Below are 55437 nucleotides of genomic sequence, written 5' to 3'. Positions count from 1 at the left end.
GCTGGCCGTCGTCGACCCGGGCCTTGTGCTTGTTGAGGGTCTCCTGCTTGGACAGGTTGCCCTGGATCAGTACCAGCTTGCGCCAGTCGCGATCGAGACCATCGAACACGTCCTGCATCTGCTTGCGCGAAGAGAACAGCACCAATGCGCCACGGGCCTCCTCGACGATGGCCGGGAGCTCGCGGATGATCGCCGCGGTATGGGCGGTCGCATCCCGTGGATCGGCGCCCAGGTCGGGCACTCGCAACAGCCCGGCGTCACCGTGCACGAACGGGCTGGGCACCACGCACTGCACGGCGTCACGCGGCAGGCCCGAGCGCATGCGGAAGCGGTCGAACTTGCCCAGCGCGGTCAGCGTCGCCGAAGTGACCAACGCGCCATGGGCGACGTTCCACAGGCTCTTGCGCAGCATTTCGGCGGCCAGGATGGGGCTGGCGTTGACTTCGATGTCGAACAACGCACCGCTTTCGGCCAGGGTCAGCCAGCGCGCCATGGGCGGGCTGTCCTCGGGGTCCTCGGCGGTGAAGGCGGTCCACAGTTCCCAGTTGCCCTGGGCACGGGTCACCAGGCTGCCGAACAGCGGATACCACTCTTCGGCCTGATGGCTGGCGATGCCGATGTTGTTCTCGCCGTCCATGCCTTCCTTGAGCAGGTCGGCCAGGCGGGTGAACAGGTCGTTGAGGCGGGCGAAGCCTTTCTTCAGCTCGATGCCGACTTCGCGGATCTGCTCGGGGACCACGCCGCCCTCGAAGCGGTAGCGCGGGCGATCGCGGCCTTCCATGTCCTCGCCGGCACGGAAGTCGGCGACCTGTTCGCACAGGGTGAACATGAACTGCTGCTGGGTGCGCACCTCGCGGGCCAGTTCCGGCACCTGCTCGATGTACTTGCCCAGATCCCCCGGCAGCGGGTGCTGGGCCAGCAGCTTGGTGAGGTTCTTGGCGGTCTGCTCGAGCCAGTCGGCGGTGGAACGCAGCCGCGAGTAGTGGGCGAAATGGCCGATGGCCTTGTCCGGCAGGTGATGGCCTTCGTCGAACACGTACATCGTGTCGCGCGGGTCGGGCAGCACGGCACCACCGCCGAGGGCCAGGTCGGCCAGGACCATGTCGTGGTTGGTGACGATCACATCGACCTTGCCCATGCCTTCGCGGGCCTTGTAGAACACGCACTGCTGGAAGTTCGGGCAGTGGCGTCCGGTGCACTGGCTGTGGTCGGTGGTCAGTCGCGCCCAGTCCTGGTCCTCGATGGCCTCGGACCAGCTGTCACGATCACCGTCCCAGCGGTTGCCGGCGAGCTTCTCGATCATGCTGTTGAACAGCTTCTGGCTGCGCTCGTCGACTTCGATATGAAAGCCTTCTTCCTCGAACAGCTGGGCAGTGGCCGACTGGGCGTGGCCTTCTTGCAGCAGGATGTCGAGCTTGGACAGGCACAGGTAGCGACCGCGGCCCTTGGCCAGGGCGAAACTGAAGTTCAGGCCGCTGTTGCGCATCAGGTCGGGCAGGTCCTTGAACACGATCTGCTCCTGCAGCGCCACGGTCGCCGTGGCGATCACCAGGCGCTTGCCGGCGGCCTTGGCGGCAGGGATCGCGGCCAGGCTGTAGGCGACCGTCTTGCCGGTACCGGTACCGGCCTCGACCGCCACCACGGCGGGCTCGCCGGCGCGGCGCCCTTCGTCGTCGCAGGCAATGTCGCCCAGGACCTTGGCCACTTCGGCGATCATCAGGCGCTGGCCGTAACGGGGCTTGAGGCTTTTGGCTTCGAGGAAACGCGAGTAGGCGCCCTGGATGGTGGCTTTGAGTTCGTTGCTGATCATGGTCTGCGGGCGCCCGGAGGGCTGGATATATTTTCAGTGTTTCGCATGGGCCGGCTATCATACCCCGCTATTGCCCTTTGTGCCGCATGGAGATCCGGATGCTCGCCTTTGCCCTGCCCTACACCCTGCATGTTCTCGCCGCCCTGGTCTGGGTCGGCGGCATGTTCTTCGCCTGGTTGGTACTGCGCCCGGCCACGGTTGCCGCCCTGCAGGGACCCGATCGGTTGCGTTTGTGGGTGGAGGTTTTCCAGCGGTTCTTCAGATGGGTCTGGCTGGCGGTAGCGGTACTGGCTGTCAGCGGTGTGGGGATGATCCACCTGCGTTTCAGCGGGTTCGAGACAGCGCCCCATTACGTCCAGGTGATGATTGGCGGCGCGATCGTGATGTTCGCGCTGTTCATGCGCATCCAGGCCTTGCTGCTGCCGGAGCTGCGCACGGCGGTGCAGGCGCAGGACTGGGCCGCGGGCGCCGGGGTCCTGGGGCGGATCCGACGGATGGTCGGGATCAACCTGCTGATCGGCGTTGGGGTTGTGGCGGTGGCCAGCTCACGCATCCTGCTCTGAGGCCTGAGCTGGCCGGCCCTCGTGTGTCGAGGGCCAGGCCCGCCTGGTCCGGCGGGAGCGGGCTCAGCCCTTCAAGGCCTTCTTCGGGTAGATATCGTAGCGGCTCGACTTCCCTTCCAGGCTGTGGCTGGGCTTGCTTCCTTCAATGATCGGTGCCTTGCGCGGGCGCTTGACCACTACCCGGTGCGTGGCCAGCGCCAGCGCCGCCTCGAGCAACGCAGGGGCATCCAGGTCATCACCGACCAGCGGACGGAACACGCGCATTTCCTTCTTCACCAGCGCGCTCTTGTCACGGTGCGGAAACATCGGATCAAGGTAGATCACCTGCGGCGCCTCGCCCTCCCAGGCGCGCATGCGCTCGATGGCATTGCCGGTCAGCAAGCGCATGCGCCCGACGATCGCCCCCACCTCCTCGTCCCCGCGCGCGCGCGCCAGGCCATCCTCGAGCAGTGCCGCGATCAGCGGCTGACGCTCGATCAGGGTCATCTGGCAACCCAGGCTGGCCAGCACGAACGCATCCTTGCCCAGGCCAGCCGTGGCATCGAGCACCTGTGGCCGAACGCCTTGGGCAATGCCGACCGCCTTGGCGATCATCTGCCCGCTGCCGCCGCCGTAGAGCCGCCGATGGGCAGCCTGCCCCTCGACGAAGTCCACCCGCACCGGCCCCGGCGCTTGCGGACCCAACTGCTGGATCTGCAGGCCCTCGGTCCCCACCTGCACCGCGAACCCCGCCGCCTCGTCGACCAGCGGCAACCCCAGCCGATCGGCCCAGGTCACGGCCTGTGCCTGGAATTCCGGGGCCAGGGCCTCGACCCTGATACCTGTGCCCTGCTCTTGCTCTACCATCGGTTCCCGCACTCAAAAAAATTAATGAAACCCCGGCCACGGCCGATACACGCAGTATCCCGCTATTCTGCCAGAGCACAACGCGCGCGACTGCCATGTCAGATACTCTTCCCATCGGCTTGACCTACCTGTCGCCTGTCGGCAACTACGGTCGGCAGAACACCCAGGCACTGGGCGGCGTCAGCCACCTGTGGCAGGACTTCTTTGCCCGCGCCATGGCCGAGCAGCAAGGGGACGACGTCGACAGCTTCAGTCAGGCGCTGGCGCAGTACGACAAGGAAAGCGGCGAGCCCGTCGGCGGCGCCAAGGCCCTGAGCCTGATCGACGCCCAGCGTGCCCTGCCGGTGCAGGACACCGAGGTCAGCCCTCCGGAGCCGCTGTTCCTGCCCAAGGCCGAACTCGAGGCCAACCTGCTCGAGCCTGCCCCCGAACCGTTCAACACCGCCGAACTGATCGAGCAACAGCGCCAGCTAGACCTGAGCAACAGCTGGCTGCGCCCGGTGGTCATGAGCCAGGGCCATCCACTCCCCGAGCCCGCTCCAGGCCCTGCCCCACGGGCGCTGTACCTGCCGATCGCCGAATTCGAGACCGAACTGCTCGACCCGGCGCCGGAACCCTTCGACGACGCGACCCTGGCCCAGCAACAGAACGATCTTGAGTTCGACACCCACTGGGCACGCCCAGTGGTACTGAACAACGTCCGCGTGCACGCCTGAGCCAACCCCTCCTCAGCGGCGGAACAGCGCATTGAGCTGGGCAAACGGCAACGCCTGCTCACCATACTCGAACGTGCCCCGCTCACGGATCTCCAGTGCCGCGCGCTGGAACGCGCCCAAGGCTGCGCGGGCCAGTGACGAGCCGACGCTGATGCGCTTGACGCCCAGGTCCTGCAACTGATTGACGCTCAACGACACGCCCGGCATGCCCATCAGCACGTTCACCGGCCTTGGCGCAACGGCCTGGACCACTGCACGGATCTCATCGACACTGCGCAACCCTGGCGCATAGAGCACGTCGGCACCTGCCTCGGCATAGGCCTGCAAGCGCCGGATGGTGTCGTCCAGGTCAGGACGGCCATGCAGTAGGTTCTCGGCGCGAGCGCACAACATGAAGGGAAATGCCAGGCCACGGGCAGCCTGCACCGCCGCGCGGACCCGGGCAACGGACAGCTCGAAGTCATAGATGGGCTCATCGCCACAGCCGCTGGCATCTTCGATCGAACCACCCACCAGCCCCGCTTCGGCTGCGCGCAGGATCGTCTGGGCACAGTCCTCCGGCAGGTCGCCGAAGCCGTTCTCGAGATCCGCCGCCACCGGCAAGGGCGTGGCATCGACGATGCCCTGGGCGTTGGCCAAGGTCTCTTCACGATTCAAGGCGCCCTCGGCGTCGGGCCGCCCGAGGCTGAAAGCCAGCCCCGCGCTGGTGCTGGCCAGAGCCTCGAAGCCCAGCGCCGCGAGCAGCTTCGCCGAACCGGCATCCCAGGGGTTGGGCATGACGAACGCGCCGTCGCGCTCGTGCAATGCCTTGAAGGCTTCGGCTCGCAGGGTTTGCACATCCATGGTTCGACCTCCGGCAGGTTCAGGGTGGCGTCAGAGTAGTCCCAGTTGTTCGACCTCGGGGGCGCGTGGCAATTCAGCCAGCGCAGGCAAGCCCGGCAGACGCGCCATCAGGCGTTGGTGAAAACGCTGGGCCAGCGCCGCCGCCAACAGGTTGTCGGCCGTGTGCAGGAACATGTAGGGGCTGCGGCCTTCCTCGATCCAGGTCGCGATCTTGTCGACCCACGGCGTGAGAAAGGGTTCGTTGGCGTCCAGCTGCGGGTGGCCGATGAAACGCACTTGAGGATGCTGGCTGAAGGCGCAAGGACGTGGAGGCACCCTGGGTTTCTTCGCCTGGGCATGCAGCACGCCAGGGTCGCGCAGGGTGCAACTGAACAGCGCGCGCGGGTCCAGGCAGATTCGTTCCACACCGCGCTCGTGCAGCAGGCGATTGAGCACGCGCTCCTCCTCGCCACGGGCAAAGAACGCATCGTTGCGCACTTCCACCGCCACCGGCACACCGATCTCGTCGAGAAAGAACGCCAGCTCACCCAGGCGCGCCGGGCCGAACAGCGCGGGCAATTGCAACCAGTAAGGCGAAACCCGCGCCCCCAGCGGTGCCATCAGCCGGATGAAATCGCGTGCCGAGTCGAGCTGCTCACGCAGATCACCCGCATGGCTGACATCGCCGGGGAACTTGGCAGTGAAACGAAAACCTGGCGGCATGGCCTGGGCCCAGCGCTCGACGGTGGAGGGCGCGGGGCGGGCATAGAAAGTGGTGTTGCCTTCGACGGCATTGAACACCTGGCCGTACAGCGCCAGGTACTCGGCGGGACGCGCATCAACAGGATAGAGGTAGTCGCGCCAGGCGTTCTCACTCCAGGACGGGCAACCGAGGAAATAAGGAAGGGGGGACGGCATCATCCGTCAAATGTACAGGTCCAGCCCCAGCACTTCCATCTCCCAGTCGGTGAAGCCGGCCGTGGTCAGGTAGCTGGCCAGCGCCGTGGAGGTGCGCCGGTCGCGGGCACGGGGGAAGACCATGTCCTGCTGGCGGGCCGGCAGGTTGCCACTGCGACGATTGCCACGGGCCTGCACAGGGGCGGCCTCGAGGTCCTCGATGACCTCGGCGTCATCGACGGCTTCGTCGCGCACCGTCGCCTTGCGTGGCGCACGCTTGATGGGATAGCTCTGCGAGGAGAAGCCGTCGATACGCATGGAATGGGCACTCTGAATCAGTGATGGCAATTTAGCAGCATCAGGGATCCATCGCTAATGCCCGAACTGATAACTGGACCACAGTTCGCGCAAAAGGTTTAGCTCGAATGGCAATAACCGACGAACAACCTCAGCGCGCCTTGGGCGTAGCTACATTATCGCGCAGGTATACCGGTTGTGCCTGCTCGGCGACGACCGCCTCGCCACGGGCCCAGGCAAACGTCGCCAACTGGAGGATATCCTGGGCGCTGGGCAGGGCCGCAGCATCGCAACCGCCCACCGTCGCCGCCAGGCGCTCGGCATAGCCCCAGCCGGTGCCCACGCCATACCAGTCACCGGCACCCGAAGGCAGCACCACGCGCTCCGGTGCCAGCACCGCCTCGTGGCCGACCAGGCGCATCTCGCCCTGCTCGGCCCGGTAGCAGCCCCAATACACCTCGTCCATGCGTGCATCGATGGCGGCAGCCACCTGCTGCACGCCGCGCTCGCGCAGCGCGCCCTGGGCCAGGGCGGCAAGGTTGGAAACCGGCAGCACCGGACGCTCGAGGGCGAAGGCCAGGCCCTGAACCACGCCGATGGCGATGCGCACGCCAGTGAAGGCGCCCGGGCCACGGCCAAAGGCGATGGCGTCCACTGCACTCAAGGCCACGCCCGAGTCGGCCAGCAACTGCTTGATCATCGGCAGCAGCTTCTGCGCGTGCATGCGCGGGATGACCTCGTAATGGCTGGTTACCTTGCCGTCATGCAGCAGGGCGACGGAACAGGCTTCGGTGGCGGTATCCAGGGCCAGCAAGGTGGTCATCGAACGAAGTATCCAGGTGACAGGGAAAAGAGCGGCAGTATAAACGACAACGGCCCGCGAGCGGGCCGTCGTGACGCACGGTGATGGATCAGCTCAGGGCTGCCAGCACCTTGGCGGTGATCGACTCGACCGAGCCGACGCCCTCGATGTGGCTGTACTTCGGCTTGCCGGCGTTGGCGGCCGACAGCTTCTGGTAGAAGTCCACCAGTGGCTTGGTCTGGCTGTGGTAGACCGACAGGCGATGACGCACGGTTTCTTCCTTGTCGTCGTCGCGCTGGATCAGGTCTTCGCCGGTGACATCGTCCTTGCCTTCCACTTTCGGCGGGTTGTACTGGATGTGGTAGGTACGGCCCGAGGCCAGGTGCACGCGGCGACCGGCCATGCGGCCGACGATTTCTTCGTCGTCCACGGCGATCTCGATCACGGCATCGATATCGACGCCGCCGGCAACCATGGCTTCAGCCTGCGGGATGGTGCGCGGGAAACCGTCGAACAGGCAGCCGTTGGCGCAATCCGGCTGAGCGATGCGCTCCTTGACCAGACTGATGATCAGGTCGTCGGAGACCAGTTGGCCGGCATCCATGACTTTCTTGAGTTCCAGGCCCAGCGGGGTGCCGGCCTTGACGGCGGCACGCAGCATGTCGCCGGTGGAGATCTGTGGAATACCGAACTTTTCGGTGATGAACTTTGCCTGAGTACCTTTACCGGCCCCGGGAGCTCCCAGCAGAATTACGCGCATCTTGTGCTCCTCATATTTTTCTATGCAAATCAACGGATTCGGCGCACAAGGCCAACTCCGGAAAATCGGATGAGACCGTAAAATCGGTCAAAAGGCTGCTCAAGATACACAGCGACCGCCCCCCCGACAAGCGTCCCAAAGTGGCGCGAATGCGCCCCTTGGGGCCTGCCGGGTGGTCGGTTGCGCCCGGCGCAACCGGGTCCCATGCCCTCCACTGCCCCCCCTCGGCGGCCCCGGGCAAACCACTCAACTCGAACCTCACCCCGTGTTGCGCAAGCCGGCCGCGATGCCCGCCACCGTCACCAGCAAGGCCTGTTCCAACGGGCTGTCCAGAGCAGCCTCACGGCTGCGCGAACGGGCCAGCAGCTCGGCCTGCAGACGGTGCAGCGGGTCCAGATAGGTGTTGCGCAGGCGGATGAATTCCAGGGTTTCCGGGCTATGCGCCAGTAGCACCTGCTGCCCGGTCAGGCCCAGCACCACCTGGCACGACTGCGACAATAGGTCGCGCAGGTGCGCACCCAATGGCAACAGCCCCGGTTGCACCAGACGTTGGTCGTAGGCTTCGGCAATCTGCGCGTCGGCCTTGGCCAGCACCATTTCGAGCATGTCGATGCGGGTGCGGAAGAATGGCCAGCGTTCGCGCATCTGCGCCAGCAGTTCGCCCTGCCCGCGCGCCAACGCGTTGCCCAGCGCCGTTTCCCAGCCCAGCCAGGCCGGCAGCATCAGGCGGGTCTGGGTCCAGCCGAAGATCCATGGAATCGCCCGCAGGCTTTCAATGCCCCCGGCGCGGCGCTTGGCCGGACGGCTGCCCAGGGGCAAACGACCCAGCTCCTGCTCCGGGGTCGACTGGCGGAAGTACTCGACGAAGTCGGGATTGCCGCGCACAACCTCGCGATAGGTCTTGAGACCATCGGCGGCCAACTGGTCCATCAGCGTACGCCAGGCTGGCTCAGGCGGCGGCGGTGGCAACAGGGTCGCCTCGAGTACCGCGGCCAGATAGAGATTGAGGTTCTGCTCGGCGATACCCGGCAGACCGAACTTGAAGCGGATCATCTCGCCCTGCTCGGTGGTGCGCAAACGTCCACCCACCGAACCCGGCGGCTGCGACAGGATCGCCGCATGGGCCGGGCCGCCGCCACGCCCCACCGTACCGCCACGCCCATGGAACAGCAGCAGTTCGACCTGGTGCTCGCGACAGATCCGCACCAGGTTCTCCTGGGCCCGGTACTGGGCCCAGGCAGCGGCGGTGGTACCGGCGTCCTTGGCCGAATCCGAGTAGCCGATCATCACTTCCTGCGGGCCGTGCAGGCTGGCGCGATACCCCGGCAAGCCGAGCAGGCGCTCCATTACCGGGCCGGCGTTGTCCAGGTCGGCCAGGGTCTCGAACAGCGGCACGACCCTCATCGGCCGGGTCAGGCCGGCCTCTTTGAGCAACAACTGCACGGCCAGTACGTCGGAAGCCGCACCGGCCATGGAGATCACATAGGAGCCCAGCGAGGCGGCGGGCGCCGCGGCAATCTCGCGGCAGGTGGCGAGCACCTCGGCGGTATCGTCGCCGGGGGTGTAGTGCACCGGCAGCAAGGGCCGCTTGTTGTCCAGCTCGCGCTGCAGGAACGCGATGCGCTGCTCCTCGTCCCAGTCGGCATAGCGACCAAGCCCCAGGTAGTCGGTGATTTCCGACAGTGCGTCACGGTGCCGGGCGGCATCCTGGCGAACATCGAGGCGCACCAGGAACAGGCCGAAGGTCACGGCGCGACGCAGACAGTCGAGCAGCGGGCCATCAGCGATCACGCCCATGCCACAGGCGTGCAGGGACTGATGGCACAGCTCCAGCGGCGCGATCAGCTCGCGGTTTTCGACCAGCACCGCGGCACTGGCCGGCTGCGGCCCGTTCAGCGAGGCGTGGGCCCAGGCGCGGGTCGCACGCAGGCGGTCACGCAACTGCTTGAGCAAGGCGCGGTAGGGTTCGGCGCTGTCGCCCACCTGCTCGCGCAGGGCGGGGCTGGCTTGCTGCATCGACAGCTCGGCGGCGAGCAGGTCGATATCGCGCAGGAACAGGTCGGCAGCCATCCAGCGCGCCAGCAACAGCACCTCGCGGGTGACTGCGGCGGTGACATTGGGATTGCCGTCGCGGTCACCGCCCATCCACGAGGCGAAACGCACCGGCGCCGCTGCCAGTGGCAGGCGCTGACCGGTCGCCTCGAACAGCGCCCTGTCGACATGGCGCAAGTGGCTGGGCAATGCCTGCCACAGCGAATGCTCGATCACCGCGAAGCCCCACTTGGCCTCGTCCACCGGCGTGGGCCGGGTGCGGCGGATCTCTTCGGTATGCCAGGCCTCGGCGATCAGCCGACGCAGGCGCTCACGCACCTGGCCGCGTTCGGCAGGCGTCAGGTCGCGGTGATCCTGCACCGCCAACTGCGCGGCGATGGCGTCGTACTTCTGGATCAGGGTGCGACGCGCCACTTCGGTGGGATGGGCGGTGAGCACCAGCTGGATGTCCAGCCCGGCCAGTTGCCGGGCCAGCGCCTGGTCGCCGTGTCCGGCCTGCTTCAGGCGGGCCAGCAGCTCGGGCAGCACCCGCGCCTCGAACGGCGCCGGCTGCTCGGCATCGCGGCGGCGGATCAACTGGTACTGCTCGGCGATGTTGGCCAGATTGAGGAACTGGTTGAACGCCCGCGCCACCGGCAGCAGGTCGTCCTCGGCCAGGTCGCCGAGGGCGGTGCTCAGTTGCTCGCCCTCGGCGCGCCGGTCGGCCTTGGCGCTGTGGCGGATATCCTCGATCTTCTGCAGGAACGCCTCGCCATGCTGCTGGCGGATAGCCTCGCCCAGCAGTTCACCCAACAGATGCACATCTTCACGCAAGCGCAGATCGATATCGCTCATCGGGGCCTCTCCCGTCCAGGAAAACGCATGCCCTCAAGAGTGCCCACTCACGCCCGTACCTGGCAAGCCGGGCACGGGCAGAGCAACTACAGTGAACAAAGGTCATCCGACGCAATGCCCCCTCGTGGCTTTGACAGAGGTCATCATGAAGATCCGCGAACTCGCCCAGCACTGGGAACAGAATGCCACCGGACACCTGAGCCCCACCGGCCATGTCCTGCACCTGGACATGGAGGCCGAGGCACGGCTGGCCGCACTGGCCGACATGTACCCCAGGCGCAGCCCCGAAGCCTTGCTCGGCGAACTGGTCGGCGCAGCGCTCGAGGAACTGGAAGCCAGCTTCCCCTACATCAAGGGGCAGCAGGTCATCGCCACCGACGAGGAAGGCGATCCCCTGTACGAGGACGTCGGCCCCACGCCTCGCTTCCTGGCACTTTCCCGCCAGCACCTGCGTGCCCTGGGCAGCTTGCGTGAAGACGAGAAACACTAGCACTTCCCCCGCCGGGCCTTGCCAGACAAGGCCCGCAATACCTGCGCAACGCCTGGAAGTTCCCCCTTGCACACACTGACCAATCAGTCAGAAAAAAAGATACTTAGCGTGCGAATTTTTCTGAACTATTCAAAAAACGCTTCGGTCACAGCCAATAGCCATCACGGTAAAACCCTGTAAACACGGGCGTTACCGCGCTCGCAGACGACAGGGAAACAGCGATGGATGCGATGAACATCGTCGTTTTATCAGGAGTGATCCAATGGAGCTGACCACCATGAAGACCCGCACCGAGAAACACCCATCCACCCACTTGCGCGGGCTCAAGCTGGCCGCACTGGCCCTGGGCAGCAGCCTGGTCCTGGCCGGTTGCGCCGGCAAGCCGCCCACCGAGCAGTACGCCGTGACCCAGTCGGCGGTCAACTCGGCCGTCAGCGCCGGCGGTACCGAGTTCGCCGCCGTGGAAATGAAAGCGGCCCAGGACAAGTTCAAGCAGGCCGAGATCGCCATGCACGACAAGAAGTACGACGAGGCCAGAAGGCTCGCCGAACAGGCCGAGTGGGACGCTCGCGTCGCCGAACGCAAGGCTCAGGCCGCCAAGGCCCAGAAAGCCGTGCAGGATGCCCGCCAGGGCGTCAAAGACGTACGTGAGGAAGGCCTGCGCAGCGCCGAGTAAGCCTGCCTAGCCGATAAAGCCTTCGTTAGAGATCAAAGGATGAACACTATGCGCAACTACGTCATGATTCCCGCCCTGTTGGCCCTGAGCGTCGGCCTGGCCGCCTGCTCGCACGACCCGAACGCCAATCTCGAGTCGGCCCGCACCAACTTCTCGGCCCTGCAGAGCGACCCGCAGTCGAGCAAGGTCGCCGCGCTCGAGACCAAGGACGCCCAGGACTGGTTGAACAAGGCCGACAAGGCCTACATGGACCGCGAGGACGACAAGAAGGTCGACCAGCTCGCCTACCTCACCAACCAGCGCGTCGAAGTGGCCAAGCAGACCATCGCCCTGCGCACCGCCGAAGCCGAACTGAAGAACGCCTCGGCACAGCGCGCCCAGGCCAAGCTGGACGCCCGTGACGCGCAGATCAGGAAACTGCAGGAGAGCCTCAACGCCAAACAGACCGACCGTGGCACCTTGGTGACCTTCGGCGACGTGCTGTTCGACTTCAACAAGGCCAACCTCAAGAGCAGCGCCTACCCGAACATCACCAAACTGGCCCAGTTCCTCCAGGAGAACCCGGAGCGCAAGGTGATCGTCGAGGGCTACACCGACAGCGTCGGCTCGGCCAGCTACAACCAGGGCCTGTCCGAGCGCCGCGCCAACAGCGTGCGCATGGCGCTGGTCCGCGCCGGCGTCGACCCGACGCGCGTCGTCGCCCAGGGCTACGGCAAGGAGTACCCGGTGGCGGATAACTCGAGCAACTCGGGCCGCGCGCAGAACCGTCGGGTGGAGGTGACCATCTCCAACGACAACCAGCCGGTGGCCCCGCGTCGGTGAACCAGGCCCACTGAAAGCTGTGACGTGAAGAAAAACCCGCCCTGGTGGCGGGTTTTTTCTGGCCTGCCATCCCGTTGAAAGCACTAGCTGATTGCGGCTACAGCGCCGTGGTGAGGGTGATCGCGGTTGGCAAACGCAAAAACGACGAGGTCCATGCGATCAAGCGCTCGTCCGACAGCGCTTACTGCACCTGCTGCGGCGTCTCCTGCCCTACGCAGCGCACCGCGCGCTTGCGGTTGTCCACCAGCACGCCGGTCAGGCCCTTCTGCTGGGTATCGAACATCACCAATACGCCATCGACGCACTGCGCCACCTGCGGTGCCGGATCCAGCGAGACCTTGTAGTCCTCGCCCGGAATGGTCTTGAGCATGGTGAAGTCCTGCAGCAGCAGGGCGTCCTCAGGCTTGGCGAAATGCAGGTAGCCGTAGTACCAGAGGGCCCCCACCGTCACGATGATGCTGCCGACGCCGGTCAGGATCAGCGGGATGGCGTTGCGTTCTTCACTCATTGCTTGTTCTTCTCGTCAGGGTAGTTTGGCACCTCGGCCAGGCGGCGCAGGCCGTTGAAGTGCGATGGGTCGTCCAGGAAGCGCAGCATCACCTGGCGCCAGATCGGGTCGGCGAAGGTCTGCACGTGGTCGCCACGGGTCAGTTGCAGCACCCGCGGAGGTGGCGCATGCCGGTACAGGCTCAGGCCGTTGTCCAGCGGCACCAGGTTGTCGTCGATGCTGTGGAAGAACAGCTTGGGCGGGCTGTCCAGACGCTCGATGGAGTGGATCGCGCTGTCGGCATCCGGCACCAGCCACGACAGTGGCACCTGCAACGGCCAGGTCATCCATGAGGTGCCCAGGGCATAACGCCCCACCGCGCGGTAACTGGCCGGCACGCCGTCGAACACCAGCGCCTGGAAGCGTCGGCGCTGCTCGGGGTGCTGCGCCAGGTAGTGGATGGCCATGGCGCCACCGAGGCTCTGGCCCAGCAGCACTCGTGGCTTGCCTTGCGCCTGCGGAACCTGGTCCAGCCAGTCCAGTGCCGCCGCGATATCACCATAGACTTCAGGCAGCATCGGCGTCCCCTGGGACAGACCATAGCCGCGGTAGTCGATCATCAGTACCTGATAGCCTTCTTTCGGCAGCCAGTAGCTGGCCCCCAGATGCCAGGCCAGATTGCCGCCGTTGCCATGCAGGTGCAGCACGGTGCCCTTGACCTCGGTGCCTTCCGGCACCGGCAGCCACCAACCGTGCAGGCGAGTACCGTCGGCGGCGACGAGGGTCAGGTCCTGGTACGGCAGGTGGGCTTGCGCCGGGGTGAACGGCTGGCCGGGTTCGGGATAGAACAGCAGGCTGCTGCAGCCGCCCAGCAGCAACAAGCCGAGGCCAAGGGCGAAGTGACGGCAGGCGTCAGAGAATGTTCGCGTAGTCGGCTTCAATGCGGTCCAGGCTCAGGTGGTTGAGGAAGTTGGAGAAACACATCCAGGCCGACAGCGCATTGAGGTCGCGGAATTGTTCCGGCAGGTACTTGGGCGGCTCCACCAGCCCTTCTTCGACCAGCTGGCGCAGCGTGCGCATGTCTTCCAGGGTGGTCTTGCCGCAGAACAGCAGCGGAATCTGTTCCAGCTTGCCCTTCTTCACGGCCAACTGAATGTAGTTGTAAACCATGATGAAGCCCTTGAGGTAGGACAAGTCCTTGGTAAATGGCAGCCCATTGGGCACCGAACCACGGAACACCCGGCTGGCGTTGCTGTAGCTCTGGCTCATCTCGAAGCCCTGGCCACGGAAGAATTCGAAGACCTGCAGGAAGTCCGCGCCCTCCTCGACCATGTGGATCGCCCGGGTGCGGTTGGTGAGCTTGCGCAGGCGGCTAGGGTAGGAGGCGAAGGCGATCACCTCCATGAGAATCGCCAGCCCTTCCTGGGTTACCGTCGACGAGGGCGGCCCCTTGGCCAGGAAGGTGCAGATCGGCTGGTTCAGGCCATTGAGCGTGGTGCCGACGTGCACCAGCCCCTCATGGACCTCCAGTGCCCGCACGTCCCGGCTGTTGAACATGGCATCGGCGCGAACCTTGATGTAGTCGGCACCCGCCGCGGCATCGGCGACGATACCGTCGGACTCGAACACGCGGATGGTCTCCTCGGCCTCGCCGAACACCTTGTTCAGGCGGCGCTGAAGGATCTCCACGGCCTCCTTGGCGGTGAGGTTCTTTGGTTCATCCTTGAGGTCGCCCCGGCCGTCGATGTTGTTCAGGTAGTCCGAGAGCATCAGGCCCAGGTCGGCCAGGGTCGGGTCCCCGGCATGGAAGGCATCCGAAGCGGCCCCGTACAGCTCCTGGGAAATCAGGCCGAAGTCGTCGGTGCCACGTGCCTCGAGCATGCGCACGACCATGCGGTACTCCCTGCACATCCGCCGCATGATCTGCCCGACCGGGTTGAACTGGCCCAGCTGGCGGGTGATATCACGCTCGATGCTCTGGAACTCGGCCTTCAGCGAGCTGGCGTCGAACGACAGCGGACGGCTCTGGTAGTAGGCACGGTCGACTGCGGGTGGCTCCTTGCCCTTGGCCTTGAGAAAGCCCTGGCGAATGCCATCGTCCCACTTGACCGCGTCGAGCACGCGGATCGGGGTTTGCGCGGCGACGATACGGTCGGACAAGCTGCGGATGGTTTGCTGGTATTCGTCCACCGAGGACTCCTTGCGTTCGAATGGGCCCGGTTCGCTGCTATCTGGCGGAGCGCTGGAAACGCGCCGCCTCGACGAACAGGTCGGAGTTGGCCGGGTCGTCCAGGTAGGCCAGGACCCGCTCGGTCGGGCTGTCGATCAGCACGCCCTCGCCGTTGTCGTCCGCTGCCTGGGTACTGCGCCCGCTCAGTTCCTTGTTATCCAGCGCTTGGCGCACCTGCTCGACATCGAGGTTGTAGACCACCAGTTGCTTGCCGTCGATCACCTCGAAGCCGCCGATCACGAAGTTGCCGCCCAGGCGCTTGGGCACGCCAGCCGACAGGTACCAGCGGTTGCCATGGCGGGCGACGGTGAAGGTGTATTCTTCCGGGGCCTTGCCCTGGCTGCGGGCGATGGCCTTGTAGGTATTGCCGCCACCGCGGCTGATGTCCAGTTGCAATGGCTGGCCCCAGGCGTCCTTGCTGCTCCACTGCCCCAGCAAGGCCTTGGGCGCCGGCTGATTGGCGGCCAGCGGCTCGTCGAAGGTCACCAGACAACCGCCCAGCAGCAGGAATGACAAGGTCAACAACACCACACGCCAGGCTTTCATCAGGTTCTCCTTGAAAATTCGTTCACGGCTCAAGCCGTGGCCAGCACCATCTGCAGATACCGGACAAGGATAGCGAGCATCTGCCCGTCGGCCTGCATGTTCGCATCCTTGAGCAGGCCCTGATACTCCATCTGCTCGATGATCGCCGTCAACATCCGGGCATCCTGCTCGGGCTGGCGCGACCCCACCACCTGCAACATCTGCCGGGCACCATGCAGCAGGATCTGCTCATGGGCGCACACCAGCTCGGCCAGGCGCGGGCACAGCAGCGCCTCCTGGCGGAAGGCCTGCTCGGCCATGAGGAAGTCACGACGGTTGTGCAACTGGCGCATGACGTAGTCCGCGGTCATCTGCGCCACCTGGTCGACCAGCCGCGCCCTCGCCTGCGGGCTGCCGTCGCCCTGGGCGAGCAACTGGCGCAACAGCACTTCGGTGTTGGCCCACAGCTTGGCCAGGTGGGCGGCGCTGCGTTCGACGTACTGGGCGAAGGTGTCGGCCAGCAGGTCCTGGATATCCTTGAAGTAGTAGGTGGTGGCCGAAAGCGGTACGCCGGCCTCGGCGGCCACCGCTCGGTGGCGCACGCCACGCACGCCGTCACGCACGACAATGCGCATGGCGGCGTCGAGGATCTGCTGGCGACGCTGTTCGCTGCCTTGACGGGCGGTCTTGCGACCCTGGTACTGCACGCTTTCGGCGACGGCGGTGGCGATGCCGGCGGCGCCTTGCTGGGCCATTGCGGGTGTCACTGGGGGTTACCTCATGGACAGTGGTATGCCTGTGCCGGCCTGTTTGCGGGACAAGCCCGCGAACAGGCCAGGATCGACAACATAAAGCTTCGGACATGAAAAAGCCGCCTCGAAAGGCGGCTTGTTCACATCACTCAGGCCTGTGGGCGCATGTGCGGGAACAGGATCACGTCGCGAATCGACGGCGAGTTGGTCAGCAACATCACCAGGCGGTCGATACCGATGCCTTCACCGGCAGTCGGCGGCATGCCGTATTCCAGGGCGCGGACGAAATCGGCGTCGTAGTGCATGGCTTCGTCGTCACCGGCGTCCTTCTCGGCTACCTGGGCGAGGAAGCGCTCGGCCTGGTCTTCGGCGTCATTGAGCTCGGAGTAGGCGTTGGCGATTTCGCGGCCACCGATGAACAGCTCGAAGCGGTCGGTCACGGCCGGGTTGTCGTCGTTGCGGCGGGCCAGTGGCGAGACTTCGAACGGGTACTCGGTGATGAAGTGCGGCTGCTCCAGCTTGTGCTCGACCAGTTCCTCGAAAATCATCACCTGCAACTTGCCCAGGCCTTCATGGCCCAGCACCTTGGCGCCGGCCTTCTTGGCGATGTCACGGGCACGGTCGACGTCCTGCAGGTCGGCGGCGGTCAGTTCCGGGTTGTACTTGAGGATCGAGTCGAACACCGACAGGCGGGCGAACGGCTCGCCGAAGTGGAACACCTTGTCGCCGTACGGCACATCGGTGGTGCCCAGTACCAGCTGCGCCAGCTCGCGGAACAGTTCCTCGGTGAGGTCCATGTTGTCGCGGTAGTCGGCGTAGGCCTGGTAGAACTCGAGCATGGTGAATTCAGGGTTGTGACGAGTCGAAACACCTTCGTTACGGAAGTTGCGGTTGATCTCGAACACTTTTTCGAAGCCGCCGACCACCAGGCGCTTGAGGTACAGCTCCGGCGCGATGCGCAGGAACATGGCCATGTCCAGGGCGTTGTGGTGGGTTTCGAACGGCTTGGCCGCGGCGCCGCCCGGGATGGTCTGCAGCATCGGCGTCTCGACTTCGAGGAAATCGCGCTCGATGAGGAACTTGCGGATGTGCGAGATTACCTGCGAACGCACACGGAAGGTGTGACGGGTTTCCTCGTTGACCATCAGGTCGACGTAGCGCTGGCGATAGCGCTGTTCGGTGTCGGTCAGGCCGTGGTGCTTGTCCGGCAGCGGGCGCAGCGACTTGGTCAGCAGGCGCACGTCGGTCATCTCGACGTACAGGTCGCCCTTTCCGGAACGGGCCAGGGTACCTTCGGCGCTGATGATGTCGCCCAGGTCCCAGGTCTTGACCGCGGCCAGGGTTTCCTCCGGCAGGGTCTTGCGGTTGACGTAGACCTGGATACGGCCGGTCATGTCCTGGATGACCATGAACGAGCCACGGTTGAGCATGATGCGACCGGCAACCTTGACCGGGATCGCGGCTGCTTCCAGCTCTTCCTTGGTCTTGTCCGCGTACTGCTTCTGCAGATCGTTGCAGTAGCTGTCGCGACGGAAGTCGTTGGGGAAGGCGTTGCCCTTGGCGCGCTCGGCGGCAAGCTTTTCCTTGCGCAGGGCGATCAGGGCATTTTCTTCCTGTTGCAGGTCTTGCGATTCGGTCTTGAGGTCGCTCATGTCGTCATTCTTTCCATCAGGTATTCGTTGCCCCACACAGGTGAGGAATCGCGGAGCAAGCCCGCTCCCACGGGTTTGCCGCCGCTTGGATGCTCAGAGCCCCTGCTTGAGGCTCGCTTCCAGGTACTGGTCGAGGTCACCGTCCAGAACCTTCTGGCAGTCGCTGCGCTCGACGCCGGTCCGCAGGTCCTTGATGCGCGAGTCGTCGAGCACGTAGGAGCGGATCTGGTGCCCCCAGCCGATGTCCGACTTGCTGTCTTCCAGGGCCTGGGAGGCGGCGTTGCGTTTCTGCATTTCCAGCTCGTACAACTTGGCCCGCAGCATTTTCATGGCGGTGTCCTTGTTGGCGTGCTGCGAGCGTTCGTTCTGGCAAGCCACCACGGTGTTGGTCGGCACGTGAGTGATACGCACCGCCGAGTCGGTGGTGTTCACGTGCTGACCGCCGGCACCGGAGGAACGATAGGTATCGATGCGCAGGTCGGACGGGTTGATCTCGATCTCGACCTTGTCGTCGATCTCGGGGGACACGAACACCGCCGAGAACGACGTGTGGCGACGGGCGCCGGAGTCGAACGGGCTCTTGCGCACCAGGCGGTGCACGCCGATCTCGGTACGCAGCCAACCGAAGGCGTACTCGCCCTTGATGTGCACGGTGGCGCCCTTGATACCAGCGACTTCACCTTCGGAGAGTTCGATGATGGTGGCGTCGAAGCCGCGCTTGTCGGCCCAGCGCAGGTACATGCGCAGCAGGATGTTGGCCCAGTCCTGGGCCTCGGTGCCGCCGGAGCCGGCCTGGATGTCCAGGTAGGCGTTGTTCATGTCCATCTCGCCGCTGAACATGCGACGGAACTCGAGCTGGGCCAGTTTTTCTTCCAGGCCTTCCAGTTCGGTCACGACGTCGCCGACGGCGCCTTCGTCATTTTCCTCGACGGCCATGTCGAGCAGGTCCTGGCAGTCGGCCAGGCCACCGGACAACTTGTCCAGCGTCTCGACGACCTGCGCCAGCATGGCACGCTCTCGGCCCAAGGCCTGGGCGTACTCAGGCTTGTTCCAGACGTTGGGGTCTTCCAGCTCGCGGTTTACTTCGACCAGACGATCAGCTTTGTGATCGTAGTCAAAGATACCCCCGAATGGACTGGGAACGCTCGGTGAGGTCCTTGATGGTGTTCAGGATCGGTTGGATTTCCATGGGCGGGCAGCTCTCGTGCGAATTCGGTGAAAAGCCCGCGAGTATAACCGAGTCTGGGGTATGGCGGCAGACCCACCGGGCGGTATGACGATATTCAGCTGGAGCGCCGCTGATGCTGCCCCAAGCTTGTCTCCCGTTCAGTTGGCGATAGCTGCGCCATCCCAGGCGAAGCCTGCCTCCTCGGTGCAGCCGAGCGAGCGAGGCCCGCAGTAGCGTCAAGCAATCCCGACCTGGTTACGCCCGCTGTTCTTGGCCTGGTACAACCCCTTGTCCGCCGCCGAGATCAACTGCCGGCAATGGCTGCCAACCGCCGGTGTCAAGGTTGCCAGGCCAATGCTCACGGTCAGGTGCGAAGCCGCGTCGGGCACGGTATGGGCAATGTTCAACCCCATGATCGTCTGCCGCAGTTTCTCGGCGATCAACCGCGCGCCCCCCGGCGAGGTGTTCGGCAGCACCAGGGCGAACTCCTCGCCACCATAGCGCGCCGGCAGGTCGGTCGGCCGCGAGCAGCAACCTCGAATCGCCTCGGCCACCTGGCGCAGGGCCTCGTCGCCGGCCAGGTGGCCGAAACTGTCATTGAATGCCTTGAAGTAGTCGACATCGACCATCAGCATCGACAATTGCTGCTGCTCGCGGATCGACCGCCGCCACTCCAGCTCCAGGTACTCGTCGAAGTGCCGACGGTTGGACAGCCCCGTGAGGCCGTCGGAGTTCATCAGCCGCTGCAGCATCAGGTTGGTGTCGAGCAACTGCTGCTGGCTGACGCGCAAGGCCCGGTAGGCCTCGTCACGCTGCAACAGCGTCAAATAGGAACGCGAGTGATAGCGGATACGCGCCACCAGTTCGATGTTGTCGGGCAACTTGACCAGGTAGTCGTTGGCCCCCGCCGCGAAGGCCGCGCTCTTGACCAGCGGATCCTCCTTGGTCGACAGGACGATGATCGGAATGTCCTGGGTGGCCGGGTTGTTGCGGTACTCGCGTACCAGGCTCAGGCCATCCAGGCCAGGCATGATCAGGTCCTGCAAGATCACCGTGGGCTTGATGCGCATGGCCTGGGCCACTGCCTGGTGCGGGTCGGCGCAGAAATGGAAGTCGATGTTCTCTTCGTGGGCCAGGCCACGCCGCACCGCTTCGCCGATCATCGCCTGATCGTCTACCAGCAGGACCATCGCCGCACTTTCGTTGATGGTCGTGAAACCTTCGATTGGTAGATCATTCATCCCTAGTCACCCGATCACAGCCGGCCAGGCGGCGTGGCTCAATACATGTCGTCATTTCGAATAGATTTCCATCAGTCGCCCGGCAATCCGCTCCAGCGCGTGGATCTCCACCGCCGCACCGATCGCCGCTGCCGCCTTGGGCATGCCGTACACCGCGCAACTCTGCTGGTCCTGGGCAATCGTCAGGAAACCCTGCTCACGCATCATCTTCAGGCCCTGGGCACCATCGCGCCCCATGCCGGTGAGCAGCACGCCCACCGCGTCACCGGACCAATAGCGCGCCACGCTCTCGAAGAACACGTCGATCGAGGGCCGGTAGATTTCGTTGACCGGCTCGGCAGTGTAGGCCAGTTCACCGCCCTTGAGCAGGCGGATATGGTGGTTGGTCCCGGCCAGCAGCACCTGCCCGGGCTGAGGCGGCTCGCCTTGGCGGGCCAGGCGCACGGGCAGGCCAGATGCGCTGCTGAGCCATTCGGCCATGCCGGCAGCGAACACCTGGTCGACATGCTGGACCAGCACAATGGCTGCCGGGAACGTGCGTGGCAACCCCTTGAGCAGCACCTCGAGCGCCGCCGGGCCACCCGCCGACGAGCCGATGGCCACCAGGCCACGGCGCTGCGAAGCCTCGCGCAAAGGCGCGGACACCGTCCTTGGCAGGCTGGGCCGTTGCTGGCCGATCAACCAGCCGATGTTGAGAATCTTGCGCAGCAGCGGCGCGGCGGCCTCGCGGGCATCGCCGGCACCCAGCGCCGGGGTGTCGACCACATCCAGGGCGCCATGACCCATGGCTTCGAACACCCGGTGCACGTTCTGCTTGCGGTCGACCGTGACGATGACAATGGCACATGGCGTCTCGGCCATGATCCGCCGGGTCGCCTCGACGCCATCCATCACCGGCATGATCAGATCCATCAGGATAAGGTCCGGAGTCTGCTCGGCACAGCGTCTGACCGCCTCGGCGCCATCGCTGGCGACCCACACGACCTGGTGCGCCGGTTCTAAAGCCAACGCCCGGCGCAAGGCCTCCACGGCCATGGGCATGTCGTTGACGATGGCGATCTTCATCCCTGGGCACCTCCGATCAGCTCCACGACCGCATCCAGCAACGCATCGTCATGGAAGCTGGCCTTGGCCAAATAGTAGTCGGCCCCGGCATCCAGGCCACGACGCCGGTCCTCTTCCCGGTCCTTGTAAGACACCACCATGACCGGCAGCGATTGCAGCCGGTGGTCTCGGCGCACCAGGGTGACCAGTTCGATACCGTCCATGCGCGGCATGTCGATATCGGTGATCAGCAAGTCGAAATCCTCGCTGCGCAGGGCGTTCCAGCCGTCCATGCCGTCCACCGCCACCGCGACTTCGTAACCCCGGTTGCCCAGCAGCTTGCGCTGCAGCTCGCGCACGGTGAGCGAATCGTCGACTACCAGCACTCGCTTGCGTGGCACGCCCTTGCCAGACTTGCCGCTACGCTCGATACGCTCCAGGCGGCCGGTGCTGAGCAGCTTGTCCACCGAGCGCAGCAGGTCCTCGACGTCGATGATCAGCACCACCGAACCGTCGTCGAGCAACGCCCCGGCGGAGATGTCCTGGATCTTGCCCAGGCGCGGGTCGAGTGGCATCACCACCAGCACCCGCTCGCCGACCAGGCGCTCGACGGCCACACCGTAGAGCTGATCGCGCTCGCGGATCACCACCACCTGCAGGCCCTGGCCCTCATCCTGCGCAGAGGGCCGGTTGAGCAGCTGGCTGGCGGCGACCAGGCCGATATGTCGGTCCTCGTGCCAGAAGTGCTGGCGCCCCTCGACCTGGACGATGGCCTCGGCCGGCACTTCGAGGGTGCGCTCGATATGGGCCAGGGGGAAGGCATAGGCCTCGCCGCCCACCTCGACCACCAGGCTGCGCACCACCGACAAGGTCAGCGGCACCTCCAGGTGGAAGCAGCAGCCCTGCCCCGCCACCTGGGTCAACTCGATCGACCCACGCAGCTCGCGCACCATGTGCTGCACCGCATCGAGACCGACGCCCCGCCCGGACACCTCGGTGACCGTGTCGCGCAGGCTGAAACCGGGCAGGAACAGGAAGGTCAGCAGCTCCGCCTCGCTCATCTGCGCCACGGTCTCGGCCGGCGACAGGGCGCGCTCGACGATGCTCTGGCGCAGGCGCTCCAGGTCGATACCGGCACCGTCATCGGACAATTCGAGGATCAGCAACCCGGCCTGGTGCGAGGCGCGCAGGCGCACCGTACCTTCGTCAGGCTTGCCCGCCAGCAGCCGCCGCTCAGGCAACTCGATGCCATGGTCGACGGCATTGCGCAGCAGGTGCGTCAGCGGCGCCTCGAGACGCTCCAGCACATCGCGGTCGACCTGGGTCTTCTCGCCCTCGACCACCAGCTGTACCGGCTTGCCCAGTGAACGGCCAAGGTCGCGCACCATGCGACTTTGCCCGGTCAGCACGTCGGCGAACGGGCGCATGCGGCAGGCCAGCGCGGTGTCGTACAGCAACTGTGCCCGCTGGCTGGCCTGCCAGCCGAACTCGTCGAGATCGGCGGCCTGCTGCAGCAGGATCCGCTGGGTTTCGCCGAGCAACTGCTGGGTTTGCGCCAGGGCATCGAGCACTTCCAGGCTCTGCCCGCTTTCCTCCAGCTGGGTCTTGAGCCCGTCCAGCGCGCGCATGCCCTGGCCATGCATGCGCTTGAGGCGCTGCAGGGTGGCGAGGTAAGGCTTCAGACGCTGGGTCTCGACCAGTGACTTGCTCGACAGGTCGAGCAGGCTGTTGAGGCGATCGGCGGTAACCCGCAGCACCCGCTCGCCGCCTTCGCCGGTGCGCTTGCCAGGCTTGCGCGATGCCACGGTTTCAGGTTCGGCTTCGCTCACAGGCGCGAACTCAGCCGGTGGCGCCTGCACCACAGGCATCGCGGGGATGACAGGCACGGCTGGCACTGTCGCAGCCGCAAGCGGATCCAGCAGCGCCGCCAGTTGGGCGAGAAACGCCGGCACCGCAGCTTCGCTGTCCTGCTCGCCGGGGGTGGCGATCCGCATCAGCAGGTCGGTCCCCTGCAGCAACGCGTCGATATGCTCCGCGCGCAACAGCAGCCGCCCTTCCTGCGCGGCCACCAGGCAATCCTCCATCACATGGGCGACGCTGACCCCGGCATCGATGCCAACGATCCGCGCGGCCCCCTTGAGCGAGTGCGCCGCACGCATGCAGGCCTCGAGCTGGTCAGGTTGCGCCGGATTGCGCTCCAGTGCCATGAGGCCCGCGCTGAGCACCTGAGTCTGCGCTTCGGCCTCCAGGCTGAACAGCTCGAGCAGCGACGCGTCGCGCATTTGCTCCGGGGTCATGACAGGCTCCGCTTCACGGCTTGCAATAGGTGTTGTTCATCCAGCACGCGCACACTGCGCCCACGCCACTGCAGCACCGCGGCGGTGAAGTGGACGGCGTCGCGCCCTTCCTGCAGCAGCGCCGGGTCCAGGCGATGGATGCCGTCGATCTCATCCACCGGCATCACCACCGGGCCGCCCTCGGCAGCCAGGATCAGCATGCGCGGGAGCACCCGCCCGGCACGTTCGCCGCTCGACTCGCCAGGCACGTTCAACAGATCGGCCAGCGACAGGCAAGGCACCAGCGCGCCGCGCACATTGGCCACTCCCTGCAATACTCGCGAACGCTGGTGTGGCAACGAATGCATGGACTGCAACGGCGCGATCTCGGCCAGACAGGCGGTGGCCAGGCCAAGCCACTCCTCGCCGAGGCGGAACAGCAGCATGGAGCGGCCAAGCGCCACCTCGGCCTGCGCTGGCGCATCGACATCGTCGTCCAGCACTTGGGCGTAACGGTCCAGCAGCCGGGTGGCCGCCGCGGCGTACACCTCACAGTTGCGACAATGGATATGCCGCTCCAGCAGCGGACACTGCTTGTTGCCATGGACACCAATACGGTTCCAGCAATCGTCGATGAGCGCGTCATCGCCAGCGATCAGTTGCATGTCGTGGTTCATCGTTCAGGCTCCCGTCCCGCCCTTGCCGCACGCTCCTGCAGGCGCCGCGCACCTGCCGCGTCGCCCTGGGAGGCCAGCAGCGCAGCCAGGTGTGCCAGGGCCTCGGGATGCTGGGGTTCGAGATAGAGCACCTTGCGGTAATGGATGATGGCCTGGGCGGCATCGCCCGCGGTGTCGCTGAGCAGGCCCAGCCAGTAGTAGACCTGCGCCCTGGGCGCGAACTGGCGCAGATAGCGCTCGCAACTGGCCCGGGCCTGCTCGCTCTGGCCACTGTTGGCCTGCTGGGCAATGGCTGCCAGCAATTGCGCTTCGCTTTCCCGCGACGCAGGCGCCTTCGACGGCACGGCAACGCCAGGACGGCTGGCACGCGGCGGCAACGGTCGGACCCTCGCCGCTATCGGCAGTGGACGCGCGCTGGGCGGCGGCAAGGCCGTCATCGTCGGCAACGGTTCCTGGCGAACGTAGGCGAACGACTGGGCGATTCCCAATGGACGCATGCCCAAACGTGCCAGCAGGCTGCCCTCGGCCGGCCCGATGAACAGCACGCCCTGGGCGTGGGTCAGGCGCTTGAGCACCTCGAACACCCGTTGCTGGGTCGGTACGTCGAAATAGATCAACAGGTTGCGGCAGAACACGAAATCGTACAGGCCCTCGCGACTGGCCAAGGCCGGGTCCAGCACATTGCCGGCCTGCAGGCTGACCTGCTGACGCACCCGTTCGTTCAGCCGATGGGTCTCGCCATGGGCGCTGAAGTGCCGTTGGCGAAATGCCAGCTCGCTGCCACGGAAAGAATTGCGCCCGTACTCCGCCTGCTGCGCCCGCGCAACGGAGTTGGGGCTGATATCGATGCCATCGACGCGAAACGCCTCGCTGCTCACACCACCGTCGAGCAGCGCCATGGCGATCGAATACGGCTCTTCGCCGGTCGAGCACGGCAGACTGAGAATCCGCAGCGGCCGCGCGCCGGCCAGCTCGGCCACGCGTTTGTGGGCCAGCCCGACCAACGCCGTGAACGACTCCGGGTAGCGGAAGAACCAGGTCTCGGGAACGATCACCGCCTCGATCAGCGCCTGCTGTTCGGCGCCGGACTGCTGCAGGCGCAGCCAGTAGTCATCGAAGTCATCGGCCTGCGCGACAACACAGCGCTGACGCAGCGCGCGCTCGACCATGGGCGCACCGACCGACTCGACGTCCAGGCCGATGCGCTCCTGCAGAAAACGAAAGAAACGCTGCAGGCTCATGTCGGCGCCTGCCCAGGCTCTGGCGGATACAGCAACTGGCGCACTGTGTCCGGCAGCAGGTCGTCGATGCGGATGCGCTGCACCAGTCCCTGGCCGTCCTGGCGCACCGGCCCCAGGTAGGGCGCGTTGTCATTGTCCAGGCCATAGGGCTGGAACTCGTGCTCCGGGCAACGCAGGGTGTCGGTGGCTTGCTCGAGCACCAGGCCCAGGGGCAGATCAGGGCGCAGCGGGTCGCCACGGTAGTGCACCAGCACCAGGCGCGTGCTGCTGCGCGATGGCGCGGGGCTGCCGAAACTCAGGGCCGACAGGTCGATCACCGGAACCAGCGCGCCACGATGGGCCAGCACACCGGCGACCCAGGCCGGGGCCTGGGCGATCGGCTTGAGCGCCCGCCGCGGCAAGACCTCGAGCACTTCGCGCACATCCAGGGCGAAACGCTGCTCGGCGATGCTGAACTGCAGGTAGAGCACGCCCTTGTCGGTGGCCACGCGGTCCTCGCGAGGATGCAAGACGTTCATCGGCGTCAGACTTTGAAGCGCGACACACCGCCACGCAGGCCGGTGGCCACCTGGCTCAGTTCGTCGATGGCGAAGCTGGCCTGTCGTAGCGACTCCACGGTCTGGGTGCTGGCATCGCTGAGCTGGGCCAGGGCCTGGTTGATCTGCTCGGCGCCGGTGGCCTGGGCCTGCATGCCCTCGTTGACCATCAACACCCGCGGTGCCAGTGCCTGGACCTGGTGGATGATCTGGCTGAGCTGTTCGCCCACCTGCTGCACCTCGGACATGCCGCGGCGCACTTCTTCGGAAAACTTGTCCATGCCCATCACCCCGGCCGACACCGCCGACTGGATCTCGCGAACCATCTGCTCGATATCGTAGGTGGCCACTGCAGTCTGGTCAGCCAGGCGGCGCACTTCGGTAGCCACCACGGCGAACCCACGGCCGTACTCGCCGGCCTTTTCCGCCTCGATGGCCGCGTTCAGCGACAACAGGTTGGTCTGGTCGGCGACCTTGACGATGGTGACCACCACCTGGTTGATGTTGCTGGCCTTCTCGTTGAGGATCGCCAGCTTGGCGTTGACCAGGTCGGCGGCGCCCATCACCTGGTGCATGGTCTCCTCCATGCGCGCCAGGCCCTGCTGGCCAGCACCCGCCAGGTTCGAGGCGAGGTCGGCGGACGAGGTGACCTCGGTCATGGTCCGCACCAGGTCACGGGATGTGGCGGCAATCTCCCGCGAGGTGGCACCGATCTCGGTGGTGGTCGCGGCGGTCTCGGTGGCGGTGGCCTGTTGCTGCTTGGACGTGGCGGCAATTTCGGTGACCGACGTGGTCACTTGCACCGACGAGCGCTGGGCCTGGGCCACCAGGTTGGCCAGCGACTCGGCCATCTCGTTGAAGCCGCCCTCGATGGCGCCGAACTCGTCCTTGCGATCCAGGCTCAGGCGCATGCTCAGGTCACCGGAACGCAGCCGGTCGAGGGCATGGACGATGCGCTGCATCGGCGCGGTGATCGCCCGCATCAGCAGCAGGCCACAGACGCCAGCGGCAATGATCGCCAGCAGCAGCGAAACGACCATGCTGCCCTTGGCGGTGGTCACCGCGCTGACGATCTCGTTGGTGGCGTTGTCGGCCGACTCGCGGTTGCGGTCGATCACGCCATTCAGGTGCTTGCGACCATCGACCCAGGCCGGCGTCAGCACTTCGCCGATCAGGCGCTGCGCTTCGGCATAGTTCTTCTGCCGGTAGGCGTCGAGCACCTGGTTGACGCTCTTGACGTAGTTATCTTCAAGAAGGGTGAACTGATCGAAGGAGCGCTGGTCATCCTTGTCCTTGATCGTCGCCTGGTAGCTGGCCATGTGCTGCTTGAGGCGATCCTCGAAACTCTTGAACAGTTCCATGTCGGCGCTGGTGATCTCGCGATGGTTCGACAGCCCCACCAACTGCTGGCTGGTGACATAGCTGTCGACCCAGGCGCTGCGGATCATCGAGCTGTAGTAGACGCCGGGGATGCTGTCGGACCCTACCGCCTCCTCGCTGGCCTCGATCGCCACCAGCCGCGAATAGGCGGCCACGATCATCAGCAGCATGATGGCGATGATCACGGCGAAACTTGCCAGGATCCGTTGGCGCAAGGTCCAGTTCTTCACATTCAGCCCTCAGGAATTCAATACGAGCGGGAAAATCGCCGAAGTATAGCCCAGGCGCCCTACGCATTTGCGGCTGAATTCAGGTGGCTTCAGGCGTCCTTGCCTATTGCTGTGGCCAAATGACAGTTCATTGATCCGCGACAAGCCGGACCTGGTCCTCGAGTTCCTGGCGCAGCACCGGGTCAAGGCGCAGCTGGCGGGCCAGTTCGTCGAGGTAGGCGCGCTCCATGAAATGCGCCTGGTCGACCATCATCACGCTGGCCAGGTACATTTCGGCGGCCATCTCTGGCGTCTGCGCGGCACGCGCCACCTCGGCCGGGTCCAGGGGCTTGTTCAACTCCGCGTGCAACCAGGCCTGCAGTTCGCGATCCCCGTCCAGACGGCTGAACTCGCCCTCGATCAGCGCCCGCTCGCGCTCGTCGATGTGGCCGTCGGCCTTGGCCGCCGCCACCAGCGCCTGCAATACCGCCTGGCTATGCCGCTCGGCCTCGACCGGCGGCAGGCGATCCAGCGTCTGCGGCGCCTGGGCGTCCGCGCCCTGGCGCGCCTGCCAGTTGCCATAGGCTTTGAAGGCGAGCACACCGAGGGCGGCCAGGCCACCGTAGGTCAATGCCTTGCCACCGTACTTGCGGGCTTTCTTGCTGCCCAGCAGCAGGCCCATCGCGCTGGCGGCAAGCGCACCACCGCCAGCCCCGGACAACATGTTGCCAAGGCTGCCGCCGGCAGTGGGCTTGCCGGAACTGCGCGGGTCGAGCGAATCGCCCAGCAGCGCCTGGCCGGATTTGAGCAACTGGTCGAGCAAGCCACGGGTATTCATCTGGAAGGTCTCCACAGTGTGCAAAGAGGCCAGAAGAGTAGGCCGGCACGCCGCTTTCGCCACCAGGGCAAGTGCTTCCGGATGTTGCATCGGCGGACGGGGAAAACGGACTAGACTCGACCACGCCAATACGCCGCCGCAGCCCGGCCCAGCCTTGCAAGGCCAGACGCAACGACGGCAAACGCCCCGGAAGGAGTCCCGACATGCAAAACCGAATGCTGATAAACGGTCGCCTGGTCAGTGGCGAAGGGCCGACCTGGACCGTGCTCGACCCAGCCAGCGGCAGCGCCCTGGCACAGATCGCCGAAGCCACCGAGGCCCAGGTCGATGCCGCCGTGCGCGCCGCCGACCTGGCCTTTGCGGGCTGGTCACAAACCACGCCAAAGGAGCGCGCCAGCGCATTGCTGGCCATCGCCACGCAAATCGAGACCCATGGCGAAGCACTGGCCCGCCTGGAGTCGGATAACTGCGGCAAGCCATTCAGCGCGGCGCTCAACGACGAAATCCCGGCGATCGCCGACGTGTTCCGCTACTTCGCTGGCGCGGCCCGCTGCCTGGGCGGCTCGGCCGCCGGCGAGTACCTGCCGGGACACACCTCGATGATCCGCCGCGATCCCTTGGGCGTGGTCGCCTCCATCGCGCCATGGAACTATCCGCTGATGATGCTGGCCTGGAAGATCGCGCCAGCGCTGGCCGCTGGCAACACCGTGGTGATCAAGCCTTCGGAGCTGACCCCGCTGACCGCCCTGCGCCTTGGCGAACTGATCCAGGCACTGCTGCCGGCCGGGGTGCTCAACATTCTGTTTGGCCGCGGCCAGAGCGTCGGCAACCCGCTGGTAACCCATCCCAAGGTGCGCATGGTCTCGTTGACCGGTTCGATTCCCACAGGTGCGCACATCATCGGCGCCACCGCCAACAGCGTGAAACGCATGCACATGGAACTGGGCGGCAAGGCCCCGGTGCTGGTGTTCGACGATGCCGACCTCGACGCCGTCATCGACGGCATACGCACCTTCGGTTTCTACAATGCCGGACAGGACTGCACCGCAGCCTGCCGCCTGTACGTGCAGGACGGCATCTACGAACGCTTCGTCGAGCGCCTGGGCGAGGCCGTGGCCAGCATCAAGGCCGGCCCGCAGCACGCGCCGGACACCGAGCTCGGCCCGCTGATCAGCGCCCAGCACCGCGACAAGGTGGCCGGCCTGGTGCAGCGCGCCATTGCCCAGCCACACATCCGCCTGGTCACCGGTGGCAAGGCTATCCCCGGCGACGGCTTCTTCTTCGAGCCAACGGTGCTTGCCGACGCCCAGCAGGACGACGAGATCGTCCGTCACGAAGTGTTCGGCCCAGTAGTCTCGGTCACTCGTTTCAACGACGAGGCCCAGGCGCTGGAGTGGGCCAACGACTCCGACTACGGCCTCGCCTCGTCGGTATGGACCCGCGACACTGGCCGCGCCCATCGCCTGGCTGCACGCCTGCAGTATGGCTGCACCTGGGTCAACACCCACTTCATGCTGGTCAGCGAGATGCCTCACGGAGGGCAGAAGCACTCCGGATACGGCAAGGACATGTCGATGTACGGGCTGGAGGACTACACCTGCGTGCGGCATGTGATGTTCAAGCACTGATGCCGCTACGGCCAGGAGTCGCCATGGATGGGGCCAGGGCAGGCCCCATCCGGATAGCCCGGCGCTGGTTCAGTCGCGCAGGTCGGACTCATGGATCGGGTTGGCGCGGCTGGTCGCCCGCTGGTACTGGGCCGGCCAGGTGGCCTTGTTGCCACCCAGGTCATCGTCGGCATGCAACGGCCAGTACGGATCACGCAACAACTCGCGGGCGAGGAAGATCAGGTCGGCCTGACCGGTGCGCAAGATGTGCTCGGCCTGCGCCGGTTCGGTAATCATGCCGACGGTACCGGTGGCGATTTCCGACTCCTTGCGTACCCGTTCGGCAAAGCGCGTCTGGTAGCCGGGCCCCGTCGGTATCTCGGCATTGACCGAGGTGCCGCCCGATGACACATCGATCAGGTCGACACCCAGTACCCGCAGCCGACGCGCAAGCTCGACCGTCTCGTCCGGATTCCAGCCATCCTCTACCCAGTCGGTGGCCGAGACCCGCACGAACAACGGCAACGCTTTCGGCCAGACCTGGCGTACCGCCTCGACCACCTGCAGGGTCAGGCGGATACGGTTTTCGAAACAACTGCCATAGTCGTCACGACGCTGGTTGCTCAGGGGCGAAAGAAACTGGTGCAGCAAGTACCCGTGGGCAGCATGGATTTCCACCACCTTGAAACCCGCCTGCTCGGCACGCCGGGCAGCCGCGACGAAGGCGGCGACCACCCCCTGGATCTCCTCGCTGCTCAGTTCGCGCGGAGGCGTATGCTGCGGGTCGAAGGCGATCTTCGACGGCCCGACCGGCTGCCAGCCGCCTTCCTCGGGCTTGACGCTGCCCTGCTTGCCGAGCCAGGGGCGATGGGTACTGGCCTTGCGCCCGGCATGGGCGAGCTGGATACCGGGCACGGCGCCCTGAGCGCTGATGAAGCGGGTAATGCGTTGCAACGGCAGGATCTGCTCGTCATTCCACAACCCGAGATCCTCGGCGGTAATTCGCCCGTCGGCGGTGACGGCGACGGCCTCGCTGATCACCAGGCCGGCGCCACCGACCGCGCGACTGCCCAGGTGCACCAGGTGCCAGTCGTTGGCCAGGCCGTCGACCGAGGAGTACTGGCACATGGGGGAAACGGCGATGCGGTTGGGCAGGGTCAGCTGACGCAGGGTGTATGGCTCAAGCAGCAGGCTCATGAGGGCACCTCCCAAGGACTCCAATGGTGGTCCGGTCCGGGCACTCATGATGGAACTGGGTCCGGTACCGGTGCTTTCAGACTAGACCATCGGGCCGTCGGCTGTTCGGGCAAGGCACGAACCTGCCGCCGCGACGATCACAGGCGCTGGATGATCAACTCCCCTGCGGCCCCCGCCAGGCCTGGCTGCCCTGGTTGGCCCGGACGGCCATTGGCGCCGGCATCGGTGCTGTACACCAGGCAGCCCTTGCTGGCACCACCATGCCCCGCCTTGCCAGCCGCCCCCGGCTTGCCCGGTGCGCCGCCCTCGAGACGGACGCTGATCCGTTCAGGGGGAAAGTCTTGCGGTACGCTCAGGCGCACCCGGCCACCGGCAGCGCCATCATGGCCGTTGCCACCGTCATCGCCATTGGCGCCACGGCTGGCCTGGCCCCAGGTGCAACCACCCGGCGTGCCATTGCCGCCGTCGAGGCCGACATAGCCCGGTGCGCCGGCGCCGCCACGGGCATCGATCGCCAGGCGCTCGGCCTCCAGCGCCGCCAGGCGCAGGTCCAGATTGCGCCCTGGGCGGGCGGGCCGCTCGAAGTTGCCAGGCGCCCCAGGGGCGCTGATTTCGCTGCCCTCGGCCAGGTAGGCGGAGATCGCCTCGATGCGCAGGTCATCTGCGGCCGGGGCGATGGCAATGCGTGCGTCACGGCCCAACTCGAGCCGGTCGATCTTCAGCTCGGTCAATGTGGCCGGCAGCAGCAACGTGCCCGAATCGGCGATACGCAGGTGCTCCAGGTGCACGCTGGCCGACTTGTTGGCCAGGCGCAGCATCGAATGGGCCGCCACATCGAGGGACTCGGCCTGGGCCATGGGGGTGGCCAGCGCGGCCAGCAACATCAATTTACGCATGGCTGGACGCCTCCTGCGGCCGAGGAATGGACATGACATGGAAAATACCGGTCAGCAGGATCTGCAAGCGGTCGAACCAACGATGGCTGCGCCCGCGCAAACTGCCATTGAAGAACAGCACCTCGAGCATGTGCAGTGCCAGCAGCGCGATACCTGCGGCATTGATCAACAGATTGAACGGCAGCGGCTGCGGCATGAACAGATTGACCAGCACCACCCACCAGAACACCACCGTCAGGGCCTTGCCCAGGCCCAGGATGAACGTCATACCCCGCCCCCATGACTTGTTGTCTTGTTGTTATGTCGGCGCGGCCCGTTCGAGCGGACCGCGCCGGCAACAGTAACCCCTGCGCAGGGGCGTGCGCCAGTGGCCTCAGTTGAGGTGCAGTTCCACCCGTCGGTTGTGCGCGCGACCTTCCTCGGTATCGTTGTCGGCCACCGGCTGGCGCTCCCCGAGCCCCTGACTGGTCACCTTGTTCGGCATCAGTCCTTGGCTGATCAGGTACTCGGCGACACTGGCGGCACGGCGCTCGGACAATGCCTGGTTGTAACTGTCGGAGCCGACGCTGTCGGTATGGCCGATGACCTTGACACTGGTCACTGCCGGGTCGTTGAGCTTGTCCACCAGGCTGTGCAGGCGCTGCTGTGCCCCGGGCATCAGCTCAGCGGAGTTGAAGGCGAACAGCACCTGTCCCTGATCGTCGAGGGTGATCACCTCGGGTGTCGCGGCGGGCTCGGGTCGCGGGCTGGAGGCCGGGTAGCGCGGCAATGGACAACCCATGTGGTCCACCGGCGTGCCGGCCGGTGTGTCCGGGCAGCGATCGCGACGGTCGAACACGCCGTCACCGTCTTCGTCGCCATCCTGGGCAAAGCAGATCAAGCCACCGGCAATGGCCCCGGCGACACCGCCACCGGCAGCCCAACCGGAACTTTCGATGGCCCCCAGACCACCGCCGACCAAGCCGCCAAGCAGGCTGCAGATGGGCCAGGTCCTCTGATTGAGTGGCGCGCTGCCATCGCTGTGGGTCGCGCAGCCTGCAAGCAGGCCCGTGACCACCACCAGCGGCAGTGCCGCCTTCGACAAAACACTCATGCTGAATGCTCCTGTGTCACCCACCGCTATCGATCCCCCGGAGTAAAGACGCGCCCGCGCCACTTCTCAAGGCGCGGGCACGCGACCGTCAGCGCTGGATCTTGATCTCGGTGCGACGGTTCATGGCACGTCCTTCGGCCGTGGCGTTGTCGGCAACCGGCTGCGATTCCCCGGCACCGACCACGGAGACGAAGCTGGCGCGCGGTACGCCGCTCTCGACCAGGTAGTGCACCACCGAGTGGGCACGGCGCTCGGAGAGCTTCTGGTTGTAGCGGTCGGAACCGACACTGTCGGTGTGCCCGGTCACGCTCAGGCGCGCGCTCGGGGCCTCTTTCTTCAAGCGCGTGGCGACCGTGTTGAGGCGTTCCTTGTCGGCGCCGGTCAGGCGGGCAGAGTTGAACTCGAAGCGCACGTCACGGATGACGATGACCTCCTCCTTCTGCACCATCACCTCCTCGACCACCGGCGGCGGCAACGGGCAGCCATTGGCGTCGACCTGTACCCCGCGCGGCGTGCCAGGGCACTTGTCGCGGCTGTCGGGCACGCCATCGCCGTCCTCGTCGCCATCGCCATGGGACCAACAGTAGCCCGCCGCCAGGCCGCCACCGAGCAAGGCGCCCCAGCCCGCCCAGCTGGAGCTCTCGATGGCGCCCAGGGCCGCGCCACCCACGCCGCCGGCCAAGGCGCACTTGGGCCAGTCTGTCTTCTGCAAACCTGCACAACCAGTCAACACACTGGTGAGCAGAACCAGGGGTATCGCTGTGCGTACGATGCTCATCTTGTTGCTTCTCCTTGGAGGATCGGTGCAAAACCGATGCTCTGGGAGTAAAGACCGCCCGTCAGCGCTCTGCCAGCACGCCGCCATCACGCGACCGCGTGCCTCTTTGCCTGAGTGTCTGGGACCGCTAGTCTTGAGCGATCTGAACGAGGAATGGCAATGACCGACGCTTTCTCCCGACGTACCCCACAGCAGGCCCTGGCCGCCCTGCTCGAGCGCTTCACCCCGCGCCACCTGCTGTTGGTCGGCAGCCGTTTCCCAGCCCTCGAGGCCTTCGCCGCCGCCCACCCGGACACCCGCATCGACGTGGCCGCCCCCGGTCCGCTACCTGCCGGGCTGGCTGCCCAGCGCTTCGACCTGGCACTGCTGGTCGACTGCCTGGAACACCTGCCCAAACGCACCGGCCTGGAACTGCTGGGCGGCATCCGCAACCTCAACGCCAGCCGCGTCGCCGTGCTGGCCGACCTGAGCGCCTGCAACTGGCAGGCCACCGATTTCTTTGCCCTGGCGCTGTCAGCCAACGAGAAATTCCAGCGTGACGAGCAGGTATTGAGTTTGTTCACCTATGATCTGCATGACTACAAACAGGTCCCGGACTGGCTCAACGCCCGGTTCTGGGCCAATCCGGAAAACTTTGGCAAGTACTGGTGGTGATTCAATGAGTGTCTCGGTCTGCCCATGCGGCAGTGGCAACCTGCTCGACGCCTGCTGCGGGCATTTTCACGCCGGCACTGCGGCGCCGGATGCACGGACGCTGATGCGCTCGCGCTACAGCGCCTATGTGCTGGGCCTGGTGGACTACCTGGTGGCCACGACCCTGCCGGCCCAGCAGGCAGGGCTGGACCGCGCCGGCATGGCTGCCTGGAGCGCCCAGAGCACCTGGCTGGGGCTGGAGGTGGAAAGCGCCGAGGTGTTCGGTGGCCAGCCCGAACACGCCTTCGTCACCTTCACCGCGCGCTGGCACGACCTGGAGGGCGATCACCAGCACCGTGAGCGCTCGGCTTTCGTCCAGCACGGCGGGCGCTGGTACTTCATCGACCCGACCGTGGCGCTGAAGGCCGGACGCAATGACCCCTGTCCCTGCGGCAGCGGACAGAAGTTCAAGAAGTGCTGCGCCAGCTACCTGGGCAACTGAGCATGCGCGCCCTGGCCCGCCTGTTCGTCCTTGGCCTGCTGCTGAGCGGGCTGGCGGGCTGCGCCAGCTGGGGCGACAGCGACTGGCGCCAACCCGAGGTACACCTGGTGAAGGTGGAAAAGGTCAGGATGAACCTGCACCAGCAGGAGTTCGTCCTGCACCTGCGGGTCGTCAACCCCAACGACGAACGTCTGTTCATCCGCACCCTCGCCTACACGCTGCAGCTCGACGACCTGGTGCTGGCCCAGGATGAAGCCAGCCTGTGGCGCAGCGTCGGCGGCCATGCCCGGCGCACGTTCAAGATCACCGCGCGGACCAACCTCTGGCAGCACCTCAAGCCCCTGGCGAAACTGCTGCGCAGCAAGCAACCGCTGCAGTACCACCTGCAAGGCGAACTGGCCACCGGACTGATCATCCATCAGGACCTGCACTTGACACGCAGTGGTGAGATAATCCCCGGCGATCTTAAACCGGAGTAATCCCGCAATGACCCAGCAACCCCATGTCCATGGCCCCGACTGCGACCACGGTCACGACCATCATCACGACCACGGCCATGTGCACGGCCCGCACTGCAACCACGGCCACCAGGAGCCGGTGCGCAACGCCCTGAAGGACGTTGGCCGCAACGACCCTTGCCCGTGCGGCAGCCAGAAGAAATTCAAGAAGTGCCACGGCGCGTAATGCAGCCTTGAGCGGCAGGCTCCGAGCCACAAGCAGAAACAGACGCGCTTTTCTCTGGCTGCTTGCTGCTCGCAGCTTGCCGCTGCCCACCATTCGTAAATAAAGCACCTCCGGCACCTTGCACGGCGACTGCGCGCTCACTACCTTAGCGCCTTTCACAACCCCGCCACGCCCTGCAGGAGCCTAGTCTCATGGCCGCCCCCGTCCTACCTTCGATTCGTCCCCGCTTCGGCAGTGCCGCGGCGTTGCTTGGCACGCTCGCGCTGACCGGCTGCCAGATGGGCGGCTACCAGGACAGCGTGCCACCCACCACGGGCGTGCAACCGCTCAAGGGCCTGGCCCAGAACGTATCCGTGCGCCGTAATGCCATGGGCGCCGCGCTGATCGAGAGCAGCAGTTTCCATGATGCGCTGTTCAGCCTCGGCTATGTGCACGCGGGCGATCGCATCGAGCAGATGGTCGCCATGCGCCTGCTGGCCCAGGGGCGCCTGGCCGAACTGGCCGGCGCCGAGGCACTGGACATCGACCGCCTGATGCGCGCCGCCAACCTCAAGCAGAGCGCCGGCCAGCTCTACGCCGACGCCTCGCCCAGGCTGAAACGCTTCTTCGAGGTCTACGCGCGCGGGGTCAACGCCTACCTGTTCCGCTACCGCGACAAGCTGCCGGCGGAGCTGGCACGCAGCGGCTATCGCCCGGAATACTGGAAACCCGAGGACTCGGCGCTGATCTTCAGCCTGTATGCCTTCAGCCAGTCGGTGAACCTGCAGGAAGAACTCTCGGCCCTGACCCTGGCGCAGAAAGTCGGCACCGACAAGCTGGCCTGGTTGCTGCCCAGCGCTCCCGATGAGCCGTTGGCCGAAACCGAGGCAGACAAGCTCAAGGGCCTGAACCTGGCCAGCCAGTTGCCAGGACTGGGCGCGCTTGCCGCCAGCGGGCAGAAACTGGCCGACCTCGGCCTGCTGGGCAATCCAGGTTCGTCGAACCTGGCCCTGGCGCCGCAACGCAGCCGCAGCGGTAAAAGCCTGCTGGCCAGCGACAGCCGTGCCACCTGGGCCCTGAGCCCGGTGCAGATCCATACCAGCCGCTACCAGGTCGCCGGGCTGTCGCTGCCCGGCCTGCCGATCGTGCTGGCCGGCTACAACGGCAAGCTGGCCTGGAGCGCCAGCGCGGTCATGGCCGACAATCAGGATCTGTTCCTCGAGCAGGTGCGTCGCCAGGGCAGCCAGCTCAGCTACCTCGCCGACGGCAAGTGGCAGCCCGCCCGCGCCCGCAGCGAAACCTTCTTCGTCCGCGGCCAGCGCCCCCTGCGCGAAGTGCTGTACGACACCCGCCACGGTACCTTGCTGCCGGGCCATGGCAGCCTGGCCCTGGCCCTGCACCTGCCGCAACTCAAGGATGACCGCAGCCTGGACGCGCTGTTCGACCTGACCCGTGCCAGCAACATCGAGCGGGCCTTCGACGACACCCGCGAGGTCGGCGCGGCGGCGCTCAACTTCGTGTTCGCCGAGCCCGGGCACATCGGCTGGCAGGTCAGCGGCCGCTACCCGAACCGCCGGGAAGGCCAGGGTCTGCTGCCCTCGCCAGGCTGGGACGGGCGCTATGACTGGGACGGCTATGCCGACGCCATGCTCCACCCTTACGACCAGGATCCCCCCAGCGGCTTCATCGGCCACGCCAACCAGCGCAGCCTGCCCAAGGGCTACGGCATGCAACTGTCGAGCACCTGGTACTACCCCGAGCGTGCCGAGCGCCTGGCCCAGCTGGCCGGCAACGGCCGCCACGACAGCCGCAGCCTGATGGCCCTGCAGAACGACCAAGTCACGCCGCTGGCGGGCAAGCTCAAGCAGATGTTCGAGGCGCCTGGCATGGCCCAGCCGCTCAAGCAAGCCATCGATGCCCTGCCCGCCGGCCAGCGCGACAAGGCGCGCGAAGCCCTGACCCGACTCAAGGCCTTCGACGGCCGTCTGAGCCCGGTGTCGGCCGATGCCGCGCTCTACGAACTGTTCCTGCGGGAAGTCACCCGACAGACTTTCCTCGACGAGCTTGGCCCCGAGTCCAGCCCAGCCTGGCAGGCCTTCGTCGGCAATGCCCAGCTCTCCTACTCGGCCCAGGCCGATCATCTGCTCGGCCGTGAGGACAGCCCGTTCTGGGATGACCGCGGCACCGCACAGAAGGAAGACAAACCCGCCATCCTCGCCCGCAGCCTGGCTGGCGCGGTGGACGCCGGCATCGCCCGGTTGGGTGCCGACCGCCGTACCTGGCAATGGGGGCAGTTGCACCAGTACCACTGGCCGGCACCGAACTACCATGGCCTGGGTGACAACATCAGCCGCTCGCCAGTGGCCGCCGGTGGTGACTTCAGTACCCTGGCCCTGACCCCCTACGCCTGGGGCAACGACTTCGACACCCATCTGCCGGCCTCGGCACGGATGATCGTCGACTTCGGCCAGGCCGAGCCGCTGCAGGTGCTGACCAGCAGCGGTCAGTCCGGCAATCCGGCCAGCCGCCATTACAGCGACGGTCTGGATGCCTGGCTCAAGGGACGGTTCGTGAGCCTGCCCCTGCAACCACAGAATTTCGCCCGGACGTATGGCAGCCAACGCCTTACCCTGGTGCCGGGCAAGTAAACATCTGGACCTGCAGAAGCCGCCCGAGGGGCGGCTTTTTCATGCTCGATCACACTGAAGATCGCCTGTTCACCTGCCCTCGCGCTGCCCCGAACGCACGGCAAATGATGCGTCCCCCCAGAAGTTGTGCTTCTATCCTTGATCCACCCTCTACAGCAGCCCGTTCCCGCCAGGATCACCATGCACCATTCGACCCACGACCTGCTCTCTCCCGTCCCAGGCATCGCCCGTCAGTTGCACAGCTTCCACTTCGGCCCACGTGGCGCGGGCAAGGTCTATATACAGGCCTCGCTGCACGCCGACGAACTGCCAGGCATGCTGGTAGCCTGGCACCTGAAGCGCCGGTTGCTCGAACTGGAGCAGCAAGGGCGCCTGCTGCGCGAGATCGTCCTGGTGCCGGTGGCCAACCCGGTGGGCCTGGAGCAGGTGCTGCTGGACGCACCCCTAGGGCGCTTCGAGCTGCAGAGCGGGGAAAACTTCAATCGTAATTTCGTCGATCTCTCGGACAACATCGGCGACCAGGTCGAGGGCCACCTCACCACTGATCCGGCACACAACCTGGCCCTGATCCGCGAATACCTGCGTCGGGGCCTGGACACCCAACCCGCCCGCACGCCCCTGCAATCGCAGCGCCTGACCCTGCAACGCCTGGCTTGCGACGCCGACATGGTGCTCGACCTGCATTGCGACTTCGAGGCCGTCGAGCACCTGTACACCACACCGGAAGCCTGGCCCCAGGTCGAGCCCCTGGCCCGCTACATCGGCGCCCAGGCCAGCCTGCTGGCCACCGACTCGGGCGGCCAGTCGTTCGACGAGTGCTTCAGCCTGGTGTGGTGGCAGTTGCAGCAACGCTTCGGCAAACGCTTCCCCATTCCCCAGGGCAGCTTCTCGGTCACCCTGGAGTTGCGCGGCCAGGCCGATGTCAGCCATCCACTGGCGAGCCGGGACTGCCAGGCGCTGCTCGATTTCCTCTGCCACAGTGGCGCCATCGAAGGCCAACCGGCGCCCCTTCCTCCCCTGCGCTATCCTGCGACGCCACTGGCGGCGGTCGAGCCGCTCACCGCGCCCCTCGGTGGGCTGCTGGTCTTCCACGCCAAGCCTGGCCAGTACCTGGAGGCCGGGCAACTGATCGCCGAAGTGATCGACCCGCTGAATGACCGCGTGACGCCCCTGCACAATACCCAGGCAGGCCTGCTCTATGCGCGCAGCGTGCGGCGCATGGCCACGGCCGGCATGGTCGTCGCCCATGTGGCCGGCGAACAGGTCTGTCGCAGCGGCTACCTGCTGGGCAACTGAAAACCTGTCGAGCTCAGGCGATCGGTGAAGGTGGAGGCTCGTCGGGCAAGGTCGGCTCGCCCGGTTCCATCGGCGAATGCTCGCCGGGGTCCGGTGGTTGCGGGGTATCGGGATCAGGCTGGTGCGGCACCCCGCCAGCCTGTAGCGGTATTGGCGGATGCGCCAGCAGCGTCCAGGCCAGCACGCCGATCTGGTTCGGCTGCAGGATGGCCAGCTTGGCGCTGATTGCGGGGTCGAGTTTCATGGGCGGCTCCTGACGAGAGCCGGCGCGCGTGCTGCGCACCGGGACTGTTCCCGTTGGAGTGCCGGGCGGGGAAACAATTCCCCGCGTTTGTCGCCTCAGGTACGCGGCAGGGTCACGCCGCGCTGGCCCTGGTACTTGCCACCACGGTCCTTGTACGAGACTTCGCATTCTTCATCGGATTGCAGGAAGAGCATCTGCGCCACGCCTTCGTTGGCATAGATCTTCGCCGGCAAGGTGGTGGTGTTGGAGAACTCGAGGGTAACGTGCCCTTCCCACTCAGGCTCGAGCGGGGTGACGTTGACGATGATGCCGCAGCGGGCATAGGTGCTCTTGCCCAGGCAGATGGTCAGCACATCGCGCGGGATGCGGAAATATTCGACGGTACGCGCCAGGGCGAAGGAGTTCGGCGGGATGATGCACACGTCGCTCTTGATATCGACGAAGCTGCCGGCATCGAAGTTCTTCGGGTCGACGGTGGCCGAATTGATGTTGGTGAACACCTTGAATTCATCGGCGCAGCGCACGTCGTAGCCGTAGCTGGAAACGCCGAAGGAGATGACCCGGCTGTCCTGTTCGCCGCGCACCTGGCGCTCGACGAACGGTTCGATCATGCCGTGTTCCTGCGCCATGCGGCGAATCCACTTGTCCGATTTGATGCTCATGGCGGGGGGGTCCTGAAAGAGTGCGGGCTGAAAACGAGATGCGCATCTTACCGGTCCCGGCGCCCGGGTTAAAGTTTCCTTGCCCTATCCCGCGCCGGACGGGGCCTGCACAGGCCGTCGATCCGAATTTCATCAAAGCGCTTCTTGGCCATTGGCAGGTCGTGGAAAGTGGGTTAAGGTGGCGCCACTGTGCTGCACGTGACACCGAGAATCTCTAGTTTGATGCACGATCCTGATCGGCCCATCGCTGAATTTTCTGCTCTCTTTGCGCTCAGTCCCGGCCAGGGTTTTTCCTGACCGTTATCAACTTTGTCCAAGGAGACAGAAAAATGTCCAACCGTCAATCCGGTGTTGTCAAGTGGTTCAACGATGAGAAGGGCTACGGCTTCATCACCCCTCAGTCGGGCGACGACCTGTTCGTGCACTTCAAAGCCATCCAAGCTGACGGCTTCAAAACCCTGAAAGAAGGCCAGGCTGTTACTTTCGTCGCTACCCGCGGCCAGAAAGGCATGCAGGCTGAAGAAGTTCAGATCGCCTAAGTCGATCTCGCTTCCTCGCTTTCAAAAAAAACCCGCCATTGGCGGGTTTTTTTGTGTCTGCGGGAGCGCGTCTGCCCGGCAATATCGTTTGCCAGGGCTGACGCCATCGCGGGACAAACGCTCCCCCATGCCCCGCTCAATCCTGCGGCTGACTCAATCCTCGCTGATGGTGATGCTCGGCATCGCCGGCGCAGCGGCCTCCTGCAGCACGATGCGCGCACCCACCTGGCGCGCCAGTTCCTGATAGACCATGGCGATCTGGCTTTCCGGCTCGGCGATGGCGGTGGGCTTGCCGCTATCGGCCTGCTCGCGGATCAGCATCGACAACGGCAGCGACGCCAGCAGTTCGACACCATACTGCGCCGCCAGCTTCTCGCCGCCGCCTTCGCCGAACAGGTGCTCGGCATGGCCGCAGTTCGAGCAGATGTGCACAGCCATGTTCTCCACCACGCCCAGCACCGGGATGTTGACCTTGCGGAACATCTCCACGCCCTTCTTGGCATCCAGCAGGGCCAGGTCCTGCGGGGTGGTGACGATGACCGAACCTGCCACCGGCACCTTCTGCGCCAAGGTCAGCTGGATGTCGCCAGTACCCGGGGGCATGTCGATCACCAGGTAATCCAGGTCGTCCCAGGCGGTCTGGGTCACCAGTTGCAGCAAGGCCCCAGAAACCATGGGGCCGCGCCAGACCATCGGCGTGTTGTCGTCGGTGAGGAAAGCCATGGACATGACCTCCACGCCATGGGCCTTGATCGGCACGAACCACTTCTGCTCGCGCACCTGCGGCCGGGTGCCCTCGGCAATGCCGAACATCACGCCTTGGCTGGGGCCATAGATATCGGCATCGAGAATACCGACCCGCGCCCCTTCCCGGGCCAGGGCCAGGGCCAGGTTGGCCGCGGTGGTCGACTTGCCCACGCCGCCCTTGCCCGAGGCCACGGCAATGATGTTCTTGACGTTGGCCATGGCCGGCACCTGGGCCTGGGCCTTGTGCGTGGCGATGACGCAATCGATGTGCACGCTGGCGGCGGTGACACCTTCGAGGTTCTCGATGGCGGTTTGCAATACCTGCGCCCATCCCCCCTTGAACAGGCCGGCGGCGTAGCCCAGTTGCAGTTGCACGGCGACCTGACCGCCCTGGATATCGATGGCGCGCACGCAACCGGCGCTGACCGGGTCCTGGTTCAGGTAGGGATCGGTGTACTGGCGAAGCACGCCTTCGACGGCGGCACGGGTAACGGCACTCATGGAGGCTCCCATTGGCAAACTGGATACGGAACAGGCGCCTATGCTAACCCGTCAATCGTCAGCAGATGCGCACGCGGGGTGAAATAAATTCTCCAGCCCTTTATAGTGGCCGATCACCCTCATTTTTACCCCGTAGCCAGATAAGTAGCCGAGCCACCATGTCCGAGCCACGTCAGATTCTCGTCACCAGCGCCCTGCCCTATGCCAATGGATCCATCCATCTTGGCCATATGCTGGAGTACATCCAGACGGACATGTGGGTGCGCTTCCAGAAGCTGCGTGGCAACCAGTGCGTCTACGTCTGTGCCGACGATGCCCACGGTTCGGCCATCATGCTGCGCGCGGAAAAGGAAGGCATCACTCCTGAACAGCTGATCGCCAATGTCCAGGCCGAGCACAGCAGCGACTTCGCCGACTTCCTGGTCGACTTCGACAACTTCCACTCCACCCACAGTGAAGAGAACCGCGAGCTGTCGGGCCTGATCTACACCCGCCTGCGCGATGCCGGTCACATTGCCACCCGCTCCGTGACCCAGTACTTCGACCCGGAAAAAGGCATGTTCCTGGCCGACCGCTTCATCAAGGGCACCTGCCCGAAATGCGCGGCCGAGGACCAGTACGGCGACAACTGCGAAAAATGCGGCGCCACCTATGCGCCAACCGAACTGAAGAACCCGAAGTCGGCCATCTCCGGCGCCACCCCGGTGCTGCGCGACTCACAGCACTTCTTCTTCAAGCTCCCCGACTTCCAGGCCATGCTGCAGCAATGGACCCGCAGCGGCACGCTGCAGGACGCCGTGGCCAACAAGCTCGCCGAATGGCTGGACGCCGGGCTGCAGGAGTGGGACATCTCCCGTGACGCCCCCTACTTCGGCTTCGAGATCCCAGGCGAGCCCGGCAAGTACTTCTACGTCTGGCTGGACGCGCCGATCGGCTACATGGCCAGCTTCAAGAACCTCTGCGCCCGTCGCCCGGAGCTGGACTTCGACGCGTTCTGGAGCGAAGGCTCCAAGGCCGAGCTGTACCACTTCATCGGCAAGGACATCGTCAACTTCCACGCCCTGTTCTGGCCAGCCATGCTCGAGGGCGCGGGTTTCCGCAAGCCGACCGCGGTCAACGTGCACGGCTACCTGACCGTCAACGGCGCGAAGATGTCCAAGTCGCGTGGCACCTTCATCAAGGCCCGCACCTACCTGGACCACCTGCAGCCGGAATACCTGCGCTACTACTACGCCGCCAAGCTGGGCCGCGGCGTCGACGACCTCGACCTGAACCTCGAGGACTTCGTGCAGAAGGTCAACTCCGACCTGGTCGGCAAAGTGGTCAACATTGCCAGCCGCTGCGCAGGCTTCATCCACAAGGGTAACGACGGCGTGATGGTCGCAGGTGACGCCGCGCCGGAGCTGACCGAGGCCTTCATCGCCGCCGCACCCTCCATCGCCGAGGCCTACGAAAGCCGCGACTTCGGTCGCGCCATGCGCGAGATCATGGCCCTGGCCGACCGCGCCAACGCCTGGATCGCCGACAAGGCGCCATGGTCGCTGGCCAAGCAGGAAGGCAAGCAGGATGAAGTCCAGGCCATCTGCGCCCAGGGCATCAACCTGTTCCGCCAGCTGGTGATCTTCCTCAAGCCGGTGCTGCCGCTGCTGGCCGCCGATGCCGAGGCCTTCCTCAATGTCGCGCCGCTGACCTGGAACGACCTGCAGTCGCGCCTGGAAAACCACAAGCTCAATGCCTTCAAGCCGCTGATGAGCCGTATCGAGCCGGCGAAAGTCGAAGCCATGGTCGCGGCCAGCAAGGAAGACCTGCTCGCCGCCGAAGCCAAGGCCCCGGTCGGCAATGGCGAACTGGCCAAGGACCCACTGTCGGCGGAAATCGAATTCGACACCTTCGCAGCCGTCGACCTGCGCGTGGCCCTGATCCTCAAGGCCGAGGCCGTGCCAGGCGCTGACAAGCTGCTGCAACTGACCCTGGACATCGGCGACGAGCGCCGCAACGTGTTCTCCGGCATCAAGTCGGCCTACCCGGACCCGAGCAAGCTCGAAGGCCGCCTGACCATGATGGTCGCCAACCTCAAGCCGCGGAAGATGCGCTTCGGCGTTTCCGAAGGCATGGTCATGGCCGCCGGCCCCGGCGGTGAAGAAATCTACCTGCTGAGCCCGGACAGCGGCGCCAAGCCCGGACAGCGCATCAAGTAAGTCTCTAGCCCCGGCCACTGGCCGGGGCATTTCCATCCCGCGCTGCCTGCCGGATAATCACGGCAATCTGCGGCTTTCGGCATCGTCATGAACGACTACGTCCTGGTCCTGGTCAGCGCCGCGCTGGTCAATCACCTGCTCCTGCTGCCTGGGCCGGTCGATCGCGTGCGCTTGCAAGCCCTAGGCCTGTGCGTGGCGCTGCTCGTCATGAGTACGCTCATCATCGGCCAGTGCCTGCTGCAATGGCTGCTCTTCCCCCTCCAGTTGCAGGACCTGCGGCTGTTCCTGCTGCTGCCGCTGCTGGCCGCCCTCGCCTGGGTGATACCCGAGCTGATACGCCGGCTGCGCCCGCTGTGGCCGATCGATGGACTGACTCCGCTGCTGGCTGGCAACGCCCTGGTGCTAGGCTTGCCCTTGCAGCTTGGTGAAGGACGCCTCGACCTGTGGCCGACATTGCTCCGAGGCGTATTCGCCGGTCTGGGGTTCTGGCTGGCCCTGGCGCTGCTTGCCGACCTGCGCGAACGCAGCCGCCATGAGCAGATACCCCAGGCCCTGCGCGGCCTGCCGATCGAGCTGCTCGGTGCCGGGGTGATGGCCATGGCGTTTTCCGGCTTCAATGGACTCTTCACGCAATGAACCTGATTCAACGCATCGACGCCCTGCTGCCGCAGACCCAATGCGGCAAGTGCGGCCATGGCGGTTGCCGGCCCTATGCCGAAAGCCTGGCCACAGGCGAGGCGATAAACAAATGTCCGCCCGGCGGCAGCGAAACCATCGCCGCCCTGGCCGAGTTGCTGCAGATGCCGATCGTCGCCCTCGATGAGCAGCGTGGCCGTGCACCAGCGCAGATAGCCTTTATCCGCGAAGCCGAATGCATCGGCTGCACCAAATGCATCCAGGCCTGCCCGGTGGACGCCATTCTCGGTGCGAGCAAACTGATGCATACCGTGCTCGCCAGCGAATGCACCGGCTGCGATCTGTGCCTGGAGCCCTGCCCAGTGGACTGCATCGAGATGCAACCGGTGCCGGACACGCTCACGCCAATTATCGGCGGCCTAGCTCACACAGCAGAACAACGCCAGGCCCGGGAACTACGCCGCAGCCAGGCACGGCAGCGACACCTGCAACGTGCCGCACGCTTGCATCGCGACGAGGCCAGGCGCGCGGCCGAGCGTCAGGCGCGTCAGCAGCCAGGCGCTGCCAGCGCAGCAGATGCCGCGCTCAAGCAGGCCAAGATCGCCGTAGCCATGAGCCGCGCGCAATTGAACAAGGCCCTTGGGGCCGCTGGCGATGCTCCTGACCGTCTGCAACGTGAACAGCTGGCCAACCTCGAAGCAGTCGCCGAGCAAGCCCGCAAACACCTCGATGAGCTGCAGAACCATGCAGGCGCCTGATCCTCGCCTGCGTGCAGCCATGGGACTGGTCATGCTGGCCTGCACGCCCGGCCTGCTGGTGCTGTTCTGGCTGCATGGCTGGGGTGTGCTGTTCAACCTGCTGCTGTGTGCCGCCACCGCACTGGCCACAGAAAGCCTGTTGCTGGCCTGGCGCAAGCAACCGATCGGCCCTGCGCTCAATGACGGCAGCGCCCTGGTCACGGCCGTGCTGCTGAGCGCCGCACTCCCCAGCCTGGCCCCCTGGTGGCTGCCGATCATCGCGACAAGCGCGGCCATCGGCCTGGGCAAGCAAGCATTCGGCGGCGTAGGTCTCAACCTGTTCAACCCAGCCATGGTCGGCTACGCCTTCGTCGTACTGTGCTTCCCTTTGCCGATGAGCCATTGGGCCAGTCAGGCGCCGGACCTGCTCGACAGCCTGCGCCTGAGTTTCGGCGCCAGCCCGCCGGTCGATGCCTGGGCCAGTCCCACGGTACTCGACGCCCTGCACCATAATCGCAGCCTGACCATCGACGAACTGTTCGCCCACCATCCAGCCTTCGGTCACCTGGGAGGGCGCGACAGCGAATGGGTGAACCTGGCATTCCTGCTCGGCGGCCTGTTCCTGCTGCAGCGCAAGGTGTACAGCTGGCACGCGCCTGCAGGCCTGCTCGGCGGCCTGTTCGTGTTCAGCCTGCTGGGCTGGAACGGATCAGGCTCGGACTCAAACGGCTCGCCGCTGCTGCACCTGTTTTCTGGCTCGACCATGCTGACTGCCTTCTTCATCGCTACCGAGCCGGTCTCCGGCTGCCGACGCCCCCTGTCTCGCCTGCTGTTCGGCGCCGGCGCCGGGCTAGTGATCTACTTGATCCGTACCTGGGGCAGCCTGCCCGACGGCAGTGCCTTCGCCATCCTGCTGATGAACCTTGCCGCCCCAGCCCTGGATCGCTGGGCCGACCGCCGGCAGCAGGCACCGACATGAACCGGCGTGCGCGCAGCCACCTGCTGCTGCTACTGGTGGTCATGCTGGCCGTGGCCGGCACAGTGGCCTGGCAGCGCTGGACCCTCGCACCGATCGATACAGCACAACGCCAGCAACAGGAACAGCAGTGGCTCGCCGTGTTGCCTGCCGACCGCTACGACAATCAGCCATTACGCAGCCCACTCCCCCTGGTCGAACCCCAGTTACGTCACAGCCGTCTGCTCAGCGGCTTCCAGGCCCGCCTGGATGGCACACCCAGTGCCGTCCTGCTGCGTGTCGAATGCCAAGGCTATGCCGGACCGATCGAGCTGGCGGTTGCCATCGATCCTCAGGGGCGTCTGCTGGGCATTCAGGTACTGCGGCAACAGGAAAGCCCAGGCCTGGGCGACCAGTTGGCCGAGCCGACGCATCACTGGCTGGCTCAGTTCTCAGGCAAAGCCCGCAGCGATACCCCGGACCCAGCCTGGGCACTCAAGCGCGATCACGGCGAGTTCGATCAGTTGGCAGGCGCCACGGTCACTTCACGGGCCGTCATCGATGCGTTGCAGGATGCCCTGCGCTATTTCGATGAACATCGCCTGCAACTGCTCGGACAAGCGCCCCATGAATAGGTACTGGTTACTGGGTGCCAGTCTGGCGCCACTGCTCGGCGCCACCGGTACAGCCCATCAGGCACTGCTGATCGCGCTATGTGCCCTGCTGCTATTGACGCTGCATCAGGCATTGATGGCGCCCTTGCGCCGCCACCTGGAGCCCGACGCCCGACAATGGGCCAGCCTGGCGCTGGTCGCAGCACTCGTCACCTGTCTGCAACTGGGCCTGCGCGCCTGGGCGCTGCCCGTCGCGCAGTTACTGGGGCACTATCCCATGCTGCTGGCCCTGCCCTGCCTGGCCATCGATCGACAATTGCCAGAAACCGGCCGCTGGCGAGCGCTGTCCGACCAGTTGTGCATCCTGCTCCCGAGCTTGCTGGCTCTGGGCGCCTGCCGACAGCTGCTGGGCGAGACCTTTGGCCTGCACCTCGCCAGCCTGGCTCCAGGAGGGCTGATAGTGCTCGGTCTGCTGCTGGGCCTGTACAATCACCTGCGTCCGTCGCGCCCCTCCTCACGCCGTCAAGGAAACCTTTGACCCCATGAATGCCGCCAAACGCCTGGAGATCTTTCGCAGGCTGCATGAAGACAATCCTGATCCCAAGACCGAACTGGCCTATACCACGCCCTTCGAACTGCTGATCGCCGTGATCCTCTCGGCCCAAGCCACCGATGTCGGGGTGAACAAGGCCACCGCGCGCCTGTTTCCGGTGGCCAACACCCCGCAAGCCATCCATGCCCTGGGCGTGGAAGGGCTGAGCGAATACATCAAGACCATCGGCCTGTACAACAGCAAGGCGAAGAACGTCATCGAAACCTGCCGCCTGCTGGTCGAACAACATGGTGGTGAGGTTCCAGAGACCCGGGAGGCGCTCGAAGCCCTGCCAGGCGTGGGCCGCAAGACTGCCAATGTGGTGCTCAACACAGCCTTCCGCCAATTGGCCATGGCCGTCGATACCCATATCTTCCGGGTCAGCAACCGCACGGGGATCGCCCCAGGCAAGACCGTGCTGGAAGTGGAAAAGAAGCTGCTCAAGTTCGTGCCGAAGGATTACCTGCTCGACGCCCATCACTGGCTGATCCTGCACGGTCGCTACGTGTGCCAGGCACGCAAGCCTCGCTGCGGCAGCTGTCGAATCGAGGACCTGTGCGAGTATCGCCACAAGACCTCTGACGATTGAAGCAATAGCAAAAACACCAGCGTTCGATTGAAAAAATCTTTTTTACCCGTTCTGCGAATCCCGCTATAAGGTCGGCCAAGGGCCCTTTGGCTTGGAGTGACGCATGAGCACCGATAAAGAAGACTTGGCTATCGACGAAGATTTCCCCAGCGCGGAAGAGGAAACGGAGCCGCAGGTCGAACCTGCGAAGACCAACCTCAGCAAGCGGCGCACGATCGACAATATGCTGGAAGAACGACGCCTGCAGAAGCAACTGGCCGACTTTGACTACGATCTGTAGCGCAACGCACAAAAAAGCCTCCTGAACGGAGGCTTTTTTGTGCTCAGGCCAAACCGTTACGCTGGGCCAGTTCGATAAGATCCACTAATGAGCGGGCGTTGAGCTTCATCAACAACCGGGTCTTGTAGGTGCTGACAGTCTTGTTGCTCAGGAACATGCTGTCGGCAATTTCCTTGTTGCTCTTACCACGGGCAAGTTGCTGCAGCACCATCATTTCCCGCCCTGAAAGACGTTCGACCATTTCGGTCTCGGTCCCCCCTCCGACGCCAGACCGCCCCTTGTGCAACGCTTGATTGGGGAAATAGCTGTAGCCGGAGAGTACAGCTTTTATGGCACTGAGCAATTCCGTCAGTTCCTGCTGCTTGCACACATAGCCGGCCGCACCTGCTTGCATGCAACGCATCGAGAAATGCCCGGCCGCCTGTGATGTCAGTACCAACGTCTTGCTTGCTGGACTTGCCAGGTTGATTCTGGCAATAACCTCCAAACCATCCAACTTGGGGATCCCAATATCCAGAATGACTATATCCGGCAGATGTTCTCGCGTCAGTTGCAAGGCATCTACCCCATTGTCGCTTTCCGCCACCACCTCGTAGCCATGCCGTTCCATCAGCATGCGCACAGCCAGGCGAATGACCGGGTGATCATCCACGATCAGCACTTTGTTCATGCGATATCCATTGATGCGTTATTTTGATTTCGGCTACCCACCAACAACCGAGCATAACGATTATTTACGCTACAGTTTCCCTGGCAAATACGCCGAAGAAGAGACTTACCGCTATTTAGGAAACGTCCTACGCTCGGTTGTTTCACTAAATGTAATAAGGCCCTGCCTGCCTTGAGAGCCTGCTAAGTTAGCGATACGGCAATCTGGATCCAATTACGTAACGCGCACAGTGAGCGCAGGAAATTTCATCTATCCATGAAAGATATTCTCAGCCGTTTTTCACTACGGAAAATCATTCCCGAGCAGGAATAACTTCAGATATCCCTGGAAGGCAGAACGCGCTAAATGATGGATAAAGCTTGCTCGGATGCTCACCATGAACCAGGAACCTATCAGCCCACTGACTCTCATCGCCGTCTTCGCTGGTGTCATCGAAGCGTCCGCACTCGCCTCGCTACCCTTTCTGAGCGAGGAAAGCCAAGAGATCTATACTTGGTTTCTGGTGGGTTTCCCCTTCTTTCTCACGGTGCTGTTCTTCCTTACGCTCAATTTCAACACGGGATCTTTGTTCACCCCGGACAAGCATGATCAGGGCTCATCTTGCGCAACGCCGGTACAAACCGCATCGGAACCCTCCATCAAGAGAGGGTCAGAACGACAGGAGGCACAGATACCCGATCAGGAGCACGACGAGCCGATGATCATCGCCATCTCCGGCCCCGACAGCCGCAAACTGATCGAACGACATGTCTTGCGCATGATTGCCAGGCCACAGAACGCAACCCGGCGCTGGGTGCTGTACAACCTTGACACGCGAGCCTGTATCCACTTTTCGGTGGGGCCTATGACGGAAGATCAAGAAGCCTCTTTCATCATCGATCGACTTCTCTGATCGACAGACCCAAAATCCCGGCACAAGACGTAATGCTGTTCGCTCAAGCGAAGTAGCCGATCAACCTGGATCGTCTGCCAGGCTGACATTGCAGGTGGTACAGCTTGCAAGGCCCCAGGCCAAGCTGGCACACGGGATGGGGGAGTAAACCCTATTCAGGACAGGGCACGGGCATAAAAAAAGCCGATACCAGGAAACTGGTATCGGCTTTTCCGGATGCCGGATCAGAGCAGCGAACGGCCCTTGTTGGCGGCGATGCGCATACGCAGCGCATTGAGCTTGATGAAGCCTGCGGCATCGGCCTGGTTGTAGGCACCGCCGTCTTCTTCGAAGGTCGCGATATTGGCATCGAACAGCGAATCGTCCGACTTGCGGCCGACCACGGTCACGTTGCCCTTGTACAGTTTCAGGCGCACGACACCGTTTACGTTGACCTGCGAAGCATCGATCATCTGCTGCAGCATCAGGCGCTCCGGGCTCCACCAGTAGCCGGTGTAGATCAGGCTGGCGTACTTCGGCATCAGCTCATCCTTGAGGTGAGCGACTTCGCGATCCAGGGTGATCGACTCGATGGCGCGGTGAGCCTTGAGCATGATGGTGCCGCCCGGGGTTTCGTAGCAGCCACGGGACTTCATGCCCACGTAACGGTTCTCGACGATGTCCAGGCGACCGATACCGTTGGCGCCACCGATGCGGTTGAGGTCGGCCAGCACGGTCGCCGGGGTCTTCTCGACACCGTCGATGGCGACGATGTCACCGTTGCGGTAGGTCAGCTCGATGTAGGTAGCCTGGTCCGGGGCGTTCTCCGGGGAGACGCTCCAACGCCACATGTCTTCTTCGTGCTCGGTCCAGGTATCTTCCAGGACACCGCCTTCGTAGGAGATGTGCAAAAGGTTGGCGTCCATCGAGTAGGGCGACTTCTTCTTGCCATGACGCTCGATCGGAATGCCATGCTTCTCGGCGTAGTCCATGAGCTTCTCACGGGACAGCAGGTCCCACTCGCGCCACGGTGCGATGACCTTGACGCCCGGCTTGAGGGCGTAGGCCCCCAGTTCGAAACGAACCTGGTCGTTGCCTTTGCCGGTGGCACCGTGGGAAATGGCATCGGCGCCGGTTTCGTTGGCGATTTCGATCAGGCGCTTGGCGATCAGCGGACGGGCGATGGAGGTACCCAGCAGGTACTCGCCTTCGTAGACGGTGTTGGCGCGGAACATCGGGAACACGAAATCGCGCACGAACTCTTCGCGCAGGTCATCGATGTAGATTTCTTTCACGCCCATCGCCTGGGCCTTGGCGCGGGCCGGCTCGACCTCCTCGCCCTGCCCCAGGTCGGCGGTGAAGGTCACCACTTCACAGTTGTAGGTGTCCTGCAGCCACTTGAGAATCACCGAAGTATCAAGGCCGCCGGAATACGCCAATACGACCTTTTTTACGTCCGCCATGCCATCACTCCACGGGATTGTACGGAAAGCCGATGATTCTACCGGCCTTGCCGAAAAAATTACAATGGGGCGACAGCTTGTGATGACAAAGCGACAGAACTTGTCGATACCGCGACCACTGGTCGCACTCAGGGCTTGGTCGCGGGCGCGGCCTGAGCCGCTGGCGCACCAGCGCCTGTCGCCGGTGTCGCGACGCCACTCGGCGCTGGCGTGGTAGCAGCTGGCGCTGGCGGTGTGACTGGCGCTGCAGGCTTCTCCACGGGCTTCTCGACCGGCGCGACACGGTCGAGCTGGATATTCACCCGGCGGTTGCGCGCGCGGTTGGCGGCATTGTTGTTCTTGACCAGCGGATAACGCTCGCCATGGAAGCGCACGGTGATCTGCTCGTCCGGGATACCATGGGCCTTCAGATAATCGGCGACCGCCAAGGCACGGCGGCGCGAAGTATCACGGTTGGTCAGACGGTTGCCACTGTTGTCGGAATGGCCATTGAGTTCGATATGGTTGACCGTCGGATCGGCCTTCAGATAGTCGAGAATCACATCCAGGCGCGCCTTGCCCGCCGCATCCAGTTCGATCCCACCGCCGGGGAAGCCGACCTGGGTCTGGCGAATCTGGTCGAAGTTCATCGGCAACAGCTTGGTGCTGCAGGCTTGATAGTCGCTGTAGGCCTTGGCGAAGCTGACAGGCATCACATGCACTTCCATCGCCCGGCCACCTTCGCCGGTGTAGTTACGCACCACGGTGCTACGGCCATCGAGCAAGCCATTGATCAGCCGACTGGCCTGGCCTTGGGTCGAGGTGAACAGGACCCCGCTGCGGCCCATGCGCACCGCCCCCAGATTGACGTCGCCACGCCCGGGCTGCCAGGGCGCCGCCGCCGCCAGCAGCGTGGCGGAGCCCGCCCCCAGCACATTGCTGTCGGAGCGCAACTGGAAGACCGGCTGCTCACCGGCGCGGCGCACGAACTCGCCCGTCCCGAAACCGTCGATCGGCTGGATCAGACGACACTCGAACTGGTCACCCTCGACTTTCCAGGCGACGTTCTCCACGCGAGTCTGGAAGGTCAACGCCCCGGCCGGCAGGCTGGCGACAAGGGTGAACAGGGCTAGGTAACGCTGGCGCACGGGCGGCTCCACAGATTCTGACGGCTTACCCCAAGGCTATCGGACACTCGTCGGAAAACTTGATAGCCGTGCTCGCCCCAGGGTTTTCCGGTAGCATTGGCACCTGAGTTCGACCCGCCTGGAAACCCCAATGTCCGATCGCCTGACCCTCTTGCGTCCCGATGACTGGCACATCCATCTGCGCGATGGTGCCGTCCTGCCTCATACTGTCGGCGACGTGGCGCGCACCTTCGCCCGCGCCATCATCATGCCCAACCTCGTGCCACCGGTGCGCAACGCCGCCGAAGCTGGCGCCTACCGCGAGCGCATCCTTGCCGCACGCCCTGCCGGCAGCCGCTTCGAACCGCTGATGGTGCTCTACCTCACCGACCGTACCAGCGCCGAAGACGTGCGCGCAGCCAAGGCCAGCGGCTTCGTCTACGCCGCCAAGCTGTACCCGGCCGGCGCCACCACCAATTCCGACTCGGGCGTGACCAGCATCGACAACATCTTCCCGGCGATCGAGGCCTTGGCCGAAACCGGCATGCCGCTGCTGGTGCATGGTGAAGTGACGCGCAGCGAGATCGACGTGTTCGACCGCGAGAAACGCTTCATCGACGAGCACATGCGCCGCCTGGTCGAGCGTTTCCCTGGTTTGAAGGTGGTGTTCGAGCACATCACCACCAGCGACGCCGCACAGTTCGTCAGCGAAGCGCCGGCCAACGTCGGCGCGACCATCACTGCCCAGCACCTGCTGTACAACCGCAACCACATGCTGGTCGGCGGTATCCGCCCACACTTCTATTGCCTGCCGATCCTCAAGCGCAACACCCACCAGGTGGCACTGCTGGACGCGGCCACCAGCGGCAATCCGAAGTTCTTCCTCGGCACCGACTCGGCACCTCACGCCAAGCATGCCAAGGAAGCCGCCTGTGGCTGCGCCGGCTGCTATACCGCCTATGCCGCCATCGAGCTGTATGCCGAAGCGTTCGAACAACGCAACGCGCTGGACAAGCTCGAAGGCTTCGCCAGCAAGCATGGCCCTGACTTCTACGGTTTGCCGCGCAACATCGACACCATCACCCTGGTGCGTGACGAGTGGACGGCACCAGACAGCCTGCCATTGGGCGACAACACCGTGATTCCGCTGCGCGCTGGTGAAAAACTGCGCTGGCGCCTGCTGGAGGACAACGCGTGAGCGAAGACCTCTACGAAGACGACCAGGACGGCCAGACCGGCAGCAGCTCGCGCCATCCGATGGCCGAGCGTTTCCGCGGCTACCTGCCGGTGGTGGTGGATGTCGAGACTGGCGGCTTCAACAGCGCCACTGACGCCCTGCTGGAAATCGCCGCAGTGACCATAGGCATGGACGAGAAAGGCTTCCTGTTCCCGGAACACACCTACTTCTTCCGGGTCGAGCCGTTCGAAGGGGCGAACATCGAGGCGGCGGCACTGGAGTTCACCGGTATCAAGCTGGATCACCCGCTACGCATGGCCGTGAGCGAGGAATCGGCGCTCACCGACATCTTCCGCGGCGTGCGCAAGGCGCTGAAGGCCAACGGCTGCAAGCGGGCAATCCTGGTCGGGCACAACAGCAGCTTCGACCTGGGCTTTCTCAATGCCGCGGTGGCGCGCAACGACATCAAGCGTAACCCGTTCCATCCGTTCTCCAGCTTCGACACCGCCACCTTGGCCGGACTGGCCTATGGCCAGACCGTGCTCGCCCGAGCCTGCCAAAGTGCCGACATCGACTTCGATGGACGCGAGGCGCATTCGGCGCGTTATGACACCGAGAAGACCGCCGAGCTGTTCTGCGGCATCGTCAACCGCTGGAAAGAAATGGGCGGCTGGCGCGACTTCAACGACTGAGCCACAAGCTTCAGCAGCAGGAAAGCGCAACGCGTTTTCCTGCTGCTTGAAATCAGAGGCAAAAAAAACCGGCCACAAGGGCTAATGCCAGTCAGTTAAGCTGACTGGCATTTTCATTTTCGGGTCGGATATTTTGCTGGTCGTTGCTTAACTACTCTCGGGAACCAACGATCAGGTCGTCGATGAGGCAAGATATACTGCGCCGCTG

At 64.8% G+C, this 55437-nt stretch carries 57 protein-coding genes and 1 pseudogene (1 of these 58 only partly in view); 24 read left to right on the top strand and 34 right to left on the bottom strand.

Annotated features, from left to right (window positions below):
* Window positions 1–1810, bottom strand: partial view of an ATP-dependent DNA helicase DinG gene (gene dinG, locus F3J43_RS21160; protein ID WP_166891527.1) — the 5' portion only. The gene continues 335 nt to the left of window position 1, outside the view; only the first 1810 of its 2145 coding nucleotides appear in the window; the start codon lies at window positions 1808–1810; the stop codon falls past the left edge of the window.
* Window positions 1811–1908: 98 nt separating this feature from the next.
* On the opposite strand from dinG, the gene F3J43_RS21155 reads away from it, so the two are divergent.
* Window positions 1909–2373 carry a CopD family protein gene (locus F3J43_RS21155; RefSeq protein ID WP_166891524.1) on the top strand — a complete coding sequence of 155 codons (465 nt, stop codon included), beginning with the start codon at window positions 1909–1911 and terminating at the stop codon, window positions 2371–2373.
* A 63-nt stretch (window positions 2374–2436) separates the two neighbouring features.
* On the opposite strand, the gene F3J43_RS21150 is transcribed toward F3J43_RS21155, so the two are convergent.
* A complete protein-coding gene (locus tag F3J43_RS21150; protein WP_166891521.1) occupies window positions 2437–3219 on the bottom strand; it encodes a class I SAM-dependent methyltransferase in 783 nt (260 codons plus the stop codon).
* Window positions 3220–3314: 95 nt separating this feature from the next.
* On the opposite strand from F3J43_RS21150, the gene F3J43_RS21145 reads away from it, so the two are divergent.
* Window positions 3315–3935 (top strand): energy transducer TonB, encoded by a 621-nt coding sequence (locus F3J43_RS21145; RefSeq protein WP_166891518.1) that lies wholly within the window; start codon window positions 3315–3317, stop codon window positions 3933–3935.
* A gap of 12 nt (window positions 3936–3947) precedes the next feature.
* On the opposite strand, the gene F3J43_RS21140 is transcribed toward F3J43_RS21145, so the two are convergent.
* From F3J43_RS21140 to ppc, 6 genes are all read right to left on the bottom strand, one after another.
* Complete coding sequence (locus tag F3J43_RS21140) at window positions 3948–4778, bottom strand: isocitrate lyase/PEP mutase family protein (protein ID WP_166891515.1); 831 nt, start codon at window positions 4776–4778, stop codon at window positions 3948–3950.
* Window positions 4779–4808: 30 nt separating this feature from the next.
* The gene (locus tag F3J43_RS21135; RefSeq protein WP_205298014.1) at window positions 4809–5675 is read right to left on the bottom strand and encodes a DUF72 domain-containing protein; all 867 of its coding nucleotides are present in this window, start codon (window positions 5673–5675) and stop codon (window positions 4809–4811) included.
* Window positions 5676–5681: 6 nt separating this feature from the next.
* Window positions 5682–5972, bottom strand: coding sequence for a hypothetical protein (locus tag F3J43_RS21130; protein ID WP_166891509.1), 291 nt, complete (start codon window positions 5970–5972; stop codon window positions 5682–5684).
* 130 nt (window positions 5973–6102) lie between these two features.
* A complete protein-coding gene (gene tsaB / locus F3J43_RS21125) occupies window positions 6103–6774 on the bottom strand; it encodes a tRNA (adenosine(37)-N6)-threonylcarbamoyltransferase complex dimerization subunit type 1 TsaB (protein WP_166891506.1) in 672 nt (223 codons plus the stop codon).
* Window positions 6775–6862: 88 nt separating this feature from the next.
* Window positions 6863–7513 carry an adenylate kinase gene (gene adk / locus F3J43_RS21120; protein WP_166891501.1) on the bottom strand — a complete coding sequence of 217 codons (651 nt, stop codon included), beginning with the start codon at window positions 7511–7513 and terminating at the stop codon, window positions 6863–6865.
* A gap of 258 nt (window positions 7514–7771) precedes the next feature.
* Entirely contained in the window at window positions 7772–10399 is a 2628-nt protein-coding gene (gene ppc / locus F3J43_RS21115; RefSeq protein ID WP_166891498.1) for a phosphoenolpyruvate carboxylase, read from the bottom strand.
* 145 nt (window positions 10400–10544) lie between these two features.
* On the opposite strand from ppc, the gene F3J43_RS21110 reads away from it, so the two are divergent.
* The 3 genes from F3J43_RS21110 (at window position 10545) to lptF (ending at window position 12387) form a co-directional block, all read left to right on the top strand.
* Window positions 10545–10889, top strand: a complete 345-nt coding sequence (locus tag F3J43_RS21110) for a pilin assembly protein (protein WP_166891495.1) — start codon at window positions 10545–10547, stop codon at window positions 10887–10889.
* Between the two features lie 262 nt (window positions 10890–11151).
* A complete protein-coding gene (locus tag F3J43_RS21105; protein ID WP_166891492.1) occupies window positions 11152–11565 on the top strand; it encodes a DUF4398 domain-containing protein in 414 nt (137 codons plus the stop codon).
* 48 nt (window positions 11566–11613) lie between these two features.
* Complete coding sequence (gene lptF / locus F3J43_RS21100) at window positions 11614–12387, top strand: lipotoxin F family OmpA-related lipoprotein LptF (RefSeq protein WP_166891489.1); 774 nt, start codon at window positions 11614–11616, stop codon at window positions 12385–12387.
* Between the two features lie 181 nt (window positions 12388–12568).
* On the opposite strand, the gene F3J43_RS21095 is transcribed toward lptF, so the two are convergent.
* The 15 genes from F3J43_RS21095 to F3J43_RS21025 form a co-directional block, all read right to left on the bottom strand.
* Window positions 12569–12895, bottom strand: coding sequence for a PA3694 family proteiin (locus tag F3J43_RS21095; RefSeq protein ID WP_166891486.1), 327 nt, complete (start codon window positions 12893–12895; stop codon window positions 12569–12571).
* The gene (locus F3J43_RS21090; RefSeq protein WP_166891482.1) at window positions 12892–13815 is read right to left on the bottom strand and encodes an alpha/beta hydrolase; all 924 of its coding nucleotides are present in this window, start codon (window positions 13813–13815) and stop codon (window positions 12892–12894) included. Before F3J43_RS21090 ends, F3J43_RS21095 begins: the two co-directional genes overlap by 4 nt.
* Window positions 13787–15064, bottom strand: a complete 1278-nt coding sequence (locus tag F3J43_RS21085; RefSeq protein ID WP_166891478.1) for a flavohemoglobin expression-modulating QEGLA motif protein — start codon at window positions 15062–15064, stop codon at window positions 13787–13789. The genes F3J43_RS21090 and F3J43_RS21085 overlap by 29 nt, the downstream gene beginning before the upstream one ends.
* A gap of 37 nt (window positions 15065–15101) precedes the next feature.
* Window positions 15102–15650, bottom strand: a complete 549-nt coding sequence (locus tag F3J43_RS21080; RefSeq protein WP_166891474.1) for a LolA-like protein — start codon at window positions 15648–15650, stop codon at window positions 15102–15104.
* 29 nt (window positions 15651–15679) lie between these two features.
* A complete protein-coding gene (locus F3J43_RS21075) occupies window positions 15680–16384 on the bottom strand; it encodes a TetR/AcrR family transcriptional regulator (RefSeq protein ID WP_166891471.1) in 705 nt (234 codons plus the stop codon).
* 146 nt (window positions 16385–16530) lie between these two features.
* A complete protein-coding gene (gene lysS / locus F3J43_RS21070; RefSeq protein WP_166891468.1) occupies window positions 16531–18033 on the bottom strand; it encodes a lysine--tRNA ligase in 1503 nt (500 codons plus the stop codon).
* A gap of 93 nt (window positions 18034–18126) precedes the next feature.
* Window positions 18127–19222, bottom strand: a protein-coding gene (gene prfB / locus F3J43_RS21065) for a peptide chain release factor 2 (protein ID WP_166891465.1) whose coding sequence is annotated in 2 segments (ribosomal slippage) — window positions 18127–19149 and window positions 19151–19222 — 1095 coding nt in all. Because the reading frame shifts where the segments join, the coding sequence is not laid out codon by codon here.
* 215 nt (window positions 19223–19437) lie between these two features.
* The gene (locus F3J43_RS21060; RefSeq protein WP_166891462.1) at window positions 19438–20442 is read right to left on the bottom strand and encodes a response regulator; all 1005 of its coding nucleotides are present in this window, start codon (window positions 20440–20442) and stop codon (window positions 19438–19440) included.
* A 51-nt stretch (window positions 20443–20493) separates the two neighbouring features.
* Window positions 20494–21507 (bottom strand): chemotaxis response regulator protein-glutamate methylesterase, encoded by a 1014-nt coding sequence (locus tag F3J43_RS21055; RefSeq protein WP_166891459.1) that lies wholly within the window; start codon window positions 21505–21507, stop codon window positions 20494–20496.
* On the bottom strand, window positions 21504–23783 hold the full coding sequence (locus tag F3J43_RS21050; RefSeq protein ID WP_166891456.1) for a hybrid sensor histidine kinase/response regulator: 2280 nt from the start codon (window positions 23781–23783) through the stop codon (window positions 21504–21506). The genes F3J43_RS21055 and F3J43_RS21050 overlap by 4 nt, the downstream gene beginning before the upstream one ends.
* Window positions 23780–24439, bottom strand: coding sequence for a chemotaxis protein CheW (locus F3J43_RS21045; protein ID WP_166891453.1), 660 nt, complete (start codon window positions 24437–24439; stop codon window positions 23780–23782). Before F3J43_RS21045 ends, F3J43_RS21050 begins: the two co-directional genes overlap by 4 nt.
* Window positions 24436–25680, bottom strand: coding sequence for a CheR family methyltransferase (locus F3J43_RS21040; protein ID WP_166891451.1), 1245 nt, complete (start codon window positions 25678–25680; stop codon window positions 24436–24438). The genes F3J43_RS21045 and F3J43_RS21040 overlap by 4 nt, the downstream gene beginning before the upstream one ends.
* On the bottom strand, window positions 25677–26198 hold the full coding sequence (locus F3J43_RS21035) for a chemotaxis protein CheW (RefSeq protein ID WP_166891448.1): 522 nt from the start codon (window positions 26196–26198) through the stop codon (window positions 25677–25679). The genes F3J43_RS21040 and F3J43_RS21035 overlap by 4 nt, the downstream gene beginning before the upstream one ends.
* Window positions 26199–26203: 5 nt before the next feature.
* A complete protein-coding gene (locus F3J43_RS21030) occupies window positions 26204–27826 on the bottom strand; it encodes a methyl-accepting chemotaxis protein (protein WP_166891445.1) in 1623 nt (540 codons plus the stop codon).
* 127 nt (window positions 27827–27953) lie between these two features.
* Window positions 27954–28643 carry a tellurite resistance TerB family protein gene (locus tag F3J43_RS21025; protein WP_166891442.1) on the bottom strand — a complete coding sequence of 230 codons (690 nt, stop codon included), beginning with the start codon at window positions 28641–28643 and terminating at the stop codon, window positions 27954–27956.
* 203 nt (window positions 28644–28846) lie between these two features.
* Here F3J43_RS21025 and F3J43_RS21020 point away from each other — a divergent pair, with 203 nt between their 5' ends.
* Window positions 28847–30271: a gamma-aminobutyraldehyde dehydrogenase gene (locus tag F3J43_RS21020; RefSeq protein ID WP_166891439.1), complete on the top strand. Its 1425-nt coding sequence runs from the start codon at window positions 28847–28849 to the stop codon at window positions 30269–30271.
* Between the two features lie 69 nt (window positions 30272–30340).
* Here F3J43_RS21020 and F3J43_RS21015 read toward each other — a convergent pair whose 3' ends face one another.
* The 5 genes from F3J43_RS21015 to F3J43_RS24180 all read right to left on the bottom strand — a co-directional run bounded on the left by F3J43_RS21015 (window position 30341) and on the right by F3J43_RS24180 (window position 34214).
* Window positions 30341–31447 (bottom strand): NADH:flavin oxidoreductase/NADH oxidase, encoded by a 1107-nt coding sequence (locus tag F3J43_RS21015; RefSeq protein WP_166891436.1) that lies wholly within the window; start codon window positions 31445–31447, stop codon window positions 30341–30343.
* Between the two features lie 137 nt (window positions 31448–31584).
* Complete coding sequence (locus F3J43_RS21010) at window positions 31585–32343, bottom strand: collagen-like protein (protein WP_166891433.1); 759 nt, start codon at window positions 32341–32343, stop codon at window positions 31585–31587.
* A complete protein-coding gene (locus F3J43_RS21005; protein WP_166891430.1) occupies window positions 32336–32611 on the bottom strand; it encodes a DUF1145 domain-containing protein in 276 nt (91 codons plus the stop codon). Before F3J43_RS21005 ends, F3J43_RS21010 begins: the two co-directional genes overlap by 8 nt.
* Window positions 32612–32716: 105 nt before the next feature.
* Window positions 32717–33436 (bottom strand): PA1041 family peptidoglycan-binding anchor lipoprotein, encoded by a 720-nt coding sequence (locus F3J43_RS21000; RefSeq protein ID WP_166891427.1) that lies wholly within the window; start codon window positions 33434–33436, stop codon window positions 32717–32719.
* A gap of 88 nt (window positions 33437–33524) precedes the next feature.
* Window positions 33525–34214, bottom strand: a complete 690-nt coding sequence (locus tag F3J43_RS24180) for a PA1041 family peptidoglycan-binding anchor lipoprotein (RefSeq protein ID WP_166891425.1) — start codon at window positions 34212–34214, stop codon at window positions 33525–33527.
* Between the two features lie 159 nt (window positions 34215–34373).
* Here F3J43_RS24180 and F3J43_RS20990 point away from each other — a divergent pair, with 159 nt between their 5' ends.
* From F3J43_RS20990 to F3J43_RS20965, 6 genes are all read left to right on the top strand, one after another.
* The gene (locus tag F3J43_RS20990; RefSeq protein WP_166891423.1) at window positions 34374–34868 is read left to right on the top strand and encodes a DUF6231 family protein; all 495 of its coding nucleotides are present in this window, start codon (window positions 34374–34376) and stop codon (window positions 34866–34868) included.
* Window positions 34869–34872: 4 nt separating this feature from the next.
* Window positions 34873–35349, top strand: coding sequence for a YchJ family protein (locus F3J43_RS20985; RefSeq protein WP_166891421.1), 477 nt, complete (start codon window positions 34873–34875; stop codon window positions 35347–35349).
* Window positions 35322–35828, top strand: coding sequence for an LEA/WHy family protein (locus F3J43_RS20980; RefSeq protein WP_205298012.1), 507 nt, complete (start codon window positions 35322–35324; stop codon window positions 35826–35828). Before F3J43_RS20985 ends, F3J43_RS20980 begins: the two co-directional genes overlap by 28 nt.
* A gap of 7 nt (window positions 35829–35835) precedes the next feature.
* Window positions 35836–36033, top strand: coding sequence for an SEC-C metal-binding domain-containing protein (locus F3J43_RS20975; protein ID WP_166891419.1), 198 nt, complete (start codon window positions 35836–35838; stop codon window positions 36031–36033).
* Between the two features lie 191 nt (window positions 36034–36224).
* Window positions 36225–38660 (top strand): penicillin acylase family protein, encoded by a 2436-nt coding sequence (locus F3J43_RS20970; RefSeq protein ID WP_166891417.1) that lies wholly within the window; start codon window positions 36225–36227, stop codon window positions 38658–38660.
* Between the two features lie 180 nt (window positions 38661–38840).
* Window positions 38841–39956: a succinylglutamate desuccinylase/aspartoacylase family protein gene (locus F3J43_RS20965; protein WP_166891415.1), complete on the top strand. Its 1116-nt coding sequence runs from the start codon at window positions 38841–38843 to the stop codon at window positions 39954–39956.
* Window positions 39957–39969: 13 nt separating this feature from the next.
* On the opposite strand, the gene F3J43_RS20960 is transcribed toward F3J43_RS20965, so the two are convergent.
* Entirely contained in the window at window positions 39970–40200 is a 231-nt protein-coding gene (locus tag F3J43_RS20960) for a hypothetical protein (protein WP_166891413.1), read from the bottom strand.
* Between the two features lie 95 nt (window positions 40201–40295).
* Entirely contained in the window at window positions 40296–40862 is a 567-nt protein-coding gene (gene dcd, locus F3J43_RS20955) for a dCTP deaminase (RefSeq protein WP_003258001.1), read from the bottom strand.
* Window positions 40863–41191: 329 nt separating this feature from the next.
* Between dcd and F3J43_RS20950 the strand changes: the two genes are divergently transcribed.
* Complete coding sequence (locus F3J43_RS20950) at window positions 41192–41401, top strand: cold-shock protein (protein ID WP_003254922.1); 210 nt, start codon at window positions 41192–41194, stop codon at window positions 41399–41401.
* Window positions 41402–41554: 153 nt separating this feature from the next.
* Here the strand turns inward: F3J43_RS20950 and apbC are convergent, their stop codons facing one another.
* Window positions 41555–42649 (bottom strand): iron-sulfur cluster carrier protein ApbC, encoded by a 1095-nt coding sequence (gene apbC, locus F3J43_RS20945; protein WP_166891410.1) that lies wholly within the window; start codon window positions 42647–42649, stop codon window positions 41555–41557.
* Window positions 42650–42807: 158 nt separating this feature from the next.
* On the opposite strand from apbC, the gene metG reads away from it, so the two are divergent.
* The 8 genes and pseudogenes from metG to F3J43_RS20905 all read left to right on the top strand — a co-directional run bounded on the left by metG (window position 42808) and on the right by F3J43_RS20905 (window position 49250).
* Complete coding sequence (gene metG / locus F3J43_RS20940) at window positions 42808–44847, top strand: methionine--tRNA ligase (protein WP_166891405.1); 2040 nt, start codon at window positions 42808–42810, stop codon at window positions 44845–44847.
* An 87-nt stretch (window positions 44848–44934) separates the two neighbouring features.
* Entirely contained in the window at window positions 44935–45483 is a 549-nt protein-coding gene (locus F3J43_RS20935; RefSeq protein WP_166891383.1) for an Rnf-Nqr domain containing protein, read from the top strand.
* 2 nt (window positions 45484–45485) lie between these two features.
* Window positions 45486–45881 (top strand): annotated as a pseudogene (rsxB, locus tag F3J43_RS24175) (electron transport complex subunit RsxB); the annotation flags it as partial.
* Between the two features lie 331 nt (window positions 45882–46212).
* A complete protein-coding gene (locus F3J43_RS20925; protein WP_205298010.1) occupies window positions 46213–47199 on the top strand; it encodes an RnfABCDGE type electron transport complex subunit D in 987 nt (328 codons plus the stop codon).
* Window positions 47196–47810 (top strand): RnfABCDGE type electron transport complex subunit G, encoded by a 615-nt coding sequence (locus tag F3J43_RS20920; RefSeq protein WP_166891377.1) that lies wholly within the window; start codon window positions 47196–47198, stop codon window positions 47808–47810. The genes F3J43_RS20925 and F3J43_RS20920 overlap by 4 nt, the downstream gene beginning before the upstream one ends.
* Window positions 47803–48327, top strand: a complete 525-nt coding sequence (locus tag F3J43_RS20915; protein ID WP_166891374.1) for an Rnf-Nqr domain containing protein — start codon at window positions 47803–47805, stop codon at window positions 48325–48327. Before F3J43_RS20920 ends, F3J43_RS20915 begins: the two co-directional genes overlap by 8 nt.
* A 4-nt stretch (window positions 48328–48331) precedes the next feature.
* Window positions 48332–48970, top strand: coding sequence for an endonuclease III (gene nth / locus F3J43_RS20910; protein WP_166891371.1), 639 nt, complete (start codon window positions 48332–48334; stop codon window positions 48968–48970).
* 103 nt (window positions 48971–49073) lie between these two features.
* Complete coding sequence (locus F3J43_RS20905) at window positions 49074–49250, top strand: PA3496 family putative envelope integrity protein (RefSeq protein ID WP_166891368.1); 177 nt, start codon at window positions 49074–49076, stop codon at window positions 49248–49250.
* 43 nt (window positions 49251–49293) lie between these two features.
* Here the strand turns inward: F3J43_RS20905 and F3J43_RS20900 are convergent, their stop codons facing one another.
* Complete coding sequence (locus F3J43_RS20900; RefSeq protein ID WP_166891364.1) at window positions 49294–49920, bottom strand: response regulator transcription factor; 627 nt, start codon at window positions 49918–49920, stop codon at window positions 49294–49296.
* Window positions 49921–50296: 376 nt separating this feature from the next.
* Here F3J43_RS20900 and F3J43_RS20895 point away from each other — a divergent pair, with 376 nt between their 5' ends.
* Window positions 50297–50812 (top strand): hypothetical protein, encoded by a 516-nt coding sequence (locus F3J43_RS20895; protein ID WP_166891359.1) that lies wholly within the window; start codon window positions 50297–50299, stop codon window positions 50810–50812.
* 224 nt (window positions 50813–51036) lie between these two features.
* Here F3J43_RS20895 and F3J43_RS20890 read toward each other — a convergent pair whose 3' ends face one another.
* Together F3J43_RS20890 and F3J43_RS20885 are read right to left on the bottom strand one after the other, a co-directional pair.
* Window positions 51037–52254 (bottom strand): argininosuccinate synthase, encoded by a 1218-nt coding sequence (locus F3J43_RS20890; protein WP_013973956.1) that lies wholly within the window; start codon window positions 52252–52254, stop codon window positions 51037–51039.
* Window positions 52255–52382: 128 nt separating this feature from the next.
* Window positions 52383–53381 carry a flagellar protein MotY gene (locus tag F3J43_RS20885; RefSeq protein ID WP_166891354.1) on the bottom strand — a complete coding sequence of 333 codons (999 nt, stop codon included), beginning with the start codon at window positions 53379–53381 and terminating at the stop codon, window positions 52383–52385.
* 130 nt (window positions 53382–53511) lie between these two features.
* Between F3J43_RS20885 and pyrC the strand changes: the two genes are divergently transcribed.
* A complete protein-coding gene (gene pyrC, locus F3J43_RS20880) occupies window positions 53512–54558 on the top strand; it encodes a dihydroorotase (RefSeq protein WP_166891351.1) in 1047 nt (348 codons plus the stop codon).
* Window positions 54559–54617: 59 nt separating this feature from the next.
* A complete protein-coding gene (gene rnt / locus F3J43_RS20875) occupies window positions 54618–55229 on the top strand; it encodes a ribonuclease T (protein WP_240164724.1) in 612 nt (203 codons plus the stop codon).
* Window positions 55230–55437 lie beyond the last annotated feature (208 nt).

This window comes from Pantoea sp. Cy-639, from assembly GCF_011752525.1.
GTDB lineage: Bacteria > Pseudomonadota > Gammaproteobacteria > Pseudomonadales > Pseudomonadaceae > Aquipseudomonas.
Note: the sequence above shows the minus strand (reverse complement) of the source record. Positions and strands in the feature narration are given on the sequence as shown.

Bases quoted from the DNA above. Each gene is read 5' to 3' on its own strand.
- F3J43_RS21155 (WP_166891524.1), top strand. From the start codon at position 1,909: ATGCTCGCCTTTGCCCTGCCCTACACCCTGCATGTTCTCGCCGCCCTG.
- F3J43_RS21150 (WP_166891521.1), bottom strand. From the start codon at position 3,219: ATGGTAGAGCAAGAGCAGGGCACAGGTATCAGGGTCGAGGCCCTGGCC.
- F3J43_RS21145 (WP_166891518.1), top strand. From the start codon at position 3,315: ATGTCAGATACTCTTCCCATCGGCTTGACCTACCTGTCGCCTGTCGGC.
- F3J43_RS21140 (WP_166891515.1), bottom strand. From the start codon at position 4,778: ATGGATGTGCAAACCCTGCGAGCCGAAGCCTTCAAGGCATTGCACGAG.
- F3J43_RS21135 (WP_205298014.1), bottom strand. From the start codon at position 5,675: ATGCCGTCCCCCCTTCCTTATTTCCTCGGTTGCCCGTCCTGGAGTGAG.
- F3J43_RS21130 (WP_166891509.1), bottom strand. From the start codon at position 5,972: ATGCGTATCGACGGCTTCTCCTCGCAGAGCTATCCCATCAAGCGTGCG.
- tsaB (WP_166891506.1), bottom strand. From the start codon at position 6,774: ATGACCACCTTGCTGGCCCTGGATACCGCCACCGAAGCCTGTTCCGTC.
- adk (WP_166891501.1), bottom strand. From the start codon at position 7,513: ATGCGCGTAATTCTGCTGGGAGCTCCCGGGGCCGGTAAAGGTACTCAG.
- ppc (WP_166891498.1), bottom strand. From the start codon at position 10,399: ATGAGCGATATCGATCTGCGCTTGCGTGAAGATGTGCATCTGTTGGGT.
- F3J43_RS21110 (WP_166891495.1), top strand. From the start codon at position 10,545: ATGAAGATCCGCGAACTCGCCCAGCACTGGGAACAGAATGCCACCGGA.
- F3J43_RS21105 (WP_166891492.1), top strand. From the start codon at position 11,152: ATGGAGCTGACCACCATGAAGACCCGCACCGAGAAACACCCATCCACC.
- lptF (WP_166891489.1), top strand. From the start codon at position 11,614: ATGCGCAACTACGTCATGATTCCCGCCCTGTTGGCCCTGAGCGTCGGC.
- F3J43_RS21095 (WP_166891486.1), bottom strand. From the start codon at position 12,895: ATGAGTGAAGAACGCAACGCCATCCCGCTGATCCTGACCGGCGTCGGC.
- F3J43_RS21080 (WP_166891474.1), bottom strand. From the start codon at position 15,650: ATGAAAGCCTGGCGTGTGGTGTTGTTGACCTTGTCATTCCTGCTGCTG.
- F3J43_RS21075 (WP_166891471.1), bottom strand. From the start codon at position 16,384: ATGGCCCAGCAAGGCGCCGCCGGCATCGCCACCGCCGTCGCCGAAAGC.
- lysS (WP_166891468.1), bottom strand. From the start codon at position 18,033: ATGAGCGACCTCAAGACCGAATCGCAAGACCTGCAACAGGAAGAAAAT.
- F3J43_RS21060 (WP_166891462.1), bottom strand. From the start codon at position 20,442: ATGAATGATCTACCAATCGAAGGTTTCACGACCATCAACGAAAGTGCG.
- F3J43_RS21055 (WP_166891459.1), bottom strand. From the start codon at position 21,507: ATGAAGATCGCCATCGTCAACGACATGCCCATGGCCGTGGAGGCCTTG.
- F3J43_RS21050 (WP_166891456.1), bottom strand. From the start codon at position 23,783: ATGACCCCGGAGCAAATGCGCGACGCGTCGCTGCTCGAGCTGTTCAGC.
- F3J43_RS21045 (WP_166891453.1), bottom strand. From the start codon at position 24,439: ATGAACCACGACATGCAACTGATCGCTGGCGATGACGCGCTCATCGAC.
- F3J43_RS21040 (WP_166891451.1), bottom strand. From the start codon at position 25,680: ATGAGCCTGCAGCGTTTCTTTCGTTTTCTGCAGGAGCGCATCGGCCTG.
- F3J43_RS21035 (WP_166891448.1), bottom strand. From the start codon at position 26,198: ATGAACGTCTTGCATCCTCGCGAGGACCGCGTGGCCACCGACAAGGGC.
- F3J43_RS21025 (WP_166891442.1), bottom strand. From the start codon at position 28,643: ATGAATACCCGTGGCTTGCTCGACCAGTTGCTCAAATCCGGCCAGGCG.
- F3J43_RS21020 (WP_166891439.1), top strand. From the start codon at position 28,847: ATGCAAAACCGAATGCTGATAAACGGTCGCCTGGTCAGTGGCGAAGGG.
- F3J43_RS21015 (WP_166891436.1), bottom strand. From the start codon at position 31,447: ATGAGCCTGCTGCTTGAGCCATACACCCTGCGTCAGCTGACCCTGCCC.
- F3J43_RS21010 (WP_166891433.1), bottom strand. From the start codon at position 32,343: ATGCGTAAATTGATGTTGCTGGCCGCGCTGGCCACCCCCATGGCCCAG.
- F3J43_RS21005 (WP_166891430.1), bottom strand. From the start codon at position 32,611: ATGACGTTCATCCTGGGCCTGGGCAAGGCCCTGACGGTGGTGTTCTGG.
- F3J43_RS21000 (WP_166891427.1), bottom strand. From the start codon at position 33,436: ATGAGTGTTTTGTCGAAGGCGGCACTGCCGCTGGTGGTGGTCACGGGC.
- F3J43_RS24180 (WP_166891425.1), bottom strand. From the start codon at position 34,214: ATGAGCATCGTACGCACAGCGATACCCCTGGTTCTGCTCACCAGTGTG.
- F3J43_RS20990 (WP_166891423.1), top strand. From the start codon at position 34,374: ATGACCGACGCTTTCTCCCGACGTACCCCACAGCAGGCCCTGGCCGCC.
- F3J43_RS20985 (WP_166891421.1), top strand. From the start codon at position 34,873: ATGAGTGTCTCGGTCTGCCCATGCGGCAGTGGCAACCTGCTCGACGCC.
- F3J43_RS20975 (WP_166891419.1), top strand. From the start codon at position 35,836: ATGACCCAGCAACCCCATGTCCATGGCCCCGACTGCGACCACGGTCAC.
- F3J43_RS20970 (WP_166891417.1), top strand. From the start codon at position 36,225: ATGGCCGCCCCCGTCCTACCTTCGATTCGTCCCCGCTTCGGCAGTGCC.
- F3J43_RS20965 (WP_166891415.1), top strand. From the start codon at position 38,841: ATGCACCATTCGACCCACGACCTGCTCTCTCCCGTCCCAGGCATCGCC.
- F3J43_RS20960 (WP_166891413.1), bottom strand. From the start codon at position 40,200: ATGAAACTCGACCCCGCAATCAGCGCCAAGCTGGCCATCCTGCAGCCG.
- dcd (WP_003258001.1), bottom strand. From the start codon at position 40,862: ATGAGCATCAAATCGGACAAGTGGATTCGCCGCATGGCGCAGGAACAC.
- F3J43_RS20950 (WP_003254922.1), top strand. From the start codon at position 41,192: ATGTCCAACCGTCAATCCGGTGTTGTCAAGTGGTTCAACGATGAGAAG.
- apbC (WP_166891410.1), bottom strand. From the start codon at position 42,649: ATGAGTGCCGTTACCCGTGCCGCCGTCGAAGGCGTGCTTCGCCAGTAC.
- metG (WP_166891405.1), top strand. From the start codon at position 42,808: ATGTCCGAGCCACGTCAGATTCTCGTCACCAGCGCCCTGCCCTATGCC.
- F3J43_RS20935 (WP_166891383.1), top strand. From the start codon at position 44,935: ATGAACGACTACGTCCTGGTCCTGGTCAGCGCCGCGCTGGTCAATCAC.
- F3J43_RS20925 (WP_205298010.1), top strand. From the start codon at position 46,213: ATGAGCTGCAGAACCATGCAGGCGCCTGATCCTCGCCTGCGTGCAGCC.
- F3J43_RS20920 (WP_166891377.1), top strand. From the start codon at position 47,196: ATGAACCGGCGTGCGCGCAGCCACCTGCTGCTGCTACTGGTGGTCATG.
- F3J43_RS20915 (WP_166891374.1), top strand. From the start codon at position 47,803: ATGAATAGGTACTGGTTACTGGGTGCCAGTCTGGCGCCACTGCTCGGC.
- nth (WP_166891371.1), top strand. From the start codon at position 48,332: ATGAATGCCGCCAAACGCCTGGAGATCTTTCGCAGGCTGCATGAAGAC.
- F3J43_RS20905 (WP_166891368.1), top strand. From the start codon at position 49,074: ATGAGCACCGATAAAGAAGACTTGGCTATCGACGAAGATTTCCCCAGC.
- F3J43_RS20900 (WP_166891364.1), bottom strand. From the start codon at position 49,920: ATGAACAAAGTGCTGATCGTGGATGATCACCCGGTCATTCGCCTGGCT.
- F3J43_RS20895 (WP_166891359.1), top strand. From the start codon at position 50,297: ATGAACCAGGAACCTATCAGCCCACTGACTCTCATCGCCGTCTTCGCT.
- F3J43_RS20890 (WP_013973956.1), bottom strand. From the start codon at position 52,254: ATGGCGGACGTAAAAAAGGTCGTATTGGCGTATTCCGGCGGCCTTGAT.
- pyrC (WP_166891351.1), top strand. From the start codon at position 53,512: ATGTCCGATCGCCTGACCCTCTTGCGTCCCGATGACTGGCACATCCAT.
- rnt (WP_240164724.1), top strand. From the start codon at position 54,618: ATGGCCGAGCGTTTCCGCGGCTACCTGCCGGTGGTGGTGGATGTCGAG.